This window comes from Rhizobium sp. Leaf453, from assembly GCF_001425605.1.
In the GTDB taxonomy this organism is placed as follows: domain Bacteria; phylum Pseudomonadota; class Alphaproteobacteria; order Rhizobiales; family Rhizobiaceae; genus Pararhizobium.
The window spans coordinates 57334-115004 of the sequence record NZ_LMRG01000029.1; the positions used below are offsets into that span (position 1 = coordinate 57334).

53 protein-coding genes and 1 tRNA gene (2 of these 54 only partly in view) are annotated in these 57671 nt (G+C 59.4%); 28 read left to right on the top strand and 26 right to left on the bottom strand.

The features are described 5' to 3' along the window. Positions 1-761 carry the 3' portion of a lysylphosphatidylglycerol synthase domain-containing protein gene (locus tag ASG68_RS26615; RefSeq protein ID WP_062576149.1) on the top strand. 196 nt of this gene lie to the left of the window's left edge, so the window shows 761 of its 957 coding nt (coding positions 197-957); the start codon falls outside the window, past its left edge; it ends in the stop codon at positions 759-761. Between the two features lie 3 nt (positions 762-764). On the opposite strand, the gene ASG68_RS26620 is transcribed toward ASG68_RS26615, so the two are convergent. The 5 genes from ASG68_RS26620 to ASG68_RS26635 form a co-directional block, all read right to left on the bottom strand. Further along, complete coding sequence (locus ASG68_RS26620) at positions 765-2267, bottom strand: AMP nucleosidase (protein WP_062576150.1); 1503 nt, start codon at positions 2265-2267, stop codon at positions 765-767. A 77-nt stretch (positions 2268-2344) separates the two neighbouring features. Then, positions 2345-2665, bottom strand: coding sequence for a YnfA family protein (locus ASG68_RS26625; RefSeq protein ID WP_062576622.1), 321 nt, complete (start codon positions 2663-2665; stop codon positions 2345-2347). An 89-nt stretch (positions 2666-2754) separates the two neighbouring features. Next, on the bottom strand, positions 2755-2928 hold the full coding sequence (locus ASG68_RS31965; protein ID WP_164491901.1) for a hypothetical protein: 174 nt from the start codon (positions 2926-2928) through the stop codon (positions 2755-2757). 10 nt (positions 2929-2938) lie between these two features. After that, the gene (locus ASG68_RS26630) at positions 2939-3118 is read right to left on the bottom strand and encodes a hypothetical protein (RefSeq protein ID WP_062576151.1); all 180 of its coding nucleotides are present in this window, start codon (positions 3116-3118) and stop codon (positions 2939-2941) included. 504 nt (positions 3119-3622) lie between these two features. After that, positions 3623-3964, bottom strand: a complete 342-nt coding sequence (locus ASG68_RS26635; protein ID WP_062576152.1) for a DUF2147 domain-containing protein — start codon at positions 3962-3964, stop codon at positions 3623-3625. A 548-nt stretch (positions 3965-4512) separates the two neighbouring features. On the opposite strand from ASG68_RS26635, the gene ASG68_RS26640 reads away from it, so the two are divergent. After that, on the top strand, positions 4513-4779 hold the full coding sequence (locus tag ASG68_RS26640; protein WP_062576153.1) for an SEL1-like repeat protein: 267 nt from the start codon (positions 4513-4515) through the stop codon (positions 4777-4779). 61 nt (positions 4780-4840) lie between these two features. Here ASG68_RS26640 and ASG68_RS26645 read toward each other — a convergent pair whose 3' ends face one another. The 4 genes from ASG68_RS26645 to ASG68_RS26660 all read right to left on the bottom strand — a co-directional run bounded on the left by ASG68_RS26645 (position 4841) and on the right by ASG68_RS26660 (position 7488). Next, positions 4841-5962 (bottom strand): pyridoxal phosphate-dependent aminotransferase, encoded by a 1122-nt coding sequence (locus ASG68_RS26645; protein WP_062602673.1) that lies wholly within the window; start codon positions 5960-5962, stop codon positions 4841-4843. A 108-nt stretch (positions 5963-6070) separates the two neighbouring features. Continuing rightward, entirely contained in the window at positions 6071-6508 is a 438-nt protein-coding gene (locus ASG68_RS26650; protein ID WP_244484343.1) for a PilZ domain-containing protein, read from the bottom strand. A 130-nt stretch (positions 6509-6638) separates the two neighbouring features. Next, the gene (locus ASG68_RS26655; protein WP_062576155.1) at positions 6639-7052 is read right to left on the bottom strand and encodes a DUF2177 family protein; all 414 of its coding nucleotides are present in this window, start codon (positions 7050-7052) and stop codon (positions 6639-6641) included. A 79-nt stretch (positions 7053-7131) separates the two neighbouring features. Next, positions 7132-7488, bottom strand: coding sequence for a PilZ domain-containing protein (locus ASG68_RS26660; RefSeq protein ID WP_062576156.1), 357 nt, complete (start codon positions 7486-7488; stop codon positions 7132-7134). 241 nt (positions 7489-7729) lie between these two features. Here ASG68_RS26660 and ASG68_RS26665 point away from each other — a divergent pair, with 241 nt between their 5' ends. Then, positions 7730-9952, top strand: a complete 2223-nt coding sequence (locus ASG68_RS26665; protein WP_162243573.1) for a caspase family protein — start codon at positions 7730-7732, stop codon at positions 9950-9952. A gap of 68 nt (positions 9953-10020) precedes the next feature. Here ASG68_RS26665 and ASG68_RS26670 read toward each other — a convergent pair whose 3' ends face one another. Beyond that, positions 10021-10200, bottom strand: coding sequence for a hypothetical protein (locus ASG68_RS26670; protein WP_062576625.1), 180 nt, complete (start codon positions 10198-10200; stop codon positions 10021-10023). Between the two features lie 266 nt (positions 10201-10466). On the opposite strand from ASG68_RS26670, the gene ASG68_RS26675 reads away from it, so the two are divergent. Beyond that, positions 10467-10556: transfer RNA gene (locus tag ASG68_RS26675), tRNA-Ser, on the top strand. Positions 10557-10627: 71 nt separating this feature from the next. Here ASG68_RS26675 and ASG68_RS26680 read toward each other — a convergent pair. After that, positions 10628-11338: a membrane-anchored protein gene (locus ASG68_RS26680; protein ID WP_244484344.1), complete on the bottom strand. Its 711-nt coding sequence runs from the start codon at positions 11336-11338 to the stop codon at positions 10628-10630. Positions 11339-11996: 658 nt separating this feature from the next. Between ASG68_RS26680 and ASG68_RS26685 the strand changes: the two genes are divergently transcribed. After that, the gene (locus ASG68_RS26685) at positions 11997-13007 is read left to right on the top strand and encodes a porin (protein ID WP_062576159.1); all 1011 of its coding nucleotides are present in this window, start codon (positions 11997-11999) and stop codon (positions 13005-13007) included. 102 nt (positions 13008-13109) lie between these two features. Here ASG68_RS26685 and ASG68_RS26690 read toward each other — a convergent pair whose 3' ends face one another. Further along, positions 13110-14003, bottom strand: coding sequence for an alpha/beta fold hydrolase (locus tag ASG68_RS26690; protein WP_244484345.1), 894 nt, complete (start codon positions 14001-14003; stop codon positions 13110-13112). 123 nt (positions 14004-14126) lie between these two features. Beyond that, entirely contained in the window at positions 14127-16199 is a 2073-nt protein-coding gene (locus tag ASG68_RS26695) for a lytic transglycosylase domain-containing protein (RefSeq protein WP_062610264.1), read from the bottom strand. Between the two features lie 301 nt (positions 16200-16500). Here ASG68_RS26695 and dapA point away from each other — a divergent pair, with 301 nt between their 5' ends. Further along, positions 16501-17385: a 4-hydroxy-tetrahydrodipicolinate synthase gene (gene dapA, locus ASG68_RS26700; RefSeq protein ID WP_062576162.1), complete on the top strand. Its 885-nt coding sequence runs from the start codon at positions 16501-16503 to the stop codon at positions 17383-17385. Further along, positions 17385-17861, top strand: a complete 477-nt coding sequence (smpB, locus tag ASG68_RS26705; RefSeq protein WP_062576163.1) for an SsrA-binding protein SmpB — start codon at positions 17385-17387, stop codon at positions 17859-17861. Before dapA ends, smpB begins: the two co-directional genes overlap by 1 nt. Positions 17862-17932: 71 nt before the next feature. Here smpB and ASG68_RS26710 read toward each other — a convergent pair whose 3' ends face one another. Continuing rightward, positions 17933-18514, bottom strand: a complete 582-nt coding sequence (locus ASG68_RS26710) for an NYN domain-containing protein (RefSeq protein WP_062576164.1) — start codon at positions 18512-18514, stop codon at positions 17933-17935. A 592-nt stretch (positions 18515-19106) separates the two neighbouring features. On the opposite strand from ASG68_RS26710, the gene rpoZ reads away from it, so the two are divergent. The 12 genes from rpoZ to ASG68_RS26765 all read left to right on the top strand — a co-directional run bounded on the left by rpoZ (position 19107) and on the right by ASG68_RS26765 (position 31004). After that, on the top strand, positions 19107-19517 hold the full coding sequence (gene rpoZ, locus ASG68_RS26715) for a DNA-directed RNA polymerase subunit omega (protein ID WP_062576165.1): 411 nt from the start codon (positions 19107-19109) through the stop codon (positions 19515-19517). 158 nt (positions 19518-19675) lie between these two features. Then, the gene (locus tag ASG68_RS26720; protein ID WP_062576166.1) at positions 19676-21901 is read left to right on the top strand and encodes a RelA/SpoT family protein; all 2226 of its coding nucleotides are present in this window, start codon (positions 19676-19678) and stop codon (positions 21899-21901) included. A 126-nt stretch (positions 21902-22027) separates the two neighbouring features. Continuing rightward, positions 22028-22618, top strand: coding sequence for a hypothetical protein (locus tag ASG68_RS26725; RefSeq protein WP_062610265.1), 591 nt, complete (start codon positions 22028-22030; stop codon positions 22616-22618). 37 nt (positions 22619-22655) lie between these two features. Then, positions 22656-23117, top strand: coding sequence for a DsrE family protein (locus ASG68_RS26730; RefSeq protein WP_062610267.1), 462 nt, complete (start codon positions 22656-22658; stop codon positions 23115-23117). Between the two features lie 172 nt (positions 23118-23289). Further along, positions 23290-23442 carry a DUF3563 family protein gene (locus tag ASG68_RS30975; protein ID WP_082478308.1) on the top strand — a complete coding sequence of 51 codons (153 nt, stop codon included), beginning with the start codon at positions 23290-23292 and terminating at the stop codon, positions 23440-23442. A 47-nt stretch (positions 23443-23489) separates the two neighbouring features. Then, the gene (locus ASG68_RS26735) at positions 23490-24233 is read left to right on the top strand and encodes a DUF2062 domain-containing protein (RefSeq protein ID WP_244484346.1); all 744 of its coding nucleotides are present in this window, start codon (positions 23490-23492) and stop codon (positions 24231-24233) included. A gap of 89 nt (positions 24234-24322) precedes the next feature. Further along, positions 24323-24730: a holo-ACP synthase gene (gene acpS, locus ASG68_RS26740; RefSeq protein ID WP_062576169.1), complete on the top strand. Its 408-nt coding sequence runs from the start codon at positions 24323-24325 to the stop codon at positions 24728-24730. 197 nt (positions 24731-24927) lie between these two features. After that, positions 24928-25662 (top strand): signal peptidase I, encoded by a 735-nt coding sequence (lepB, locus tag ASG68_RS26745; protein WP_413814049.1) that lies wholly within the window; start codon positions 24928-24930, stop codon positions 25660-25662. Then, positions 25659-26372: a ribonuclease III gene (gene rnc / locus ASG68_RS26750; RefSeq protein WP_062576171.1), complete on the top strand. Its 714-nt coding sequence runs from the start codon at positions 25659-25661 to the stop codon at positions 26370-26372. Before lepB ends, rnc begins: the two co-directional genes overlap by 4 nt. A gap of 110 nt (positions 26373-26482) precedes the next feature. Next, complete coding sequence (gene era / locus ASG68_RS26755; RefSeq protein ID WP_156373797.1) at positions 26483-27415, top strand: GTPase Era; 933 nt, start codon at positions 26483-26485, stop codon at positions 27413-27415. A gap of 156 nt (positions 27416-27571) precedes the next feature. Further along, positions 27572-28570, top strand: coding sequence for a glutathione S-transferase family protein (locus ASG68_RS26760; protein WP_062576172.1), 999 nt, complete (start codon positions 27572-27574; stop codon positions 28568-28570). A 115-nt stretch (positions 28571-28685) separates the two neighbouring features. Then, on the top strand, positions 28686-31004 hold the full coding sequence (locus tag ASG68_RS26765) for a Tex family protein (RefSeq protein ID WP_062576173.1): 2319 nt from the start codon (positions 28686-28688) through the stop codon (positions 31002-31004). Between the two features lie 43 nt (positions 31005-31047). On the opposite strand, the gene ASG68_RS26770 is transcribed toward ASG68_RS26765, so the two are convergent. From ASG68_RS26770 to ASG68_RS26785, 4 genes are all read right to left on the bottom strand, one after another. Then, entirely contained in the window at positions 31048-32988 is a 1941-nt protein-coding gene (locus ASG68_RS26770) for a heparinase II/III family protein (protein WP_062576174.1), read from the bottom strand. Positions 32989-33003: 15 nt separating this feature from the next. Next, on the bottom strand, positions 33004-34122 hold the full coding sequence (locus ASG68_RS26775) for a glycosyltransferase family 4 protein (RefSeq protein ID WP_082478310.1): 1119 nt from the start codon (positions 34120-34122) through the stop codon (positions 33004-33006). Between the two features lie 211 nt (positions 34123-34333). Next, positions 34334-35620 (bottom strand): O-antigen ligase family protein, encoded by a 1287-nt coding sequence (locus ASG68_RS26780; protein WP_062576176.1) that lies wholly within the window; start codon positions 35618-35620, stop codon positions 34334-34336. Between the two features lie 3 nt (positions 35621-35623). Continuing rightward, on the bottom strand, positions 35624-36856 hold the full coding sequence (locus ASG68_RS26785) for a glycosyltransferase (protein ID WP_082478312.1): 1233 nt from the start codon (positions 36854-36856) through the stop codon (positions 35624-35626). A gap of 26 nt (positions 36857-36882) precedes the next feature. On the opposite strand from ASG68_RS26785, the gene ASG68_RS26790 reads away from it, so the two are divergent. Then, positions 36883-38403 (top strand): oligosaccharide flippase family protein, encoded by a 1521-nt coding sequence (locus ASG68_RS26790; RefSeq protein ID WP_062576178.1) that lies wholly within the window; start codon positions 36883-36885, stop codon positions 38401-38403. 5 nt (positions 38404-38408) lie between these two features. On the opposite strand, the gene ASG68_RS26795 is transcribed toward ASG68_RS26790, so the two are convergent. From ASG68_RS26795 to ASG68_RS26805, 3 genes are read right to left on the bottom strand one after another with little or no spacing between them, the layout of a single operon-like run. Continuing rightward, complete coding sequence (locus ASG68_RS26795; protein WP_062576179.1) at positions 38409-38924, bottom strand: serine O-acetyltransferase; 516 nt, start codon at positions 38922-38924, stop codon at positions 38409-38411. Positions 38925-38965: 41 nt separating this feature from the next. Beyond that, the gene (locus ASG68_RS26800; RefSeq protein ID WP_082478368.1) at positions 38966-40216 is read right to left on the bottom strand and encodes a glycosyltransferase family 4 protein; all 1251 of its coding nucleotides are present in this window, start codon (positions 40214-40216) and stop codon (positions 38966-38968) included. Positions 40217-40226: 10 nt separating this feature from the next. Then, positions 40227-41495 carry a nucleotide sugar dehydrogenase gene (locus ASG68_RS26805; protein ID WP_062576180.1) on the bottom strand — a complete coding sequence of 423 codons (1269 nt, stop codon included), beginning with the start codon at positions 41493-41495 and terminating at the stop codon, positions 40227-40229. Positions 41496-41969: 474 nt separating this feature from the next. On the opposite strand from ASG68_RS26805, the gene ASG68_RS31660 reads away from it, so the two are divergent. Continuing rightward, a complete protein-coding gene (locus tag ASG68_RS31660; protein ID WP_062576181.1) occupies positions 41970-43094 on the top strand; it encodes a tetratricopeptide repeat protein in 1125 nt (374 codons plus the stop codon). Beyond that, positions 43066-44670, top strand: coding sequence for a tetratricopeptide repeat protein (locus tag ASG68_RS26815; RefSeq protein ID WP_244484347.1), 1605 nt, complete (start codon positions 43066-43068; stop codon positions 44668-44670). The genes ASG68_RS31660 and ASG68_RS26815 overlap by 29 nt, the downstream gene beginning before the upstream one ends. Before the next feature lie 39 nt (positions 44671-44709). On the opposite strand, the gene ASG68_RS26820 is transcribed toward ASG68_RS26815, so the two are convergent. Together ASG68_RS26820 and galE are read right to left on the bottom strand one after the other, a co-directional pair. Beyond that, entirely contained in the window at positions 44710-45531 is an 822-nt protein-coding gene (locus ASG68_RS26820) for a heparin lyase I family protein (RefSeq protein WP_062576183.1), read from the bottom strand. Between the two features lie 254 nt (positions 45532-45785). Beyond that, on the bottom strand, positions 45786-46769 hold the full coding sequence (galE, locus tag ASG68_RS26825; protein ID WP_062576184.1) for a UDP-glucose 4-epimerase GalE: 984 nt from the start codon (positions 46767-46769) through the stop codon (positions 45786-45788). A 225-nt stretch (positions 46770-46994) separates the two neighbouring features. Here galE and recO point away from each other — a divergent pair, with 225 nt between their 5' ends. Both recO and ASG68_RS26835 read left to right on the top strand, forming a co-directional pair. Then, complete coding sequence (recO, locus tag ASG68_RS26830) at positions 46995-47741, top strand: DNA repair protein RecO (RefSeq protein ID WP_062576185.1); 747 nt, start codon at positions 46995-46997, stop codon at positions 47739-47741. A 12-nt stretch (positions 47742-47753) separates the two neighbouring features. Next, positions 47754-48251 (top strand): PaaI family thioesterase, encoded by a 498-nt coding sequence (locus tag ASG68_RS26835; protein ID WP_062576186.1) that lies wholly within the window; start codon positions 47754-47756, stop codon positions 48249-48251. A gap of 50 nt (positions 48252-48301) precedes the next feature. Here ASG68_RS26835 and ASG68_RS26840 read toward each other — a convergent pair whose 3' ends face one another. Then, positions 48302-50335 (bottom strand): PhoX family protein, encoded by a 2034-nt coding sequence (locus ASG68_RS26840; RefSeq protein ID WP_062576187.1) that lies wholly within the window; start codon positions 50333-50335, stop codon positions 48302-48304. Positions 50336-50523: 188 nt separating this feature from the next. On the opposite strand from ASG68_RS26840, the gene ASG68_RS26845 reads away from it, so the two are divergent. The 3 genes from ASG68_RS26845 to ASG68_RS26855 all read left to right on the top strand — a co-directional run bounded on the left by ASG68_RS26845 (position 50524) and on the right by ASG68_RS26855 (position 55011). Then, a complete protein-coding gene (locus ASG68_RS26845) occupies positions 50524-53394 on the top strand; it encodes a DUF2339 domain-containing protein (protein ID WP_062576188.1) in 2871 nt (956 codons plus the stop codon). A 34-nt stretch (positions 53395-53428) separates the two neighbouring features. Further along, entirely contained in the window at positions 53429-54085 is a 657-nt protein-coding gene (locus tag ASG68_RS26850) for an HD domain-containing protein (RefSeq protein WP_062576189.1), read from the top strand. Between the two features lie 80 nt (positions 54086-54165). Next, positions 54166-55011 carry an MOSC domain-containing protein gene (locus ASG68_RS26855; RefSeq protein ID WP_062576190.1) on the top strand — a complete coding sequence of 282 codons (846 nt, stop codon included), beginning with the start codon at positions 54166-54168 and terminating at the stop codon, positions 55009-55011. On the opposite strand, the gene ASG68_RS26860 is transcribed toward ASG68_RS26855, so the two are convergent. Both ASG68_RS26860 and ASG68_RS26865 read right to left on the bottom strand, forming a co-directional pair. Continuing rightward, positions 55012-56004, bottom strand: coding sequence for an aldo/keto reductase (locus tag ASG68_RS26860; protein ID WP_062576191.1), 993 nt, complete (start codon positions 56002-56004; stop codon positions 55012-55014). A 109-nt stretch (positions 56005-56113) separates the two neighbouring features. Continuing rightward, positions 56114-57055, bottom strand: a complete 942-nt coding sequence (locus tag ASG68_RS26865; RefSeq protein WP_062576192.1) for a phytanoyl-CoA dioxygenase family protein — start codon at positions 57053-57055, stop codon at positions 56114-56116. Positions 57056-57180: 125 nt separating this feature from the next. On the opposite strand from ASG68_RS26865, the gene ASG68_RS26870 reads away from it, so the two are divergent. Next, positions 57181-57671: the 5' portion of a helix-turn-helix domain-containing protein gene (locus ASG68_RS26870; RefSeq protein ID WP_062610271.1), read on the top strand. Its footprint extends 376 nt past the window's final position; 491 of the gene's 867 nt are visible here — the first part of the coding sequence; the start codon lies at positions 57181-57183; its stop codon lies off the right edge, out of view.

Here is a 57671-nt window from a genome sequence, read left to right on the forward strand (position 1 = left end):
TCATCCGCTGCTACCGGATCTACGATTATTTCCCGGCGGAGACGCGTGGCCGCTTTCTGACGCTGCTGCGGGTAACGCAGGTGCATAACCTGCTCAACATCATGCTGCCGTTCCGGGCGGGGGAAACCAGCTTCCCCATTCTGATGCGCTCGGAGTTTTCAATCCCGTTGACGCGGAGCACCTCGGCATTGCTCCTGATGCGACTGCTCGACCTGCACGCCCTGTTTGCTGCCGCCGGTGTCGGGCTTGTCATCGCGCGAGACGACCGGATGCTGGGCTGGCTGCTGTGGGGACTATTCCTCGTATCGCCGCTGGCGCTTTTCCTGCTGAAGGGCAGGGTGCTGGCGCTTCTGCAACGGCGTTTGCCGGAAAAGCTCGGCCGCTTTCTCTCCGAAGTCGAGAAGGGACTGCCGGCCTCTCCCATGGCCTTCGTGCGCGCCTGGCTGATGACGGTGCTGAATTGGTCGACCAAGGTTGCCGTGCTGGCTTGGGTGCTGACTGTCATGGGCGTGCTGCCGCTCAGCGCCTGTTTCGGTGGCGCGCTCGGCGGCGAACTGTCATCCGTCCTGCCCGTGCATGCGCCGGCCGGTGTCGGCACCTATCCGGCGGGCATTACCGCCGGGGCAATTTCTTTCGGTGCGCCACCACGCGGTGCCAGCCTCGACCTCTTGGCCAGCGCCAGCGTCAACGCGCATCTGTTGATTCTCGTTTCGGCGGTTGCCGGCACGCTGTTGTCGATCCTGCTTTCGCCGCGTCGCTGAGCGTTACTGGAACGCCGTCTCGAAGAAGCTTCGCAGCTTGCGAGAATGCAGCTTTTCCGGCGGCATGGCGGCGAGTTTCTGCAAGGCGAGAATCCCGATCTGCAGGTGCTGGCTGACCTGGGTCTTATAGAATGCCGTCGCCATGCCCGGCAATTTCAGTTCGCCGTGCAGCGGCTTGTCTGAAACGCAGAGCAGCGTTCCGTAGGGCACGCGAAAGCGGAAGCCGTTGGCGGCGATGGTGGCCGATTCCATGTCGAGTGCGATGGCGCGCGATTGCGACAGGCGCTTGACCGGCCCGCGCTGGTCGCGCAGTTCCCAGTTCCGGTTGTCGATGGTGGCGACGGTGCCGGTGCGCATGATCCGCTTGAGGTCGTAACCTTCGTAGCCGGTGATTTCGGCCACCGCGTCCTGCATGGCGACCTGCACCTCCGCCAGCGCCGGGATCGGCACCCACACAGGCAGGTCGTCGTCCAACACGTGATCCTCGCGCACATAGGCATGGGCCAGAACATAGTCGCCGAGCGTCTGGCTGTTGCGCAGGCCGGCGCAGTGACCCAGCATCAGCCAGGCATGCGGGCGCAGAACGGCGATATGGTCGGTGATGGTCTTGGCGTTGGAGGGGCCGACGCCGATATTGACGACGGTAATGCCGCCGTGGCCCTTCTTTTTCAGGTGATAGGCCGGCATCTGCGGCAGACGGGCAAGCGTCAGGTCCGAGTCCGGCTTGTCGGAACCTGCCTGCGTGACGATATTGCCGGGCTCGACGAAGGACGTGTAGCCATTGCCGCCATCGGCCATCTGCTGGCGCGCCCAGTTGCAGAATTCGTCGATATAGAACTGGTAGTTCGTGAACAGCACGAAATTCTGGAAATGCGTGGCGCTGGTCGCCGTGTAGTGGCTGAGCCTTGCGAGCGAATAGTCGATACGCTGCGCCGTGAACGGGGCGAGTGGCGAGGGCTCGCCAGGGCCGGGCTCGTAGGAGCCGTTGGCGATCTCGTCGTCCGTCGTCGTCAGGTCCGGCGTATCGAACAGGTCGCGCAGCGGAATGTCGATATTCTCGGCCATCGATGCTTCGACATAGGCGCCCTCGCCAAACGCGAAATGCAACGGGATCGGCGTCGCCGATTCGGACACGGTCACGCCGACACCATGGCTGCGGATGAGCAGGCCAAGCTGTTCCTTCAGATAGTGCCGGAACAGTTTTGGCCGGGTGACAGTGGTCGTATAGACGCCGGGACCGCTGACATAGCCATAGGACAGGCGCGAATCGACATGGCTGAAGCTGCTCGTTTCGATGCTGACCTGCGGATAGCAGGCGCGGTAGCGCGAGACCGGCGTTCCGGTGCGGCCAAGCTCGGTGAAGGCATCCACCAGGAATTTCGTGTTGCGCTCGTAGAGCGCCGACAGCGCATCGACAGCGGCGATGGGATCATCGAACGTCTGCGGTTCAAAGGGGTCTGGCGTGGCAACGGACAGGGCGGACAGGGAAGAGATTCGTTTGCTCATGCGGCATTATAGGTTGGCGTTTTTTACAAGCAAACGACAAGATCGGAATGTCATAACGACGTCCACATGGAGACTCTTCAGCGCGGCCCGGCGAGGATGACAACCGTGCCGGCCAAGGCGAGCATCACGCCGGTAAGGTCCCAGCGATCCGGCCGCACGCCCTCGATAATCCACAGCCAGGCAAGCGAGGCGGCAATATAGAGGCCGCCATAGGCCGCATAGGCCCGCCCGGCCGCGGCAGAATCAACGAGTGTGAGGAGCCAGGCGAAGAGTGCGAGGCAGGCTATGCCGGGCAGGAGCCAGAAGATCGGCTTGTCGAGCTTTAACCAGGCCCAGAAGGAGAAGCAACCGGCGATTTCGGCGAGTGCCGCAAGGGCGTAGATGGCGAATGCAGAGATCGGCATGGCGTTCCTTCCTAATCAGGGCTCATAGGAAGGCATGGCGATCGTCAAGGCAAGTGCGGCAATCGCTGCTGCAACGCGGTGTTTCAGCTCATCGACTGGCGCTGCAGCGTGACGAAGAGAACGAGGCCGGCGCCCTGCTTGCCGATGCCGTGGCCTGTCGCCTTGCTGTAAGCGACGACACCCATCGGGGCCATCAGCGTGCCCGCCAGTGCGAGCATGCGCAGTGCAACATTCGCGGACTGGAGGAGGGCGGACATCGTCTTATCCTTAGAGCTTGGCTTGTTCGCAGAATTGCGCGGTGTGAACGGTACAGTCAGCGAGCGAGCCGACGTAGTTGTTGTGGTGGCGGCGGCGCTGGGTATCGGCGCTGACGGCAGCGGCCAGTGCCATTGCAAAGACGACCATGAGCATGCTGATGATGGTGAGGCGGCGGGCGAGAATGTCCATGGTTTTGTCCGTTTGGTTCTGTGTGTCGATCGGGGTTCAACTCGATGATGACCTTTTCGCACAGGCAAACTGAACTCTTCCTGAGACCCCGGTTCATCTCCCGTTCATCTTCGCACTTTGTTGCTGTGAGCCGTTGCCCCGACTGGCGCGGGGAAATTCGCGCATCGCGTTGGTGTTTCCGCTCTACCTCCCGATGTTCCGGGCTGTAAAATCGCCACGGCAATTCAGCGATCCGGTATTGGGCAGAAATGGAAAGTCCAATATTTTCAATGGAGAAGGTTTTGGGAATCTGCCCCGATCTTGACTGGAGCCGCTGTGTGCCAGCCGCGGAGGATCCGGATGCCCGTGACATCACGCCGTTTGCGCGCACGCGGCCTGTTCAGGTCAATCGCTTCTGCCGATGCATGAAACGTCATGACCTTGCGCGGTGAAACCTGAACGGCCCAGCCAGCCGTTCAGGAAAGTGTCGGAAGCCGGCGGCTGGGACCGCCAGGCGTTCGTCGATTACATGCGGGTCCAGGTCTGCGACTTGCAGAGAACCTTCAGCACGCAGCCCTGCATCTTCAACGAACTGCCACTGATCGAAGCATTGCCGCTATAGGTCTTGTCGTTGGCGGGATCGGTGATCTCGCCCGAATAGTCATTGCCGCTGCCCTTCATGCTGCCGATTCGCTTGCCGGCATGCTTGCCCGTCTTCAGGGTGATGCAATAGCCGCCGCCGCAGGAACTGATGGCAGCGGTCTCGCCGCTTGCCGTCTTCCAGTTGCCGACGATCGGTTCGGCGCTAAAGCCGGTGCCTGCTGTCGCCAGGGTCATGGCAGCTGCCAGAATGAATGTACGGATCATGATGGTCCTCCCGTAGAGCTCGCCGGAACGCCAGGGACTGCCGTGCGATCCGGTCGATATGTTTGCAGAGCCGGTCTCCTCCCGCTCAATTCGTCAAAAGTAACTTACGCGGACGTAAACGTAAACAGTCGTTTTAACGATTTGCAGCCGAAAAATCGTGGCCCGAGAAGAGGGGCGATCCCGGTTTTCCGGGGTGTTGGTGGTGAGACACCGTTTCGCGTGGTTAGCGATTGGTTGAAATCGGGAATTGAATTTTCCGTAAAGATTGAAGCAAAAGCCAGCGTTTCAAGGCGGTCCGATGTTTAACAAAAAGCCAAGTTTACCAATCGTTTGAACTTTGTTCGTCTCAAATTAATCATGCATTTTAAGCGTGTATTGAAACCACTGCTGCATACTCAAATCCATAAGACGAGCAGGGGAAAACACCCCGCCGACAAACCTCCGAAGGGTGAAAGCCGCACAAGATGGCCGCCCTTCGAAGGAGCCCGAAAGGGCAGCAAAAACAGGGACTGCAGACAGTAAACAACCTAAAAACAGGGACAGAAAAAATGGCACGCTTTGACATTCAGAATGCTTCGATTGCCACGATGGGTGGCGAAAACCGCGCGGACGTCTTCTGCGAAATGGGTTTGATGTATGCAACCGGACGTGGTTGCGACGTCGATCTCGTCGCCGCGCACAAATGGCTCAACATTGCAGCGATCAAGGGCTCGGACCGGGCAGCAGCGCTGCGCGCCGACCTGGCGATGTCGATGAGCAAGACAGATCTCGCTCTTGCCCTGCGCGCCGCTCGCGAATGGATGACAATGCATTGACATATGATCGTATCCCCAGACGACGGTAGGGGCGGAGACCTCCAAAGATGGGGCCAGCCCCCTACTGCCGACCGACTGCTTTCAGGACTTTCGGCAAGGCTTCTTCCAGAAGCGCCATGTCTGCCTCCGGCCCGGTGCTGATCCGGATGCAACGGCTAAGCGGCGCAACGCCCGGCATGCGAATGAAAATGCCGTGATCGGCCATCAGACGATCGACAATCGAGCGCGCGAAAGCTGCGTCGTCCCCACAATCGATCGTGACGAAATTCGTCGCCGACGGCAGCGGCTTCAGCCCATTGTCACGCGCGATGCCCGCGATTCTATCGCGCGCTGCCGCGATTTTCTCAACGACTTCCCTCAAGTAATCCTGATCCGCGAGCGCCGCCAGGGCAGCTGCGGTGCCGATCCTGTTCATGCCGAAATGGTTGCGGATCTTGTCGAAGGCCTGCACCGTGCCCGGCGTGCCGATCGCATAGGCGACGCGCGCACCGGCCAGCCCATAGGCCTTGGAGAATGTGCGGGTGCGGATGATGTTGGGCCTGTCGATCAACGCATCGATGGCCGGGATCGTGTCCGCCGGTGCCGTCTCCCCATAAGCCTCGTCGAGAATGAGCAGGCAGTCCTCCGGCAGGGCCTTTGCGAAAGTCACGACGCTCTCGGCACTGTGCCAACTACCCATCGGATTGTCGGGATTGGCGAAATAGACCAGCGGCGCCTGTTCGTGCCGGACTGCCTCCAGCAGGCCTTCTAGGTCTTCGCGGTCATTCGCATAAGGCACTGTCACCAACCGGCCGCCATGACCTGCAACATGGAAATTGAACGTCGGGTAGCCGCCGAACGAGGTGACCACCGGCATGCCCGGTTCGATCACCAGCCGGACGATCTGGCCGAGCAGGCCGTCGATGCCTTCGCCGATCGCAAGATTGTTGGCGGAAATGCCGAGATGACGGGCCAGCGCTTCCTTCAGTTCGAAATTTTCCGGATCATTGTATTTCCAGACGCTGGTTGCCGCAGCCGTCATTGCCTCAAGGACAGACGGCGCAGGTCCGAAACCGCTTTCGTTCGCGCCTATCCGTGCCGATACGGCGCGGCCGCGCTGGCGCTCGATCGCTTCAGGTCCGACAAAGGGGATGGTGGAGGGCAGGGAGGAGACGAGTGGGGTGAAGCGGGAAAATGCGGACATGCTGGATCGGCCTGACGATGGATTAAATCGCGGCGGAGACTAGCGATGTTTCATCGTCAAGGAAACGGGAAACCGGCAGTGAAAAGCACTGCCGGAGACAGGCATGTATCAGTGCTTCTTCAATTCGCCGCCGGTGAAGAATTCGAAGCGGACGATCTGGTGGAGAAATTCTTCGTCGATCGGCTTGATGAAATGAACCTGGATCTGGTTATCCCGGCGAAAAACCTCGGCGCATCCGATGCGCTTCTTGGTGCCGACGATGGTCAGATAATAGTGTTCCGGCAAGCCGATCGTCGTGTTGACGATGAAGCTGGCGCCACCGCGGGAGATTTCCACCATCTTGCAGGTTCGGGTCGATACACCGCCGAGTGCAGGGCGAACGGCCATCAGCGTTCCCGCCTGACCGATGGCGAAGCGCTCGAAGCGCTGCTCATACAGTTTCGAGCTAACCGTCGCGTACATCGTCGAATTCTGCATCACCCGTTCCTCGATTGCGGCGGGCAGTGGACCAAAGGTCCGGCTTGCCTTGCCGATGGGGTTCGGCACCACCTTTCTCCCGAGGCAATGACCGATTTGACACAGAATTGTTCAGGGATGTTGCAATCCTTTGAAAACATTCCTTAAAAATTTAACGAGGGCTGAAATTGTTACACGTCGCTTACCGATTGTGGCTCGATCAGCCGGTCTGGCCGGCGTAGTAATGGGCCGCGAGAAACCCGCAACCGGCAGCCAAGGCAGTCACGAACGTCCCCCAGGCCATGTCGACCAGCGATACCACCGGAGGCCAGCCCTTTAGTGTCGCCAGGTTGGTGATGTCATAGGTCCCGTAGGCCGCAAGGCCGAGAACGGCGCCATAGCCGAGAGCCAGTGGCAATGAATTGGCCTTCATGCCCGGCATCACGGCCAGAATCACGATCGCTGCGGCGAAGAAGAGATAAAAGAGCGCGGCGACCGCGAAATTCGGCGAGGGCAGCATCAGGGCCCCAAGTTGATCGCGATAGAAGGTGCGGGCCACCAATCCCAGCCAGATTGCATCAGCGGCCAGAAACGAAACAAGGGTTCCGGCATAGGCCAAAAGTACGGATTTCATGTGAGCGCATCCTCGTTTCCCCATGATACGCGACCGGGAAACGGTTGGATTGCGGAAGCGCCGATAAATCGCCGGGAGGTCAGATCATTCCGCTGGTGAAATTCGCCCGGATGAGTCGGCTGACGAACTCCGCTGGCATCGGCACATTGAAGCGTACACCGAGTTCGGTGCGGCGGCGGTGGACCTCCGAGCAGCCGATTTCTTCCGGGAAGCCATCGACTTGCAGAAAGAAATGCCGAGGCAGCAGAAGGTTGGCGTTGAAGTCGAGCATTGCGCCGCCGACGGAGATATGACGCAGCAGGCAGCGATATTTCGTCTTCGGCTTCAGGTGCTCCTCGACGACGAGGATGCGGCAGGGCCGCTCGATGTAATAGTGCTTGTATGTCGTGCTCGGCTGGCCAAACTTCGCCTCTGCGAGATGCATCACCATCGACATTGTAAACTCCGAAAATCAGGTTGGTTCGCCGGCCTTTGTCCGAACGGATGTATTTTCACCCCAGTGTCTTCATCCTTGCTTAAAAAAGCGCAAAAGCGGACATTGAAACGCGTTGGGTCATACGTAATACTTCCATGCAATGAGCGCGGTGATGCAATCTCGCGCCGAATCGATACGGGATCATCTGTGCGGGCTGTGGGGCGGCGACGCTCCGGATGACGGCGCGGACCGGAGGGAAATCATGTTCAAAGCTCATTCGCGGCGCTGGGCGCCAATCTTTTTTGTATCACTGTCGATTTTCGCCTTTCAGGCCGGCGTGGCGGAAGCTGCCAAGCGCGTCGCCCTTTTGATCGGCAACGAGAAATACGAGGCGACATCGCAGCTCAACAATCCGGCCAACGACGTCGAACTGATGAAACAGTCATTCGAGGATGCCGGGTTCGATACCGTCACGACGGTTCATGATGTCGATCGTGGCTCGATGGTGAAGGCCCTGCGTGACTTCGAGGATACGGCCACCGGCGCCGATGTCGCCATCATCTATTATTCCGGCCACGGCATGGAGATGAATGGCGAAAACTTCCTTTTGCCCGTTGATGTGTCCCTCAAGACCGACAAGGATGTGGAGGACGAAGCCATTCCGCTCGACCGCGTGCAGCGATCGCTGGAGGGCGCGACCCGGCTGAAGCTGGTCATTCTGGATGCCTGCCGCAACAATCCGTTCGAACAGTCCATGACCCGTTCGATCTCGACTCGTGCGGTCAGCCGCGGTCTCGCCCGCGTCGAGCCCGAATCGGCCGATCTGCTGGTCGCCTTCGCCTCGAAGGCAGGCACAGTGGCCATGGACGGCGAGGGCAAGAACAGCCCGTTCGCAACGGCACTGTCAAAATATCTGACCGAACCCGGGGTCGATGTCCGTATCGCGCTCGGCAAGGTACGCGACGAGGTCGTCAGCGCGACAAACCGTGAGCAGGAGCCTTTCGTATATGGCTCTCTTGGCGGCGCGCAGATCTTCCTGAACATTAAGGAAGTCAACATCAACGTCACCAACAACGGCAATACGCAGGAGGTCTCGCCGAACGGCCAGTCCGCAGCGGCCGCCGATTGGCAGAATATCCGCGATCTCGCCGACAAGGACCTGATCGAGGTCTTCCTCACCAAGCATGGCTCGGACCCGGTCTACAAGATGCTGGCCGAGAAGAAGCTGAAACTGCTGGAAGAGGCGGCTCAAACCTCCGTCACCCCGGATGAAATCGCCTGGGAGGCACTCAAGCAGTCGACCGATGCGGCGGCACTGACGCGCTTTCTCGAGCGCTATCCCGACAGCAAGCACAAGGCGGAAGCGGAAGTCCAGATCGCGGCGCTTGAGCCGAAGAAGGGCCTGAATATCTCGCAGACCGGCAAGGACACGCAGGCCTCGCGCGATTGCTATCTTCTGGCCGGTGAGCCGCAATCCATGCCTGGCTTCCTCGGCGTCGGCTTCCCGAAGATCGATTCCTCAAGGGCGTTGACGGCCTGTGCGCAGGCGGTGAACGAAAATCCCGATGACATGATGCTCGTCAACATGCTCGGACGCGCCCAGGATGCCGGCCGCAACTATGTCGACGCGCGCGCCAACTACCAGAAGGCCGCTGATGGCGGCAACATGTACGCGCTGACCAACCTTGCCTGGTTCTCGATCTACGGCACCGACGGTCCCGTCGATATCGAAAAGGGCAAGAGCATGTTCGAGCAGGCGGCTGGTGCCGGCAATGCCTATGCGCAGGCCTCGCTCGGCTGGCTGTACCGCGAAGGCTATGGCGGCGTCCCGCAGGATTATGCCGAGGCCTTGAGATTGTACACGGCGTCCGCCAATCAGGGCTATGCCAATGCGATGGCAACGCTCGGCTGGTTCTATCGCGAAGGAAACGGTGTTCCGAAGGACTTCGACCAGTCGCTATCCTGGTACCAGAAGGCAGCCGAGGGCGGCGACGCCAATGCCATGTCCTCGCTCGGCTGGGCCTATCAGAATGGCCTCGGTACGACTCAGGACTATCTCGAAGCAAAGAAATGGTACGAAAAGGCCGCCAATGTCGGTGACTCCTATTCGATGGCGCTGCTCGGCTGGTTCTATGATGTCGGCAACGGCGTTCCGCAGGATTACGCCCAGGCGCGCAACTGGTATGAAATGGCGGCCAATGCCGGCAGCGCCTATGCGATGGGCAACCTGAGTCGCCTCTATGACTTCGGACTTGGCACCAAGGCCGATCCGAAGGAGGCCGTGCGCTGGGCTGCCGCCAGCGTCGAGGGCGGGGATCCGTCAAAGCTGAATGAAATGAAGACCTCGCCAAACAATTTCACGCCGGCCTTCCGCAAGGAAATCCAGGCGCTGCTCAGGGATCGCGGTTTTTACAGCGGCCCGCTGGATGGCGAATTTGGTGCCGCCACGCTGGCCGCAATCGACCGTCTGGCAAGCAAAACCTGATTGCTATCGGCGGAATCAAAAAGGCCGGGCGCGATAGCGACCCGGCCTTTTCATGCGGGTGTAATCCGTCAGCGCCCGTTTTCCAGCGCCTTCAAGGCCACCTGGCCTGCGGCATGCGCTTCCAGCTGGCTGGTGAATTGACCCTGCGCGGGATAGACCACCGTGCCGCGCTTGATGACGAAGCTCCATCGGCCGTTGCGGCGTTTTTCGATCGTCACCTGCGTGACCGGCTTGTTGTCGCTGTTCATCGATGATTCCCTGATCATTCCGGGGCCTCCCCTGTTGATCGCAAGCAATACTCCAAGACGCTGCTATCCGGCAATCGCCAAGGTCAACCGGCCGACCACAGGCTGATTCGTGTCCGGAAGCGCCGCGATTGGCCAAAGTCGAAAGCCGCCCCACCGGTTTTCCATGCCCTTGTGTCTCGCCTAGCGACCCACAAACACAACTTTGTCGCAGCAAACCGCAAAAATCCCTTGCAATGAAAGGCTCGTGACTCTAGTCAGGCGCTAACGGAGAGGTGGCCGAGTGGTCGAAGGCGCTCCCCTGCTAAGGGAGTATACCCGGAAGGGTATCGAGGGTTCGAATCCCTTCTTCTCCGCCACTTTCCTTTTCATTTTCCGAGAAGCGGTGTGTAGTTTCGCCAGCCATGTCTCGCCGGCATCGGGTCAGGACTTAGCCTCTTCCGTTGCGATCCGGCGATTGTGCACCTTCCCACAGCGGCAGGCCGACCGATTCAGATACGCGTGGATCGCTGGTGAACAGTGGCAGGCCGCGTTGCGATAGTTCGCGCAGGATCTGGACATCCATGTTCGTATGCAGCCTCTCCTTGTTGAGGGTGTTATAGACATGGCCGCTCGAAAACGGGTCGATACCGGTGATCACAACAGCCGGTGCGCCGTTATGGAAGGCATAAAGCACGGCAGTAATGCCATTTGAGAATTTGGCTTCATTGTCGCTTTCGGAAATGATGCGGCCGAGAACACTTTCCGCCAGCCGGGTGCGATGATACTGGCCGATGAGGCGCAAGTCGCCAAAGCCATAGTTGAACGCGGCGAGCCCCTCGCGCAACGACTGCTCGCTGTCGGGCCATCGCAGGACATAGAGTGTGCCGCATTGTTTTCCGTTCAACGCCTTTCGCACCGCGACAGCCCGTTCACCTTTTCCACGAACCTGATTGAACTGTAGAAAGGTGACGTCCGGCGACGCGATGCCCCAAGCTTGCGTGGCCGCCTGGGATCCATTGATGCAGATGATTTGAAACCGCTCATCGAAACCCACGGGCAGATGCGAAACCGGCGCGGATCCGACGATCAGCGCCGGGCCACCCATTGGCTCCTTCGGCCATTCCGGCCGGTTCAAGCGATATTTCAGCAGATACCGCATGGAACGGCGCCACCGATTGAGCTGTTTAAGCCATTCCATGGGATATTGACCACCAGAGAAGGGTTCAAGGATTCGACGCCGGATAATGCCTCGGTCCGCATGAGGGGCCAAGGACAATTTCGAATCTTACCGACGGCCAGTTCGATACGTTGTTGCAGTCGTATCCACTTGGATCTCCAAATCGGCGGTAACGTTGATTCTGCGATTCCGTGGGACGCTTCGATGATTGCGCGGTGATTCTGCTTTGCTGTTGTAGCCGAAGACACGTCATTGCGGATTTTTCCAAGATATAGATCGCTCGCGAATCTGCCTCCGGACCCGGATTTCGCCTCAATCTTGCCTCGTTATGACACGCGGAAGGCCGAACCGGCTTCTGCTAACCCACAGTGGATAAAGGGTTTTCTTAACCCCTTGTTAAGAACTTGCCACGGCTTGGGGCGATTTTGTGTCGTTTCAGCAACAGGGCATGGGGAAGGGTTCATCAAACAGCACGAACTCGCAAGTTGGTGATTGCGCCAACGATCCGGTCTTGTATTTTCAACTCCGGAAGCAAGGGCGGTTGATCGTCCGACTTCTTAAATGTTGGGGATGGGGCAGGGAATACTGTCCTTCAGTATAATACCCAGACCTGTTTGAAACTTTTGACTGGAGGTCAGAAATGAACATCAAGAGCCTTCTTCTCGGCTCCGCTGCGGCTCTCGCAGCAGTATCCGGTGCCCAGGCAGCTGACGCTATCGTAGCTGCTGAGCCGGAGCCCATGGAATACGTTCGCGTTTGCGACGCTTTCGGTACCGGCTACTTCTACATCCCGGGCACGGAAACCTGCCTGAAGATCGGCGGTTACGTCCGTTTCCAGACCAACTTCGGTCGTGATGAAGTTCGTAACGGCGCCTTCGACTCGGGCAACGGCACGTCTGACTGGGATACGTTCACCCGCGGCCAGCTGCAGTTCGATGCCAAGAACGACACCGAACTTGGCACGCTGGAAAGCACCATCGTTCTGCAGACCAACGCTGACGCGGCTGGCAACAGCGACTCGACGTTCCTCGATACGGCTTCGATCGGCATCGCTGGCTTCAAGTTCGGCTACTACTACAGCTGGTGGGATGATGGCATCGCTGGTGAAGTCGACGCCCTCGCAACCAACACCCTGTTCAACTCGATCTCGTACACCTACGACGGCGGCGCATTCAAGGCTGGCGTTTCGGTTGACGAAATCGAAGGCCTGACCACGAAGGACAACGGCGTTGGCGTTGCTGCCATGGTTTCCGGCTCGGTTGGCGGCGTTACGGCTACCCTGCTCGGCGGCTACGACACCGAACAGGAAGAAGGCGCTATCCGCGCTATCCTGTCGGCAGAAGTCGGCCCGGGCACGTTCAGCCTGGCTGGTGTCTACGCAACCGACCCGAACGTCTACTACAACGAATCCGAATGGACCGTTGCAGCATCGTATGAGTTCAAGGCAACGGACAAGCTGACCCTGACGGTCGGTGGTCAGTACTTTGGTGAATTCGCATTCATCGAAGATGTTGACGGCTGGCGCGTTGGTGCCGACGCTGCTTACCAGATCACCGATGGTCTGAAGAGCCTCGTTTCGGTTCGTTACCAGGACGTCGACGATCGCGACGATCAGGTTTCGGGCTTCGTCCGCCTGCAGCGCGACTTCTAATCTCTGGCATCTTGTCAGTGATGGAAAGCCCGGTCGAAAGACCGGGCTTTTTTCGTTTTGCGTTCCTTGTTGCCCAAGGCGTCCAATGGACTGCGTGGTTCCTCAATTGATGTTGTCGATAAAATGTCGGATCACGGCCATCATATCCGGTCGATGCAGCAGTGGGGCGTGCCCTTGCCCTTGGGCCGTCACCGCGGCCATGCCCGGATGCCGGACAGCCATTTCGAAAAATGTAGCCTGCGATAGAATGGTGGAGTGCTCCCCTCGGATTGCCATCAGCGGGACCGGCTTCAATCCTTCAAAAAGCGCCCAGAGATCCGGGACTTGCGTGTCTTCGGTCAGGCCGCGCAGTGGCTGGATCAACGCAGGGTCGAAATCGGCAACGATCATGCCGCCTTTGTCGGCGAAAATCGCGTGGGCCATGTCCGTCCAGTCGGATGGATCGATTGCCGGAAACGCTGCCCCATGCACCCGTCGCAGATTTTGCACCGCGTCGTCCCAGGAATGTGGTCTGGGGCGGGCGTCCAGATAATCCCGGATCTGCAGCAGTCCGCCGATCTCTATGACCGGGCCAATATCGTTGAGGATGACGCCGCGCAGGATTGCCGGGCGCATGGCGGCAAGAAAATGGGCGATGAGGCCGCCGCGGGACGTCCCGATGAAGATAGCCTGCTGAATATCGAGCGCGGTGCAGGCCGTCAAAACATCCTCTGCCTCGACCGGAAGCGCGTAGTGACCTGGATCCTGATCCCATGCCGACCGCCCGCGTCCTCGATAGTCGAGTGCGATGACCCGGCGTGGGCGGTCCGGTTGTGTGGAAAGTCGAGTTGCTAGCAGATGAAAGTCCCGGCTGTTGCGGCTGAGGCCGGGCATGCAGACAATCGGCAACTCTTTTCGCGTTGATGGATCCGCATGTCCGTAATCGCGTGCATAAAGCCGCAAGCCATCGCTCGCCGTGAAAAAGCGTTCCTCAAACCCGTTCGTGCTCGTATCCAATGCAATCGCTCCCTTCATTCCATGCGGCAACCATAGCGTAGGAACGACATGCGGGAAGGGCTGCTTGCGTGTTTTGCGCGGCGCTACGTCAGGATATCGACAAGCGACTCCAGGTGCGGGACGTCATCGGCCCATGCGCAAGTCATAGACGATATCGGCCGTCTGTCCCAGCCGGGACTTGTAGACCTGATAGTTCTCCATCACCCGCTGGACATAGCCGCGGGTTTCGCTGAACGGAATGCGCTCGATCCAGTCGACAACCTCATCGATCGGCTTGCCCCGCGGATCGCCATAGCGGTTGATCCATTCGGGCACCCGGCGGGGGCCGGCATTGTAGGCGATGAAGGTCAGGATATAGGAGCCAGCGAAATCGTCGATCTGCTCGCCGAGATATTGCGCGCCGAGCGTGGCGTTATAGGCCGCATCCGTGGTCAGCCGCTCCTTCGAATAGGCAAGGCCCATCCGCCCGGCAACGCCCTTGGCCGTACCGGGGAGAATCTGCAGGAGCCCGCGGGCGTTGGCCGGCGAGATAGCGGCGGGATTGAAGGCGCTTTCCTGGCGGGCAATGGCATAGGCCAGCGCCTTGCCGGATCCGCTGATATTGGCACTCGCGGGAATGACCCCGATCGGGAAGGCCAGCGCCGCGACATCGATGCCGCGGCCGAAGGCGATCTTGCCGACCTGCAGCGAAAGCTGATGCCCGCCCGCCCTTTCGGCCTGAGCGGAAAGGATGGCGAGTTCACCCGGGCTCGTGAGGTCTTCAGCCAGAGCTCTATACAGGCTGTCGGCCCGCCAGGCATGACCGGCCTGTTCGAGCCGTGCGATGGCGCGAACGGCCTCGCGGCTTTCGAAATGGGCTCGATCTTCCGCCGTTGGCGAGGGATAGGTGACATTCAATGTCTTCCGGCCAAGACGGGCGGCCGCAAGCTGGCTATAGAACGTGCCCGGAAGGGCTGCAGCCTTGGTGTAATACTCGGTGGAGTCACCGGGAGCGCCGGCTTCGACCGCACGACCCATCCAGTACCAGGCGCGAGACACCGAAATCGGCCTGTTCGAGGCCTTAAGGATACGCTGGAAATGCTGGATCGCCGTCGAAGGCTCCTCAAGTCCCCGCAGCGCATACCAGCCGGCGTGAAATTCGGCGTCGACAATATCCGTGGGCGAGGTCGCGACGTGATCGGCGGCGATCTGATAGGCAGCCTTGAATTTGCCGTTGTCCAGCAGGCCGCGGCTGATGATCCGCTGTTCGACCCACCATTCACCCGGATTGACCAGCCTGTCATTGTCACGGGGCAGGGTGGCGAGCAGTTTGGCCGCCTCTTCATATTTCTCCTGCTTGCGCAGATATTCGACGCGGATGAAGAGATAGGCCGGTTCCGAATGCCATGATGGATCGACCGCGGCGATCAGCGCCGCTGCATTACCGGCCTTTTTCGCAACCGCGACCCAAGCCCGATACAGCGATTGTGCCTTGCCGAGATCACTGAACCGGGCGGCCTGATCCAGCCGGCTGCGATAGAGCAGCATTTCCATCCGCCGCCTGTGATCGGCGGTCGTCAGCAGTGTTGGAAATTCAGCGAGAATACTGGTTTCGGTCTCCTTGTCTAAGGCCTCTTTGGCCCAAAGCCCGCGCAGCAATCGTGCAGCCTCGGGGGATTGCCCACTGGCCAGCAGAGCGCGTGCCAGGATGATCGTCCCGTCGTTCGTTTCCGGCTGCGTCTTCCCGAAGGCAGAAAGAACGTCCGAGGCCGGCGGGTTTTCGCGATAAAGCGCGCGCTCGGAATTGGCGCGCAGCCCACTGAGACCCGGCCAACTTTTCAGTTCCTGCTGGGCGCGCGCAATTTCATAGGACGGCACGCCCTTCTGTCCGGAGACCGCGATCGCCCAGGTGAGGATGTGGCGGTCGAGTGACCCTTTCGCCATGCCATTCCGTGCAGCGATGGCTTTTGGCGCATCCCTGTTGGACAACGCATCCAGCCCGGCTTTTAGGTCGGAGTTGACGGGAATGGCTGCGGTAACGGACGGGATGGAGCCGGTGACTTCCTTGGACGCAACTTTTTCAGCGCTCTCCAACGCCAGTGCCCGGGAATTTGGCAAGGGGATCTGGTTGGTCTCTGCGGACACCGCAAAGGCGCCAAAGCAAAGCGCCGACGCACTGAGCATCGCAATCAGCCGATAAGAGATTTGCCCATGCATGAAAAACCCCACGCTGCCCCGTGATGGCCTGCTATTTGGCGGTGCATTTGCTAACGAAAGGTTACGCGCTTCCATTCAATCCCATAAAGACAGTCTCGTACACGCAGACAGGCGGTTTGTTCGGGAAAACACATCAAAAACATCACTTGAGCCGGGTGGATAGACGCGAACCGGCAACGAATGGCGCGATAGAGTGCTTGCCGCAGGCACCTCACATGATTAAGGTGCGCCAGTTTTCTAACCATGAAATGCGGCTAAAGCGTGGGTTGGTTTCAAGCTCCCGGGCCGTCAGGAGTCGTGCATGTTCAAGGGATCCATTCCCGCTCTCGTCACACCGTTCACCGCTTCCGGCGCCGTGGACACGGACAGCTTTGCCGCGCATGTCGAATGGCAGATCAGCGAAGGCAGCCACGGCCTCGTGCCTGTCGGCACCACCGGTGAATCGCCGACGCTGTCGCATGCCGAGCATAAACGCGTGGTTGAACTGTGTATCGAGACCGCGGCAAAACGCGTCCCCGTCATCGCCGGCGCCGGCTCGAACAACACGACCGAGGCCGTCGAACTGGCGCAGCATGCTGAGAAGGCTGGTGCGGACGCCGTTCTCGTGGTTACACCTTATTATAACAAGCCGACCCAGAAGGGCCTGTTCGCACACTATGCCGCGATAGCCGAAGCCATCAAACTGCCGATCGTCATCTACAACATTCCCGGCCGTTCGGTCGTAGATATGAGCGTCGAGACGATGGCAGCCCTGCACAAGGCCTATCCGTCGATCATGGGCGTCAAGGACGCGACCGGCAAGATCGAGCGCGTATCCGAACAGCGTATGGCCTGTGGCCCTGGTTTCGTTCAGCTTTCGGGCGAGGACGCAACGGCGCTCGGTTTCAACGCCCATGGCGGCGTCGGCTGCATTTCCGTGACCGCCAACGTGGCGCCGCGCCTCTGTGCCGAATTCCAGGAAGCGACGCTTGCCGGCAATTACGCCAAGGCGCTGGACTATCAGGACAAGCTGATGCCGCTGCACAAGGCGATCTTCATGGAGCCTGGCCTCTGTGGCGCGAAATATGCGCTGAACCGCCTGCGCCAGATGAGCCGCACGGTGCGTTCGCCCCTGATGTCTACACTTGAACCGGCGACGGAGGCTGCCCTCGACGCGGCGCTTCGCCATGCAGGACTGATGAACTGATGGCACCCAAAGGCAGCCAGCGCGTGGTCAAGCGGATTGTCGCGGAAAACCGGAAGGCCCGCTTCAATTACGAGATCATCGACACCTACGAGGCCGGTCTTGTCCTGACCGGCACCGAGGTAAAGTCGTTGCGCGAGGGCAAGGCCAATATTGCCGAGTCCTACGCCACCGATGAAGGCGGCGAAATGTGGCTGATCAATTCCTATCTGCCGGAATATCTGCAGGCCAATCGCTTCAACCACGAGCCGCGCCGCCGTCGCAAGCTGTTGCTGACGAAACGCGAATCGACGCGACTGGCCGGAGCCGTCAATCGCGACGGCATGACTCTCATTCCGCTCAAGATATACTTTAACGAGCAGGGGCGAGCAAAGCTCGAGCTGGCGCTCGGCAAGGGCAAGAAGCTTCATGACAAGCGCGAAAGCGAGAAGGAGCGTGACTGGAACCGGCAGAAGAGCCGTCTTCTCAAGGATCACTGATCTCCATCACTCAATCATAAAAAAGGACCAGACGAGATCTCGGCTGGTCCTTTTTCTTTGTCGCATGGCTGTCAGTCGTTGAAGTCGCTGCTGGCGGCGGCTTCCGTCGGGCGGGCAGGGCGCTCGGACGGGTCGCGACCGACTTCGGCCTTGAGGGTGACCAGTTCGATAAAGTGATCGGCCTGGCGGCGCAGATCGTCGGCGATCATTGGCGGTTGGGTTGACATGGTGGACACGACGGAAACCTTGCGTCCCTTGCGCTGCAGCGCCTCCACCAGGGTGGTGAAGTCGCCGTCGCCGGAGAAGATGACGAGGTGATCGACGGTCTCGGACTGTTCCATCGCGTCGATGGCCAGTTCGATATCCATGTTTCCCTTGATCTTGCGCCGCCCGAGCGAGTCCGTAAACTCCTTTGCGGGTTTTGTCACAACCTTGTAACCGTTATAGTCTAGCCAGTCGATCAGCGGACGAATGGACGAATATTCCTGATCCTCGATCAGCGCCGTGTAATAGTAGGCGCGCAGAAGATAGCCGCGCTTCTGGAAGGCCTTCAGCAGCTTACGGTAGTCAATGTCGAAACCAAGGCTTTTCGATGCGGCATAGAGATTGGCCCCGTCGATAAAGAGCGCGATTTTTTCGCGTGGGTCGAACATCATGTTTCCTTTTTTTGTTTTCTCAATGTCTTTTCTGATTTTCAACCTGACCGCGCAAAGAATGACGGCAGTCTTGCGAATACTCGATTACATTAAGATTTAATCATATGCCAGCTTTCCGAGCCACTATTCGCTTTAGTCTAAGAAAATTCCGGATGAAAGAGCTAATTCTCGCAGTTTTTTGCGAAAATATGGGAATATCCACCTTGTTTTAGGAATTTTTTGCCGACCGTTTTTCCCTTTCGCTGTTAAGTTGATTTCTATTCTCTTCTTAGGGTGGCATTCGAGATTTTTGAGCATTCAATCAGCATTTACGCGGATGTCAAAGCCTATCCCTGGGATAGGCGGTTGCGGGAGTTTTTGTTTGGGAACCTGTCCGACCAGAAATGGGGCGGATATCTTTTTCCGCATTGCAGGAAAAACTTGAATTCCTGCGGGTTTGATTGTATCGGGCAGTTTAATTCCTGAAATCGGAGCCACGCATACCGTCAGGCCGACGGCTGGACGGGTTCCGATCTTGTCAATCAGCGCAGCGGCGGGTGTGTCACGGCTCTCGCAATGAAGTTGCGCCTTAAGATCCAAAGGACAGGCAATGGCCCGCGTCACCGTTGAAGATTGCATCGACAAAGTCGATAACCGTTTCGAGCTCGTGCTTCTCGCAAGCCATCGCGCCCGTCTGATCTCGCAGGGTGCTGCGATCACCATCGACCGCGACAACGACAAGAATCCGGTCGTTGCGCTGCGCGAAATCGCCGACGAGACGCTGTCGCCGGGCGACCTGAAGGAAGACCTGATCCATTCACTGCAGAAGCATGTCGAAGTTGACGAGCCCGAGCCCGATCCGTCATCGATGATCGGCGGCGATGCTGCCAACGTGTTTGCCGACCAGTCCGCACAGGACGACGACCAGCCGGAAACCATCGCCTTCGACCGCATGTCGGAAGAAGAGTTGCTGGCCGGCATCGAAGGCCTGGTTCCGCCGGAAAAAAGCGACGACTACTAAGCCGTTTTCGCATTCGCCCGAAGCGGCGGATGCAACGCGCCGATACAATGCCGCGCTTCCGTTCGGAATTCGCGTGAGGCCGGTATTTGCAAAGCGGTGCGCCACTCCTATGATTGGCGCACCTTTTCTTTTCCGGATTCTCCTGGAGCCCCTAGCGGATGATGCGCCAATACGAGCTCGTTGAGCGCGTTCAAAAATACAAGCCCGATGTCAACGAAGCACTTTTGAACAAGGCTTACGTTTACGCCATGCAAAAGCATGGCCAGCAGAAGCGGGCGAGCGGCGATCCCTACATTTCCCATCCCCTCGAAGTCGCGGCTATCCTCACCGAAATGCATCTCGATGAGTCGACGATCGCGGTCGCACTGCTGCACGACACGATCGAGGACACGACTGCGACCCGCGCGGAAATCGACGATCTGTTCGGCGAGGACATCGGCGCGCTGGTCGAAGGCCTGACCAAGATCAAGAAGCTCGATTTGGTGACCAAGAAAGCCAAGCAGGCGGAAAACCTGCGCAAGCTGCTTCTTGCCATTTCCGACGATGTGCGCGTGCTCCTCGTCAAGCTCGCCGACCGCCTGCACAATATGCGCACGCTCGACCATATGTCGGCGGAAAAGCGTGCGCGGATCTCGGAAGAGACGATGGATATCTACGCGCCGCTTGCCGGCCGCATGGGTATGCAGGACATGCGCGAGGAACTGGAAAATCTCTCCTTCCGCCACATCAATCCGGAGGCCTTCGAGACCGTCACGAAGCGCCTCGATGAACTCTCGACCCGCAACGAGGGTCTGATCAAGAAGATCGAGGACGAACTCGGCGAACTCATCCAGGCCAAGGGATTGGTGGGTACGCTCGTCAAGGGGCGCCAGAAGAAGCCCTATTCGGTCTTCAAGAAGATGCAGTCGAAGTCGCTGTCCTTCGAACAGCTCTCCGACGTCTGGGGCTTCCGCATCATCGTTGCCGACATTCCGGATTGCTACCGCGCGCTCGGCATCGTGCACACGCGCTGGCGCGTCGTTCCCGGCCGGTTCAAGGATTATATCTCGACGCCGAAGCAGAACGACTACCAGTCGATCCACACCACGATCGTTGGCCCATCGCGCCAGCGCATCGAACTGCAAATCCGCACGCGGCTGATGCACGAGATTGCCGAATACGGTATCGCGGCCCATACGCTTTACAAGGATAGCGTCGAGCCGGTCGGTGAGGTCAAGCTGTCGCCGAAGTCGAACGCCTATTCGTGGCTGCGCCGCACGATCGAGAGCCTTGCCGAAGGCGACAATCCGGAAGAGTTCCTGGAGCATACCAAGCTCGAACTCTTCCAGGACCAGGTCTTCTGCTTCACGCCGAAGGGTCAGTTGATCGCACTGCCGCGCGGCGCGACGCCGATCGATTTTGCCTACGCCGTTCACACCAATATCGGCGATACCTGCGTCGGCGCCAAGATCAACGGCCGTATCATGCCGCTGGTGACGCGGCTCAACAATGGCGACGAAGTCGAGATCGTCCGCTCCGGCATTCAGGTGCCGCCGCCGGCCTGGGAAGAAATCGTCGTCACCGGCAAGGCGCGCGCCGCCATTCGCCGTGCCACCCGCGCCGCCGTCCGCAAGCAATATTCGGGCCTCGGTTATCGCATTCTGGAGCGGACATTCGAGCGCGCCGGAAAATCGTTCACGCGTGAAGCGATGAAGCCGGTGCTGCATCGCCTCGGCCACAAGGAAATCGAAGACGCGATCGCCGCCGTCGGCCGGGGCGAGCTTTCCTCACTCGACGTGTTGCGGGCGGTGTTCCCGGATCACCAGGACGAGCGCGTCACCGTCAAGCCGAATACAGACGACGGCTGGTTCAACATGCGCAGCGCCGCCGGCATGGTGTTCAAGCTGCCGGGGCGGCCGAAGGACATGTTCGACGAATTGGAAGGCGAGGGGCCGGAAGCCCTGCCGATCCGTGGCTTGTCGGGCAATGCCGAAGTCCATTTCAGCCCGTCCGGCGCCGTACCGGGTGACCGGATCGTCGGCATCATGGAAAAGGACAAGGGCATCACGATCTATCCGATCCAGTCGCCCAGCCTGCAGAAGTTCGACGAGGAATCCGAACGCTGGATCGATGTGCGCTGGGATCTCGACGAGGCCAACAATACCCGCTTCATGGCGCGCGTGCTGATCAATGCCCTTAACGAGCCGGGCACGCTTGCGGAAATCGCCCAGTCGATCGCCACCAGCGACATCAACATCCGCTCGCTTTCCATGGGCCGGGTGGCGGCCGATTTCAGTGAATTCCATCTCGATCTGGAAGTCTGGGACCTGCGCCAGCTCAATCATCTCATCACCCAGATCCGCGAACTGCCGAGCGTCTCGACGGTCAAGCGCGTCTTTGAGTGAAGCCGTCTTTGCGACTTCACCCGGGCTTCGCCGAATAAGCGTTTGGCGCCGTCCGTTCCCTGTCTGACCGGTTGTTCCTCCCTCGACTTCGTGGGAGACTGCCGATCTCTCGGATGGAGGAATGGGATGCGTTCACGGCTGCGGATGACGGCATTGGGATTCGGATTGATCCTCACATTGCCCGCCGGCGTCACAGTCGCGGCGGAGGCCGATATCCAGCTATTCGGCAAGCCGGTCGGCACGGAGAATGCCTACGCTTGCTATATCCGTAAATATTCCAAGGCCCATCTCGCCAGCCATCCTGACCAGAATGTCCGCGACATGATGGTCCTCGTCGACAGTCACATGGATGAGGAAGGGGCGGGGCGTCAGTACATTCTCGGCATGACCGTCAATTTCCGCTACCTGAAGCAGACCTTCAGCACCTATGGCGGCTGCTCGGCCGGGAGTGACGGCAAGCAGGCGCTGCATTGCGGCATCGATTGCTATGGCGGCACGATCGGCGTGCGGATCAAGGACGAGAAATCCATACTGATCGATATCCCCTATGGCGCGCGGGTGGCCGAGGACTATTTCGAAGAAGAGCGCAGCGACCTGCCGCAGGGCGCCAAGTTCGGCTCCGACGACAAGCTTTTCCGGCTCGACCGGACCGATCTCTCCAGCTGCTTGCCGCTGGCCAACAGCGACGAGGCGAAGGCGGCTCTGGCGGCACATTAGCAATCCTGTTCGAGATCGAGTTTTTGAAGAGGTGACCATGACATTCAAGCGCCGTGCTCTCTTCGGGCGAGCCCTGACAGCATCCTTGGCCGGGGTGCTTGCGGGGCGGGCCGCCTCTGCCGCGACGGCGACATCGACGGGACCAGCGAAGCAGAAAGTCGTCTATCATCTTGCCGATACCGAGAAGGTTATGTTTGCGCTCGGCAATATCCGCAACCATATAGACGGCATGGGCGGCCCGCAGGCGGTGGATATCGTGCTTGTGGTGCATGGGCCGGCGTTGACGTTCTTTCATCTTCAGAAAGCCAACCTGAAAACGAGCCAGCAGGTGGCGCGGATCAGTGCCGAAGGTGTTCGCATGGCAGCCTGCGGCAACACGATGACAGCGCAGAAGGTCGAAATCGCCGATCTCCTGCCGGGCTTTGTACGGGCGGACGAGGGCGGGGTGGTGCGCATCGCGCAGCTGCAGACGGAAGGTTATGTCTACATTCGGCCGTGATTGGTGCCGTTTCCGCATAGCCTGGCGGCAAATGCACGTTCATTGTGCATTTTGTGCGGCGAAAAGTGCAGGCCATGCATCTTGCGCATGGCTGCCTGCTTTTTGTAGCTCTGGTGAGATGACAGCTCTTCACCTATCTTCTGCATCGGGAGGTAAACGAAAGAGGTTTACCATGTTTAAGCAACTGAAGAATATCACCCGCGCCCTGCGCGTTCCGACCGCCGAAGAGCGGGAATTGAACTACCTGAACGGTTCGATTGACCGTATCGACCTGGAATACCGCCAGCGTCAGATCGACCGCGGTCTGTTCCGCAACTCCTTCTGATTGATGCCTGTTGTCCGGCTGCCTGTTTAGGCAGGCTGCCGGGACGTATGCAGCAGGCGAATATCAGGAATGCCTTTCCGCGCATGATGCGCGGGGCCGTGCGGCATCGGGTCGATGATCGGCCATGCGGCATATTTGCCTTCCCGCCGCCGGAAATGCTGATTTTCGCGTACGCGCCATTGAACAGCCATATCCGCATCGTCTATCAGGGCAGCATGTTGTTCAGACGCAAAAAGCCGGCAACGCTGTCGGGGAAAATCCGCGAGTTCGTGTGGCCGCGAAAGGGCTTTTCGCGTGGGCTGCGCTATCTGTCGATGCGCGTTCTGCGGCTTTCCTCCTCTCCGCATTCCATCGCCATCGGTGTCGCTGCGGGCGCGGCCTCCTCGGCCACGCCCTTCGTCGGGCTTCACATCGTCATCGCGCTGGCACTTGCCTACATGCTGTCGGGCAATTTGATTGCGGCCGGCATATCTACGGCGCTCGCCAATCCCCTGACCATTCCCGTCATTCTTGCCGCGACATACGAACTCGGAGTCATCCTGTTGGGTACCAACAGCGGCGCGCTCGAAGGGCACGACATCCTCCATATGCTCAAGCATCTTGAATTGTCGCACCTATGGACACCGGTGCTGAAGCCCATGCTGATCGGTTCCGTGCCGCTGGCCGCCGGCAGTGCCATTGTTTTCTATGTAATCGCATTCTATGCGGCCAAGCTGTTTCAGGCGCGCCGTCAGGTCCGCCGCCTGGGCAAATTGCAGGACCGGATGGTGGGATCGGCCGACAACCTTTGAATCTGACGAATTTGTAACTTGGCAGGCCGTGACCAGTTTGCTTTTGTCCGGCCGTTTCCGCCACAGTCCGCAAGGGATATCGTGTTTCGATGATTATCGGCATCGGCAGTGACCTGATCGACATCCGGCGCATCCAGAACTCGCTCGACCGTTTCGGCGAGCGCTTCACGCAGCGCTGTTTTACGGACATCGAGATCCGCAAATCGGAAGGGCGCAAGAACCGGGCAGAATCCTACGCCAAACGCTTTGCCGCCAAGGAGGCCTGCTCCAAGGCGCTTGGTACGGGCATGGCGCAAGGTGTGTTCTGGAAGGATATGGGCGTCATCAACCTGCCTGGCGGCAAGCCGACAATGAACCTTACCGGCGGTGCTGCCGAACGCCTGCAGGAAATGTTGCCGGCCGGTCATCGTGCCGTCATTCACCTGACCATCACAGACGACTTTCCACTGGCGCAGGCCTTCGTGATAATCGAAGCGCTGCCCGTTGCCCCGGATTGAGGAAAAGTTTAGAGCATGTCCGGATGAGGCGGACCCGTTTACGGGCCGGTTCGTTTGAAATGACGGCGCCGCCGCACGATATGCGTCTGGCAGCCTCGGATCGGGCGACCAACCGCAGATCAAAGCATTCATTCCATCCGCACGGCATCACGATGCTGCGGTGACAAGATCAAGGAACAACAGGCGTGGCAGAAAACATCGAGAAGAAGAAAGACAGCGGCCTGTGGGAAAACGTCAAGGTCATCATTCAGGCACTGCTTCTCGCCGTGGTGATCCGCACCGTCTTCTTCCAGCCTTTCACGATTCCTTCGGGTTCGATGATGCCGACGCTGCTGGTCGGGGATTACATCTTCGTCAACAAGTTCGCCTATGGCTATTCGAAATATTCGCTTCCCTTGTCGCCGGACCTGTTCAGCGGCCGTATCTTCGCCAGCGAACCCAAGCGCGGTGACGTCGTCGTGTTCCGCTTCCCGCCGAACCCGGACATCGATTATATCAAGCGTCTGATCGGCCTGCCGGGCGACAAGATCCAGGTGCGTGACAGCATCCTCTACGTCAACGACAAGGCCGTCCAGCGCGTGCCGGACGGCATGTTCCGCGCCGACGACAATTACGACACGGGAGCGGAAGTGCCGGTCTATCGCGAAACGCTGGATAACGGTGTCAACTTCGATACACTTGATGTCGAGCAGGATTCGCGTGGCGACAACACTCGCGAGTTCATCGTTCCCGAAGGCCATTATTTCATGATGGGCGACAACCGTGACAACTCGGCTGACAGCCGCTTTGATGTCGGCTTCGTCCCGGCACAGAACCTCGTTGGTCGCGCCTCGATGATCTTCTTCTCGCTCGGCAACAACACGTCGTTCACCCAGATCTGGAAGTGGCCGACGAACCTGCGTTACGATCGTATCTTCAAGAGCGTCGAATGAGCAAGAACCGATCGCTCGGCAATGAGGACCGGGAACGGCTCGAGGCTGCGATCGGCTACCGCTTCTCCCAGAAAGAGCGGTTGGATCGGGCGCTGACCCATGCCAGCGCCCGCAATGCCAAGGGCTCGAATTATGAGCGCCTGGAATTTCTCGGCGACCGTGTTCTCGGGCTCTGCGTGGCCGAACTTCTGTTCCAGACCTTCAAGGATGCCGACGAGGGCGAGCTTTCCGTTCGTCTGAACCAGCTTGTCAGTGCCGAAAGCTGCGCGCTGGTTGCCGATGCGCTGTCGCTGCATCTGTTCATCCGCACCGGTGCGGACGTGAAGAAGCTCACCGGAAAACACATGCTGAATGTGCGGGCCGATGTGGTAGAGTCGCTGATCGCCGCGATCTATCTCGATGGTGGACTGGAAGCCGCGCGCGGCTTCATCCAGCGTCATTGGGCCGCGCGGGCGGTTCGTGTCGATGGCGCGCGCCGAGATGCCAAGACGGAACTGCAGGAATGGGCACACGCCAAGTTCGGAGTGACGCCAAGCTACCGTGTCGAGGATCGGTCGGGACCTGACCATGATCCGCGCTTCACGGTGACGGTCGAGATCCAGGGCATTGCGCCTGCCATGGGAGTCGATCGCTCCAAGCGCGCCGCCGAACAGGTGGCGGCCACCAATATTCTGGAACGCGAAGGCGTCTGGAAGAACACGACGGCCTGATCTGTCCGGAGGCGCTATCCTCCCGAAAGATCAGGCAATCTTTAGAGACACACATGCGATTGTGCGCGCCGAACGGGCGCCCGGTCGCCCAATCGGAAATGACGGATAGTATGAGCGAAACAGACGCAATTCCCGAAGCCGCCGAAAAAGGCCCGACCCGATCCGGCTTCGTGGCGCTGATCGGCGCCACCAATGCTGGCAAGTCGACGCTGGTCAACCGGCTGGTGGGCGCCAAGGTGTCGATCGTCAGCCACAAGGTACAGACAACCCGCGCCATCGTGCGCGGCATCGCCATCCACAAGAACGCGCAGATGGTCTTCATGGACACGCCCGGTATCTTCAAGCCGCGCCGTCGCCTTGACCGCGCCATGGTCACGACCGCCTGGGGCGGCGCCAAGGATGCCGACGCGATCATGATGCTGATCGACAGCGAGCGCGGCCTGAAAGGCGATGCGGAGACCATTCTCGAAGGCCTGAAAGAAGTCGAGCAGCCGAAGATGCTGGTGCTCAACAAGATCGACCAGGTGTCGCGCGAAGATCTGTTGAAGCTCGCGACCGCCGCCAACGAGCATATCGATTTCGAGCGCACCTTCATGATCTCGGCGCTGAATGGTTCCGGCTGCGAGGATGTCCTCGACTATCTCGCGATGAAGCTGCCGGAAGGCCCCTGGTATTATCCGGAGGACCAGATTTCCGACCTGCCGATGCGCCAGCTTGCCGCCGAAATCACCCGCGAAAAGCTGTTCCTGCGCCTGCATCAGGAGCTTCCCTATTCGTCGCATGTCGAGACGGAAAAATGGGAAGAGCGGAAGGATGGTTCGGTTCGGATCGAGCAGGTCATTTATGTCGAGCGCGACAGCCAGAAGAAGATCGCGCTGGGCAAGAATGGCGAGGCGATCAAGGCGATCTCCATGGCATCGCGCAAGGAACTCTCCGAAATCCTCGAACAGCCGGTTCACCTCTTCTTGTTTGTGAAGGTGCGTGAGAACTGGGGTGACGATCCCGAGCGGTTTCGCGAAATGGGACTGGAATTCCCGAAGTAAGATGAAGGCGCCGGAAACGGCGCCTTTTTGCTATGGTCCTCGTGCGATTTGTCGAACAGTCTGTTGCGGAAGCCGTGGCTTGCCCATCCCGCGCGCGCATGAGATTCCGATGGCTGAAACAGCCGGTTCGGCTGGGACGGAACAAGGACGATCGAGATGCCGCAACTGGTCGATGGAAAATGGGAAAAGGGCGACGTTGCCGCCAGCGAGATGAAGGGCGGCGCCTTTCACCGCGAGCCGACCAGTTTCCGCAACTGGATCACGGCCGATGGCTCACCGGGGCCGGATGGACAGAACGCGCTTCCGGCGGAGGCGGGCCGCTATCAGCTCTTCGTCGCCTATATCTGCCCCTGGGCCTCACGCACGCTGATGATGCGCAATCTGAAGGGACTGCAGGACATCATTTCCGTCTCCATCTCGGAGCCGGAATTGGGCGAAAACGGCTGGACTTATGCCGAACCGCAGGATGCCGGCCCTCGTGTCGGCAAGATCCGCTACCAGCACGAACTCTATTCCGCCTCCGACCCGCATTATACCGGCAAGGTCTCCGTGCCGGTCCTGTGGGATCGCAAGGAGGGACGCATCGTCAATAACGAGTCCTCCGATATCATCCGCATTCTCAACACGGCCTTCAATCACCTGACCGGCAATACGCTCGATTTCTATCCGCAGACGCTGCGAGGAGAGATCGACCGCTGGAACACGCCGGTCTACGACACGGTCAACAACGGCGTCTACCGGGCTGGTTTTGCAAAGACCCAAAGCGCCTATGAGGAAGCCGTCGTCAGCCTGTTCGACACGCTCGACCGGTTGGAAGCGCATCTGGCGACAAGCCGCTACATCGCTGGCAGTCATTTCACCGAGGCGGATATCCGCCTGTTCGTCACGCTGATCCGCTTTGATCCTGCCTATCACGGCGCTTTCAAGTGCAACCTGCGCCGGCTGTCGGATTTTCCCAACCTTTCCAATTATCTGCGCGAAATCTACCAATGGCCGGGAATCCGCGAAACAGTGCGCATCGACCAGATCAAACGTGGCTATTACTCGATCACCCATATCAACCCGACTCAGATCGTGCCGCTCGGCCCGATACAGGACCTCGATCAGCCGCATGATCGCGCGCGGCTTGCGGGGCAGGGCGTCGTTACCGCCTAAGGGGGTGAGGCGGCATCGTTCTGTGGACGTCTGAAGGCTGCGCACATGCCTTCACTTGGCCTTGAAGGCATGTGCATCTATGGTCCCTGCAAATCACAGCAAACCACGGAATGCCATGTCCCAGCCATCGAAATCCATTGCCGTCCTCATCGCTCAGGAAATCAAGGCCACGCCGGCTCAGGCCATTGCGGCCATCGAACTTCTGGACGAGGGCGCGACCGTTCCCTTCATCGCGCGCTACCGCAAGGAAGTGACGGGCGGGCTGGACGATACGCAGTTGCGCAACCTGTCGGAGCGGCTGGTCTACCTGCGCGAACTGGAAGCGCGGCGGGCCTCCATCCTCGATTCGATCAGGGGCCAGGACAAACTGACCACGGAACTGGAAGCGAAGATTGCCGCCGTCGCCACCAAGGCAGAATTGGAAGACATCTATCTGCCCTACAAGCCCAAGCGCCGCACCAAGGCTGAAATCGCCCGCGAGCGAGGCTTGGCGCCACTGGCCGAAGCGATCCTCACCGATCGTCGCATTGCGCCCGCCGAACGCGCGCTGGCCTTCATCACGGCCGATGTGCCGGATGTAAAGACAGCGCTCGACGGTGCGCGTGACATCATCGCCGAAGGCATCAGTGAAAATGCCGATCTGCTCGGCCGGCTGCGCGCCCATATGCGCCAGGCCGCGTTCCTGCGCTCCAAGGTGGTCGACGGCAAACAGGAGGCCGGTGCCAAGTTCTCCGACTATTTCGATCATTCGGAAAAATGGGCAACTGTCGCCGGACATCGCGCGCTTGCCATGCTGCGCGGCTGGAACGAGGAGTTCCTTTCGGTCGATATCGTCGTCGATCAGGACGACACCTCGCCGGTGAAGCCGGTAGAACGCACCATTGCCTCGATCTTTGCCATAGGCACCTTGCCCGGCGACAAATGGCTGATGGAGGTCATCGGCTGGACCTGGCGTGTCAAGCTGTCGATGTCGCTGTCGCTTGATCTGATGCGGGAATTGCGCGAGCGGGCCGAAGAGGAGGCGATCCATGTCTTCGCCCGTAATCTGAAGGATCTGTTGCTCGCCGCCCCCGCCGGCTCACGCGCCACGATGGGTCTCGATCCCGGCATCCGCACCGGCGTGAAGGTCGCAGTGGTCGACGGCACCGGCAAGCTGCTCGAAACCACCACGGTCTATCCGTTCCCGCCGAAAAACGACATTCGCGGCACGCAGGCCGAGCTTGCCAGCCTGATCCGCAAGCACAAGATCGAACTGATCGCCATCGGCAACGGTACCGGCAGCCGCGAGACGGAACGCCTCGTCGCCGATATGCTGACGCAGCTTCCGGCCGGTCCGAAGCCGACCAAGGTCATCGTTTCGGAAGCCGGCGCCTCGGTCTATTCCGCCTCACAGGCGGCCGCGGACGAATTCCCTGGGCTTGACGTCTCGCTGCGCGGCGCTGTCTCCATCGCCCGCCGCCTGCAGGATCCGCTGGCCGAACTGGTGAAGATCGAACCGAAATCGATCGGTGTCGGCCAGTATCAGCACGATGTCGACCAAGGGCGCTTGAACCGCTCACTGGAAGCGGTCGTCGAAGATGCGGTGAACGCTGTTGGTGTCGACCTCAACACCGCGTCCGCGCCACTGCTTGCCCGTGTCTCGGGTCTCGGCAAATCCTCGGCCGAGGCGATCGTCGCCCATCGCGACGCGACGGGCGCGTTTACCAGCCGCAAGGAACTCATGAAGGTGCCGCGGCTGGGCGCCCGCACCTTCGAACAATGCGCGGGCTTCCTGCGCATCCGCGACGGCAAGGAGCCGCTGGACGCTTCATCCGTGCATCCGGAAGCCTATGGTGTCGCCAAAAAGATCGTCGAGGCCTGCGGCCGCGACCTGCGCGCGATCATGGGCGACAGCGGCGCCCTGAAGACGCTGGATCCGAAAACTTTCGTCGATGAACGCTTCGGCCTGCCGACGGTCAAGGACATCTTTGCCGAACTGGAAAAACCCGGCCGCGATCCACGCCCGAGCTTCAAGACCGCGACCTTCGCCGATGGTGTCGATGACATCAAGGATCTGAAACCCGGCATGCTGCTCGAAGGCACCGTCACGAACGTCGCCGCCTTCGGCGCCTTCGTCGATATCGGCGTGCATCAGGATGGCCTGGTTCACGTCTCCCAACTCGCCGACCGCTTCGTCAAGGATCCGCATGAGGTGGTAAAAGCCGGTGACGTCGTGCAAGTCCGCGTCACCGAAGTCGATGTCCCCCGCAAGCGCATCGGCCTCACCATGCGCAAGGACGGTGCCGCCGAGTCAGGCGCCCGTGACAACCGGCAGGACCCGAAGGCCGCTCAGCAGGCCCGCCAGACACTGGCGCGCGCGCAGCAGCAGAAGCCCCAGGCTCCCTCACAAGGCGCGTTTGGCGCCGCATTGGCCGAGGCGATGAAACGGAAGTAAATTGAAATCGGCCGATCCGCTCACAAGCAGATCGGCCTTTTCGTTATGCCTGCGTCAATGCGAAATTGCAGGTCACGCCCTCGGCGGTAACCTTGCCGCGCCAGCTGATCCGCTTTGCCTCGACCTTCACGCCGAATGAGGGCGAATACCAACCGCCTTCACCGATATTTCCGCCGGCCGTGATGTCGATCGCGCCAGCTTCCTTCCAGGACAGGGTCGCGATGACCGCACCGTTACGTTCGATCAGGACGGCACCGCCATCGACCTTTGCGTCGAATTGCGGCGAGAGCTGGAAGACGATTTCGGCGGTCCGGTTCGGCGTGCCGTCCAGCTGGTCGAGGATCGCAAAACCATCGGCGGTCGAGGTTAGCGTTCGGCGATGAATGGTTCCGAAACGCTTCTGGTAGCCGTCATGCGAGGCGGAAACGGACCAGGAATCGGCACCGGATACCGTATCGAGTTTCGTCATGGCCTTGTGCGACCAGTTGAAGGCACCGGACATCGTGCTTTGATCGGCGCCATCGATGTTCAGCGTGTTGTGCGCACGCGTCCCCCGGAACCAGTCCCGCCACGCTCCGCCCGAATGATAGAGATAGGTGCCGGGATCAACAAGAAGCGGTTCGCCATCGACCGCAACGACCACGGACAGCGCATCGGCATGGCCGTGGGCGGCAATCGAGAGATAGCCAAGCGGTGCATGATCGAAGACGATATCGAGGGCGCGTCCATGCTTCGTCTCGCGAACAACAGTATAGCCGCCGTCGGCAAAGGTCTTGAGACCCTTGGGCGCTGTTGCCCCGGTCAGCGGCGAACGCAAAAGTGCGTCGCGCAGGTCCAGCTCCGGCGGACGTGGGCCGATGGCTGGCTCGCCCAGATATCCGGCAATCGCGGCACAGACGGAGGCCGCATAAGCTGGTTCATGTCGCGACAGGGTCAGCACACGGCCTTCGTCGTCATCACAGATCCCGGGCACGCGCCCGTCGCAATTAGAGAGCCAGGCGATGTGACCGGCAAAGGCCTTCAGCCGCGTATCGATTTGGCCGGCAAGCGGCTTTCCGGAGGCGCGGGCAACGAAGCTGCACAGTAGGATGAATTCGGCGGTGAAAGCCCCGTAGGTCGGCGATTGCTCTGCGCCGACACCATCCATCAGGATCTGCTTTTCCGCCTCCACGGCCAGAACCTTGCGGCCTTTGGCGTCCAGTTTTGCGGCAAGCGGCAGTTCCGGCATGGCAAGTGCGATCAGGAATTCACCCGCGACCTCGGCGACCAGGTGGTTGTTGGCCGACGAAAAACGGGACGGGTAGCGGGCCATCCAGACCATATGGGCATGGAGGATCGCGCGAATCCTGTTGACCGTCTCCGGGGAGAGCAATTCGCCGCAGAGCGTCGTCACGATGAGCAGGCTGATCGCGCGCAGGCCGAGTTCGATGCCGGAATTCCAGCCGAGCCCACGGAAGGGCGGATTGGCCGCATACCAGCTTTCGACGGCCGCCTCGATCGCTTCGACAGCACGTCTGTTGCCGGTAAGGGCCGCATCTGCCGCCAGCGGCTGCAGAAACTGAAGCCGGTTGAATTCCCAGACATATTTGATGTCGCCCAGCGTGCGCTCGTGACGGTAGGGGATATCGAAACAGTATTTTTCACTGCCCGGCCAAGATCCACCGGTCACCGGATCCAGCCGCCAGACGTCGGCGGAAAACAGCCTCTCGCCACTTCGCTCCGGCCAAACGACGCCCAGCGCCACAAACTGCCCCGACAGGATGAAACTGCTGGCAGCCGCGATTTCGGACTTCACGGCGTCCGGCGCATTTTTGAGGTTTTCGAGGAGGCCGGCGAGCCGGGGAGGGGCGCCCGTCGTTTGATACCGCTCCCATCCTTCGATCTTGCCGCGCGCGGACGATTTCTTTGCCCGCTCGCCGACGCGATGAAGGATCTCGGCAGGGCTCATCGCCCGCAGGCGGTTGACATACCACGCAAGGGACATCGAAAACTCCGAGTGTTATTGACGGATGAGGCTCGTCCACAAATCGACGAGACGGTCAAAATAGGCCTTGATCTCCAGCCGTTCGGCATGGAGCTTGCGGGCATTCTGCCCCAGTCTCCCGCGCAGTTCCGGTTCATCGAGAAGGCGTTGCAGGGCGACAGCAATCGCCTTTGCATCTCCGACCGGCACCAGCAGCCCCGTTTCTCCGTCGGTTATGATGTCCTCGACCGCACCCACAGGTGTCGCGATGACTGCGAGGCTCGCGGCCATGCCTTCGATCACGGACATCGGCAGGTTTTCGTCGAATGACGGCAGGACAAGAACGTCCGATCTGGAGAGAAGTTCGGCCACATCGGCCGGCCCAACCCAGCCGGGCAGGGACACGCGATCGGCAAGCCCCAGCCGCTCGATCTCACGCCGGGACTCCTCGATCTCGCCGTCACCCGCAATGATCGCGCGCCAGCCGGTTCTTCCCGCAATCATCGATAGGCCCTCGATCAGTTGCGGCACACCTTTTCGCGCGCCGACGCGACCAAGAAAGAGAATGCGCAGGGCACCGTCCTCGGCCGGGACTGGCCGCAGGGTAGGGGCCGGCGTGGCATTGGGAATGATCACGACCTTGTCCTCTATGCCGGGAACTTTTCCCGAAACGAAGGATTTCCAGACGTTTCCGAGCACGACGATCCGTGCCGCGTCCTTGAACATCCGTGAAATCCCATGGGCTATCGAGGGCGGGCTTTCATTCCAGAACTGGCGAAACCGCGAGCCATGAAGGTGGATGACATAGGGTATTTTCAAAAGGCTTGCCCATCGCGCCACGATCATCTTGCGGCGCGCGCTGCCGTGACTGGACAGATTGATGTGGAGCACGTCGACTCTGCCGAACGCTTTCAACGATAGCATCCGTATCAGGAACATGCAGAGGTAAAGGGGGGAAAGCACAATACTGCCTTGCCCGCGGGTGACACCGAAAGAGAGACTGACACCCTTCTGCGGATTGCGCTCGTCGATCGCCCGAACCTCGTCCATGATCCGGTCGATGCCACCCATGCCGCCCTTGCCGAGCGGTGTGGCGATTAAGATGTGTGACTGACGATCGGACATGGTGCTGCAATTCATTGTTTCTGTTGTCATTGTAAAAGTCCCACGGCAAGCACTGAAATTTGGGATGCTCTACGCTCTTTCATTTATCCCGGAACCGATGAAGCCGGTGTCGGGTAGAGGAAACTCCCGGGGCAGGCAATCTTCCACTTCAAGGGCAAAATTGAATGCAGCGTTGACGACGAGTGATTTTCGAAAATATTTCTAATGGCAGTGTTCTTGAGTGAGATTGAATAATTTTCATCTATTTATCATTATCTATGATTTTCTCTCTGTTTTTGTATTCAAAATTAAGTATGACTGCAATGCATATGAGAACTTTGTTCGATTGTAGTATATACGACTCAACGATTGTTGATGTGAAAACCATGAATATCAAGATGGATGACGTGGGTAAGGAGTAAATATAAAATTTTACAATATTTTCTTTCTTGAAAAAGCTTTTAAAGAATCTGATTGTGTAACTTGCGTTTATCAGAAGTATAACAAGTGGTCCGATGATGCCAAACGCGATAAGTGCTTCCATATATGCGCCTTGAGCATTGGGCGCGTTGAAATTTCCCATCTGGAGCGACGGGAGCACGAATGAGTTGAAGCCGGAAATATAACCGAGGCCGTATAGGTAGTTAAGTGGAGAGCTGTCTATTATGTATGACCACAAGGGTACACGTCCGGTAAATGATGAATCTTCACCGATAGAGTATAGGAATCCGTCTGCTGAAAACATGGATGCAAAAAATATTATCATTATGGAAAATAATATCATTGATAGGGACATTTTTATTTTTACTGAGCTGTTTTTTAGTGCATAGTGAAAATATATGGCAATTATGGAGAGCGCGGACACAATGGATGCTCCTCCGGATCCCGCCTTGTATAGCGAAAATATCGATACAATGAGGACGATGACGTCGCTGATTTTTTTTCTGTAGACGACGTTGGCAAAGGCAAGGCCCGAAAGTGCTGCGCAGCAATAGCCGAAGTCTGTTCTGTGTCCAAAAATTCCACGCCAGGCGCCCGCATGCGTGGATTGAAAAACGTCAGAACTGCCGTGCAAGCCGTATTTTGGATAAATTATCACGATAATGATAGATAATATCAGAGTTGCCTTTAAAAGTTCGTAGGAAAATTGCAGTTTGGATTTTCTGTACCATAGAATGGATGCGGAAATTGGAATGATAAATGCAAACAAATACTTGGTAGACTCAAACATCGTAACCCAAGGGGAGGCGGATATGATTGATGATGAGAATGCGAGTATGGGAAGAAGAAAAATCGGAAACGCATTATTTAACGAAGTGAAAAATTCTTTAGAGTATAGAATGGCAATTACTAACGCCAGAAATATAGACGCAACGTCGGCGATGTATACGGCATAAGATGCAGTGAAGCCCTGAAAGCTTTGGGTCGGATCTATTCCTGCAAGCTGAAGGCGAAAACCGCCAAGTGAGACTATACACATGGCAAACAGGACCAATCGCAGGGCGACCGATAGGCGACTTGGATTGGAAATCATAAGCTCCTGGGTCATTGATTAATCAGCCGCTTTTGAATGCCGGATGCGTCTGTCGCCGACATAGACGTCAGCTACCATCTCGGAGAGGGCGACATAGTCCCTATTTTCCCGAATCCAAGCTTCTGCACGCTGTACTTCGGTGTTTGTCAGTTCTCCGAGGTCGAGTGCGTCGACAATGGCCTTTGCGAAACCTTCCGAAGAGAAATCTGACAACAGCCCGGCGCCGGTGCTCGCGATGACTGTGCTTTGATCAGGATGAAAGTTTGCTACAACTCTTCGGCCCATGGCGATGTATTCGACAAGTTTGGTCGGGGTCGCCGAGGCCAGCATCTTTGGGGATGATGGATATGGCGCGAGGCACACATCTGCACGGCGGACATGTTTTAAAGCCATGGAAAGCGGCATTTGGTCCAGAAAGAAAATTCTCGAGGTCAAGTCCGCGAAGTATTGAAGAATCTCAGAGCGCTCGGCATCCGACGCTCGCCCAATCAGGACGAAAATTGTATCCGACCGTTCCCTCATCGCTTTCGCGACACCAGCGGCAACGATGCCCATTTGTCGCGCAGGATCGAGAGTTCCGAGATAGAGAATTGCCTTTTGGCCGGAATAGAACGCATCGCTCGCGATCTCACCCGGTTCCGATAGGAATGTCGCAGTATCAATCCCCATCGGAACGGGCGTAATCTTTACGTCAGGCACACCTTCACCGGCGACATCGATTTTCATTTGATCGCTCTGAACGAATACGTGATGAGCCAAGGGAAGAGCGATCCTGTAAAGGGAAATCTGGCCGAGTTTTCCTATGATCCATCTTGGCAGCGCTTGCAGGTATCGCCCCTTGTCGAAAGCGGCTTGCGCCCTGAAGAGGTAGCCCTCTTCCATCGGATAGGACATCCAGTACACGAATTTTGCTCCACTGAGACGGGACACGATTGCATAAATGCTGGCAATGAGAAACGTGTCTCGGCACTGGACAATGTCGTATTCTTTTCGCAGAATCCTGCCGAAGGCGGAAAGGTGCTTTACAACAGCGTCGATCTTTCCGCGGATGCCTAAGCGTCCGATAACATAATGTGTTTCATCTTCAACGGTAATTTTTTTTCCTGGCCCGCGCTCTTCTGTACGCATGAGCCAGTCCATTTTTAGATATTTTTTCAGGTATTTAGAAAAAAGTGTGGTGACATCGACGCGAAACGGCGGGTAAAAATCCCGCGCCACGATCAGCATTGCGATTTTATCAGAATTTTTCATGAAAGCCGTTAAACAGGAAAAGAAAAATGGAACGGTTAATTACATTCATTTCAGGCCGTATTATTTCAGTCGTGCTGCTGGTCTTGTTCAACGTCCTGCTCGTTCGCCTGATGGCGACAACGGAGTATGGACTTTATGCCGTCCTGATCTCGCTTGCCTCTATTGCAAATACCCTCGGTAGTCTCGGCGCGCAGAGGTTTCTGCCCAAATACATGTCGCTTGCCCGCAGTCCGGAAAACGCGGCTACCGTCCGAGACATGGCGCTCGCGTTCATATCCCTGCGTTTTGTGATCGTTCTCGTGTCGGCTGGCCTATGTCTGCTGATCTCCAACCTCTGGCTGAGCAAGGACATCACGGTCAATCCGAGTGCTTTCATCCCCTTCATCTTTCTCTCCGTGATTTCGTCACTTTATGCCGATGCTGAAGTTGTATCGCAATCGCTGAACCAACAGCGTATCTCGCGTGTCGTCGCGATCTCCGAACCGTTGTTCCGGACCACTGCCGTCGCGGTCCTCGTGCTGTTCCACATCGCGCTTTCCGGCGTCGGGGTGGTCTGGATCATGATAGCGACCCAAGGCCTTGCATGGGTAACGCTGGCCGCCAATGCCTGGGTCACGCTTCGGCAGAAGGTCAAATCGGTGACGCAAGCCGGCGGTAAGCCGCCGCGGCATGAAATCATCGGCATCATCAGTTCCGGCTATGTCAGCGGCTTGACCGCGCTCGGCGCCTCGCCGCCGTTCATCCGCTTGGTGGCGGCCAACTTCCTGTCCGCTTCCGAGTTTGCCGCCCTGAGCTTTGTGCAGACCATTACCCTCAGCCTGCAGCGTTACTCGCCCGGCTTCCTGCTTTTCCCGTTCCTCGAGCCCGCCATCATGGGTTGGCAAACAAGTCAGAAGGAAGAGGGGCAAGCGAAAGCCGGTGCGGCCCTGTCGCTGATCGCCAAGGTCGATGCCTTCATCATCACCTTCGGCATTCTGGCGCTCGCGCCGCTGGCTACCGAGATACTGCAGCTTCTCGCCGGTGACAGGATTGCGCCGCGCCCCCTCATCCTGCTGTTGTCGATGGCCGCGATTATCGGTGGCACCGTCGTGCGGTGTTCGGAGGTCGCTGCGTCGTTCGTTTCGGCTTACAAGGCGATCTTCCTGTCGTCCGGGCTCAGCTTCCTGTTCGTGAGCATTCTCGTTTTCGGCGGTCCCTATCTCGGCATCGCCGCGATCCTTGCCTTCCCGATCGTCGATTCGCTGACCCGGTCCTTCGCCATGGAGGCTGCTGCAAAAAGCCGTGGCTTTGTTGCGGTCATCGACTGGTCGCGGATTCTTCTCTGCTTTGGCCTGATCGCCTCGTCTGTCTTGCTTTCCGAACGCATTTTCGCACCGTTGGGCTTCAGCCTCCTGGAGAAATTTGCCTTTTCGGCCGGCATGATCGCGGTGGGTGCGGTCTGCTTTCTGATCCTGAAGCCGTTGACCAAGGCGGAAGGAGCTCTGATCGCGGCCTATGTCCGATCGCCACGCATCGGTCGCCTGCTCGGATGGTTGACGCGAAGCTAGCGCAGTCACAGCGGCGTCTTCGCGGGGATGATGCGGGCGGGGACACCGACCGCCAGCGCGCCAGCCGGCACATCCGAAAGGACGACGGCATTGGCACCGATCCGTGCATCGTCGCCGATCGTGACGTCTCCGATGATCTTGGCGCCTGCGCCAATATCCACGCGGTTTCCTATCCTCGGTGCGCCGGCAAGTTCGCCTGCACCCTTGTTGCCGAGGGTTACGCCTTGGCGGATTGTCACATCATCGCCGATGACGCATCGTCCATGGATGATGATGCCGCCAAAATGCTCGATGTTCAGTCTGCGCCCGACGACCGTGCTCTCTGGCAGGTGAATGCCGCATGTCATCTCGATAAACTTCTGGGCAAGCCGATTGAGCACGAAATACGGAACCCTGACGATCCTGCTCCTGATGCGCGTGCGTGGTTCCGAAAGACGGTAGACGAGCAGAGCCCAGAAGCCTTGAGCCAGAAGGCCCTCGCGATGTGTTCTCAGGTCCTCCGCAATATGCCTGATTGCCATGGTTCACCCCGTTTTCGAACTGTCCTGGGCAGGCCGCAGGCTTACGACTTCACGTTCTTGTATGCGGCAATCAGCTTCGGGATTTCGTAGCTCCAGGCCATCTGCGTTTCGACGCGGTTGCGTCCGAAGACACCCATCTGCGCGCGGCGCTCGGGGTCGGTGAGCAGTTCGGCGATCTTGTCGGCAAAGTCGACGGGGTCGTTGGCCTTGGCGTAAAGCGAGGCTTCCTGGGCGCTGAAGCGGCCTTCGGTGACGTCGAACTGGACGATCGGCTTGCCCACGGCCATGTATTCGAGGATTTTGTTCATCGTCGACTTGTCGTTCATCGGGTTGACGCGATCCGGATTGACGCAGACATCCGATGTCGACAGCACCTCGAACAGGGTCTGGTCCGGCGCGCGGCCGGTGAAGGTGACATAGTCCTTCAAGCCCATCTTATCCGACATGGCTTGAAGTGCGAAAAGGCTCGGGCCACCGCCGACCAAGGCGAACTGGATATCCTGCCGGCCGCGCTCGTAAACCAGGTGGCGGGCAGCTTCGAGAAGCAGGTCGATGCCCTCCTGCTCGCCCATCACGCCGACATAGCCGACGAGGAAATCGCGGCCGTTCTTCAGTGCCGGATTGGGCGTGACCGCCTTGACGCGGCTCAAGTCCGGTCCGCTGCGGACCACGAAGATATCCTTCGGATCCTTGCCGCCGCGCTCGATCGCGATCTTCTTGTAGCTCTCATTGGTGGAGATCACCGTGTCGGCCGTCTTGAAGGTCAGCCATTCGAACAGGCACATCAGCCGCCAGAAGAAGCCACGCTTGTTGAACTTGGCTTCATAAAGCTCCGGGTTGATGTCGTGATGATCGAAGATATAGCGCTTGCCGAGCAGCTTGAACTGCCAGGCGATGAGAAAGATCAGGTCGGGCGGATTGCAGCCGTGCAGGGTATCGAAGCCATGCCGGAACAAGATTTTCCAGGAGAGCACCGTCTCCCAGAACAGCGCCGCGCCGTATTCCAGGAGGTATCCGAGCGCACCACCGGCATCGAGCGGCAGCGGATGGCGATAGATATGGATGCCGTCGAGAAGTTCGTAACGTTCGGTATAGCCCTTGCCGGTCGGGCAGATGATCGCCACTTCCGCACCGGCGGATTTCAGCGTTCTCGCCTCCTGCCAGACCCGGCGATCGAAGGGAACCGGCAGGTTTTCGACGATAATGAGTACCTTGCGGCCGGCAAGCTGTCCGGAAACGGCGGTTTCGCGCGCGCCGGCATTGACTTCGCTGTTTTGAAGCACATGGTCCATCGTCGTCATCTCACGAAAGCGCGTTCAGATTGACGATGTCGCCATTCTTTTCGAGGTTGAGCTTCTTGTAGGTGTGGTTGGTGACGATGACCCGGTCATACGCTGCGGCTTCCGCCGTCTCCTTGGAGACGAGCAACTGCGAGAGCGTCGGAATCTGGGTATAGGCGTAGCCGAGATTGGCGCCGACGAGCTTGGTTGCATCGATCGCCGGGTCGAAGATCGACAGTTTGTAGCCTTCACGCAGAAGACCGCGGGCGAGGTCGATATTCGGGCTTTCGCGCAGGTCGTCCGTGTCCGCCTTGAACGCCAGGCCGACGAGCAGCACTGTCGAGCCCGGTGCGAGGTCCTGGGTCACGTGCTGGAACAGCCGGTACTTGTGCGCCTCGTTCGAGCGCAGCAGGGAGTCCACCAGATGGGTATGGGCGCCGCAATCGGCGGCGATATACTGCATGGCCCGCACGTCCTTGGGCAGGCAGGACCCGCCGAAGGCGCCGCCGGGACGCGTGTAATAGGGGGAGATGTTCAGCTTTGTATCGGACACGAAAATCTCATGCACCTTGCTGGCACTCAGGCCCAACTGCAGGCAGACGCGGCCGATTTCGTTGGCATAGGCGACCTTGACCGCATGCCAGGTATTGTCGACGAACTTGGTGATCTCGGATTCGCCGAGACGGACATAGAAGGTCGGCGCCGAGATGTTCTGGTTGAGAATATCCATCCGTGCATTCGGTTGGCCATCGACGGTGCCGATGACGATCTTCGGCGGGTCGAAATAGTCCTTGATGGCCGAGGACTCGCGCAGGAATTCCGGATTGTAGACAAGTTCGATGCTGCGCTCGAAATCTTCTCCTAGTTCCGCGGCAAAGATCGGTGCGATCAGCCCCTCGACGGTGCCTGGACGAATGGTCGAACGATAGACGACGGTGAGCGGCGAGGTCCGGTCGCGGTTGACCGCTGCAGCGATCTGGCGCGTGACTTCGGCGATGTAGGACATGTTGTGCGAGCCATCCGGCGCGCTCGGCGTTCCCACGCAGACGATGGCCATGTCACAATCATGGATGTGGTTCTTGATCTCGGTATGTGCGCTGATGCGACCGGCATCGAGACCTTCTCGGAGCAGTTCGTCGACGCCCGGCTCGGTGATCGGTGAAATACCTTGATTGATTTGGTTTACTTTTTTCTCGCTGACATCGAAGCCAATGACATCATGGCCTTCTTTTGCAATGCAGCACATGGCGGTGAAGCCGACATAACCCAAGCCGAAAATCGCTACTTTCATCCAGTTTTTCCCACTCTCAACAGGAGGTCTTCGGGCGAATTCGAAAGACATCTGTCCGGAATTAAATTCAGTTAAAACAAGCTTTTAAAAGTTATTTACAGAGTTTTAATGTGCTTTTCAGTGCTGAATTTTCGAAATTTATTATATTCCCACAGCCTCTTTTGAATGCTGCAAAGGAATTTGAAATGACCATACACCGCCCCCGCAATGGCCTTTTTTGGGCTTGTTTACACGAAATTGTTTTCACATAATTAAACACGATTTCAAAGAGGTTTTCGCACTTGCGAGATGACATGGTTAAGGCGCGCGTCTTATTGGCCACGCTTTTGATCTGTTAAAAACGGCATAAACGCGATCGGCCTATCCCGACTTTTTCAGTTGGGGTGGCCAGATATAATTATTGTTTTCAATCATCTATTCCGGATTTTCTCCATGTTTGATCATAAAGCGATTTTTCTTGGGTGTGTTTTGGGGATGACCATCACCGCCGCATTGCCGGGTTTTGCACAGGAGGCGGGCGAAGCCTCGCAACAGGCGGCGCCGGCCCCGGTGCAGCCACAGGCTTTGGACGAATGGAATTCCGTCATCGGGGCCGGGGTGCCGGGCGAGGATTTGGATCGTGCGGTCCAAGGGGTTCAGGCTCTGGCGGCCGGCGGCGATCCCGCCGCCCTCGTTGTGCTCGGCAATCTGTATCGTGACGGCAAGATTTTGCCGAGGGATATCGCCAAGGCCGTTGAACTGTACGGGCAGGCGCTGGCCAAGGGGCGCACGGATGCGGCGACCAAGCTCGGCGATCTCCATCGTCAGGGCGTGAGTAACGGGCTCGATGTTTCGAAGGCGCTCGGTTACTACGAGCAGGCGGTGAAAGCCGGGGACGCCGGTGCCAAGGTCGGCATGGCCAATCTCTATGCCGATGGTGTTGTCGTTCCTCGCGACATCCCGAAGGCACTCGCTCTCTACGACGAGGTTCTCTCTTCCGGTGGTAGCTGGGCGCTTTCGCCGCTTGCCGCGCTCTATTTGAAGGGCACCGATGTCGGGCTCGATCCGGCCAAGGCGGTCGGTTACTACGAACAGGCGGTACAGGCGGGTGATGTCAGCGCTATCGTTTCCCTCGGCAATATCTATCGCGACGGCAAAATCCTGCCGAAGGATCTTGCCAAGGCTGTCGAGTTGTACGAGCAAGCTTTGGCAAAGGGCAGGATCGATGCAGCGACCAAACTCGGCGACCTCTATCGTCAGGGGGCAACCAATGGGCTCGATGCTTCGAAGGCACTCGGCTTCTACGAGCAGGCGGTCAAGGTAGGCGATCCTGGCGCCAAGGTCGGCATGGCCAATCTTTATGCTGATGGTATTGTAGTCCCCCGCGACATCCCGAAGGCGCTAGCTCTCTATGAGGATGTTGTCGCCTCAGGCGCGACCTGGGCGCTTTCGTCACTTGCCGCGCTCTATGCGAAGGGGGCTGATGTCGGGCTCGATCCGGCCAAAGCGGTGGGTTATTATGAACAGGCGGCAGGCGGGGGATGCCAGTGCCCTCGTTTCGCTCGGGAATGTCTATCGGGATGGCAAAGTCGTGCCAAAAGATATCGACAAGGCTGTTGAGTTATATGAGCAGGCTTTGGCGAAGGGCAGGATCGATGCAGCGACCAAGCTCGGCGATCTCTATCGTCAGGGTGCGACCAACGGGCTCGATCCTTCGAAGGCGCTTGGCTATTATGAGCAGGCGTTAAAGGCTGGCGATCTGGGTGCCAAGGCCGGCATGGCCAGTCTCTATGTCGATGGCGTTGTCGTATCCCGCGACATCCCAAGGGCGCTTGCTCTCTATGACGAAGTGCTTTCGTCGGGCGGCACCTGGGCTGCATCCTCTCTCGCATCATTGTATTTGAAGGGAGCCGAGTTCGGACTCGATCCGGTGAAGGCGCTCGACTACTACGAGCAAGCGGTACGGGCGGGTGATATCAGCGCCCTCGTTTCCCTCGGTAATATCTACCGTGACGGCAAGATCGTCTCGAAGGATGCCGTCAAGGCGGTGGAATTTTACGAGCAGGCTCTGTCGAAGGGCAGGATCGATGCAGCGACCAAGCTCGGAGACCTCTACCGTCAGGGCGCGACCGACGGCCTCGATGCGTCGAAGGCGCTCGGGTATTACGAGCAAGCGATCAAGACGGGCGATCTGGGGGCGAAAGCCGGCATGGCCAATCTCTATGCTGATGGTGTCGTTGTTCCTCGTGACATCCCGAAAGCGCTCGCTCGTTATGAGGATGTCGTTACATCTGGGGGCACCTGGGCGCTTTCGTCGCTTGCTGCGCTCTATGCTAAGGGTGCTGAGGTCGGGCTCGATCCGGCCAAGGCGGTCGGTTATTATGAACAGGCAGTGCAAGCGGGTGACGTCAGCGCTCTCGTTTCCCTCGGCAATATCTACCGCGATGGCAAGATCGTGGCGCGAGATGCGACCAAAGCGATCGACTATTTTGAGCGCGCCTATGCGGCGGGGCGCAAGACTGCGCTTGCGAGCGCGATCAATGTCGCGATGTCCGGAACAACAGCGCAGCAACGCCAGGGCCATGAACTGATTGCCAAGGGTCAGGCCGAGATGGCTCCGGGGGTTGCATCGGCTCTTGCCAACGCCTTGCTCAGCGGTTCGGGGATCGCGAAAAACCCGACCAAAGCTGTGGCAATCCTCAAGCAGGCCAGTGCGGCGGGGGACGCGGCGGCAGCATCGACACTGATACAGCTATACGCTCAGGGCCGGGGGGAGGACGTGAAGAAGAACCTGACGCTTGCCAGAACGACGTTGAACCAATTTGCGGGCGCAATGTCACCGGAGCAGCGGGATGGGGACGCGCTTTTCCTGGAGGCTGCCTCCGCCTCATCTCGCAATCAGTATGCTGCATTGATGGAAAAGATCGACGCCCTTGCATCCAGTAGCGCCAAGGCAAGTTTTGTGGGCCGGCTTCGCTGGGCAAACAGCAACGCCTACGTCTACCTGCTGCAAAGCAAATTGAAGGAGACCGGCGCTTATGCAGGCCAGTTGAACGGTACGTTGACTGGGGCGACGATCAAGGCATTCAATGCATTCTGCACCAGTCGCCAGATGAAACAGCCATGCAGCGAAGGGCCGCTGAGCCGCTCAGCGCTCGGCGTATTCCAGGACTTTCTGCGTGAGACAAAGACCTGACGTAATGACAAACGACAGTTGCAAGTCAGCTGTTGTTTGTCAGTTCACCGCAGCGGCCCGTTTCGAGAGGTCATTGGTGGTGGTCACAACGTCCCGATATTCCACCACCGCATCCTGGTCGTGCCGGCTCCGATAGATGCCGAACTTCCAGTAGCCTCCATCGGCATGATCCCAGTATCCGAGCGGGCCATTGAAATCCACGAGTTCATGGCCATTCATCCATATGTCGAGGATTCCGTCGGTCTCCGAGACCCGGTGTTTGATCACGATGTTGAGCCATTGATCCCGCGGCACGTTGCTGACGCGGTGCATTTCCTGCATTTTCGGCTTGCCGTCGACCAGGAAGCGCCGCAGAAAGACAAGATCGTTTCCGTCCATCTGGGCCGCGATATACGGTGAACGCTTGTCGCTGACGCTTCCGTGCCACTGGCCGATAATGAACCAGGACTTTTCTCCGCTCGGGATGGAGAATCCCTTGGCAATCTTCACGCGATAGGCGTTCCAGATGACCTCATTCTTGGGAAACGAAATCTGGTCCGTCGCCTCAGAGCGGTCCCGGTCTTCCGGATCGAAAAACGCGTTCTCCCCCGCTCGCACCTCAAAACGCAGGACGACATCGTTGTTCTGGCTCCGGCGAGTGCCAACGGAATACGCCTTGTGAGCGGAGTGATTTCCGTAGTTGACGTTTTCATAGCGGAAATTGCCGGCAAGAGGCATGACCTCCCTGGACAGTAGCCTGTCTGTATCAAGCCGGGTCGGTGCATTGGCGTATGTCGGTGTCTGTGGCGACAGAATGATTGCTGCCGAAACCAGCGCCATTGCGGACAGGTAGACGGTCGGCCGATTGAAAATGCGTTTCATCTTTCCTTCCTTTCACGCGCTTATCGAGCCATACGGCGCAATCTCGTCTGCGGTTTGATACCGCAGGCGAATATAGGAACAACGTCTTAAGTAATCAGCCCATCTTTGGGCTTGCGTTATCGACGGTAGTCGCACGAATCGACCGTAAGGCCCGATTGCGCGCGCAACGTGGCAAGCAGGTGTAACACCTGCATTTCAGGACCTTTCCATCATCGTTTCACCGATCTAGGACGGGGCGCCTGAAAGGGAGAAAACTAGAACTGATTGCGCCGCGAGTGCCATTGCCATGCGGAGCGGATAATCTCGTGCAGATCGTATCTCGGCTGCCAGCCGAGAACGCTGAGCGCCTTGTCGTTGTTGGCAACGAGCGAGGTGGAATCACCGTCGCGTCGCTCGGCCTGTTCGACCGGGAAGGGCTTGCCGGAGACTTCGGCGATCACGGACAAAAGCTCGCTGACGGTGGTTCCAGTGCCGGTGCCGAGGTTCAGCTTGACGCTTTCGCCGCCGGACAAAAGATAGTCGACGGCGCGCACATGGGCGTCGGCGAGGTCGAGCACATGGATGTAATCGCGCACGCAGGTGCCGTCGCGGGTATCGTAGTCGGTGCCGAAGACCTTGAAGCCGGCGCGGCGGCCGAGTGCTGCGTCGATCGCCAGCGGGATCGCGTGCGTTTCCGGCGTGTGCCATTCACCGACGCGGCCTTCGAGATCGGCGCCGGCGGCGTTGAAATAGCGCAGGATGACGGAGCGCAGGCCCTTGTAGGTGCCGTAGTCCTGCAGCGCCTGCTCGACGATCCATTTGGTGCGGCCATAGGGATTGATCGGGTTCTGGTCGTGCGTCTCGTCCATCGGCACCTGCTTGGGCAGGCCATAGGTGGCGCAGGTGGAAGAGAAGACGAAGGCGTCGATCCCGGCCGACATCACCGCGGATAGCAGGGTGAGCGCGCCGATCACATTGTTATCGTAGAAGGTGACAGGATCCTTCACCGATTCACCCACCTCGATCATCGCCGCGAAATGCAGGACCGCGGATGGCTTGTGCTTGGCGATCACCGCGTCGAGCCTGGCCCGGTCTCGGATATCGCCTTGCTCCAGCGGCCCCCAGCGCACGAATTCAGCGTGTCCGTTGGAGAGGTTGTCGAACACGACGGGTGTATAGCCGCGTTCGGCCAGGGTGAGGCAAGTGTGAGATCCGATATAGCCGGCTCCGCCGACGACAAGCACTGTTTTGGGCTGCATGTTTGACTCGTTTTCCAAAGCAAAGGCCCCGCAAGCCGGGGTAACATGAATAATCTATGAGCCGCTTTTTTATCGCGATTATGCCGCCACACTAGAGCGTTTTTTCTAAAGATTTTAGAATAAAGCGCGAATTTCCGGTGATTTCCGTTGCATGGGTTTCGAGGTGGCCGATGGTCTGTTGCCGCCGCCGTTGTGTTCGCTCATCCTCAGGGGTAAAACCACGGCATGCAGTGGAGCGATCAGGGCATCATCATCGGAGTGCGGCGGCATGGCGAAACGTCAGTTGTCGCCGAGGTCATGACGCGCGATCACGGGCGCCATATGGGGCTTGTGCGTGGCGGTCGCTCGCGGACGATGCAGCCGGTGCTGCAGCCGGGAAACGAGGTCGAGGTGACCTGGCGGGCGCGGCTCGACGAACATCTCGGCGAGTTCAAGCTGGAGCCTGTCACGCTCAGGGCGGCGCGGCTGATGGAGGCGGCGACTTCTGTTTACGGCGTGCAGGCAATGGGTGCGCTGCTGCGGCTTCTGCCGGAGCGGGATCCGCATCCGCATCTCTATGAAACGCTGGGCATCATTCTGGAAAACCTTGATGATCCCAGCGACGCCGGCGAGCTTTTCGTCCGTTTCGAGATCGCCGTTCTCAACGATCTCGGCTTCGGGCTGGATCTGGTCGAATGCGCGGCGACCGGGGCGCGCGACGATCTCGTCTATGTCTCGCCGAAATCCGGCCGGGCGGTGAGCCGTGAGGCGGGTGCTCCCTATGCGGACAAGATGCTCGCCTTGCCGGGCTTTCTGGCGCAGGGTGGGGCTGCGGATCATGACAGCCTGCAGGCCGCCTTCCGCATGACTGCCTTCTTCCTCCACCGCCATGTCTACGAACCGCGTGGTATCGGTCTCTCCGCCGCCCGCGATGGTTTCGTTCAAGCCGCGCTGAAGGCGCTGAAATCCCGCCAGACGGCAGCCCCGCTATAGGAAAGTCCGCCCATGTCCGTTGAAATCTATCCCGGAAATACCGTATCCGGCATCGGCACGGTGCCGCTCGATGCCGTTGCCCGCGATGGCGGGCTGAAGGCGATGCTCGACCTGCTTGCTGGCATCCATCCCGCCCCACCGATGGCGCAGACGCTGAAATTCGGCCTCTGCGAAGTCGAGGAGGGCAGGGTGCTGCCGACGGCGGAACATCTCAATCCGCTCGGCACGGTACATGGCGGCTGGGCGGCGACGATCATGGATTCGGCGCTTGGATGTGCCGTGATGACGACGCTGAAACGGGGCGAGGCCTATACGACCGTCGAGTTCAAGGTCAATCTCGTTCGTCCGCTGATGCCCGGCATGGGCGAGGTCTTCTGCGAGGGCCGGATCGTCCATCGCGGCCGGACGCTGGCGACGTCGGAAGCCTTCCTGAAGGACGGCGGCGGCAAGCTTCTGGCACACGGCACGGAGACTTGCGCGATCTTTCCGATCGAAAACCTAATGCGGTGAATGCGGAATGACGCTGCCGTGGCAGCGTCATTCCATGATCGATCATTCCGTCAGCCGATACGGCCGCCACCCTGCTTGGTAATGGTGACCACGGCCGGGCGAACCGGCATATCGTCCTTGAAGTCCGGCCAGCGGGTTGCCGGAGCCTCATAGATGGCAAGACCGGCATCGCCCGGATGCTGCACGGAGACGAAGAAGGTGTCGGATGTCGGGTTGAAGCTCGGGCCGCACATTTCGGCGCCGACCGGCACGCGGAAGAACAGTTTCGACGTGCCGCGGGCCGCGCCCTCGGTGTCAACAGCCCAGATACCGTCTGTTCGGCCCGTGTCCTTTTCGTTGTTGCCGTCCGTTGCCACCCAGAGGCGGCCATCGGCATCGATGGCGCAGTTGTCCGGCATGCCGAACCAGCCGTTCTTCGTCGTCGCGGTCGAGAAGGAAGCGCCGACCTCAGCGATGGACGGGTCGCCGCATTTCAAAAGCACGTCCCATTTCGATTTCGTCGAGGCATAGTCGCCGTCCGTCTCGGTGATCTCGATGATGTGACCGAAGGCATTGTCGGCGCGGGGATTGGCGGCGTCCAGTTGGTCGTCCTTGCGCTTGGTGTTGTTGGTCAGCATAACATAGACCTTGCCGGTCTTCGGATTGGGCTGGATGTCCTCCGGCCGGTCCATCTTGGTGGCGCCGAGCGCGTCGGAGGCGAGGCGCGTGTTGATCAGCACGTCCGCCTGAGAGGCAAAGCCGTTGGCCGCCGTCAGCGGGCCTTCGCCGTGGATCAGCGGCAGCCATTCCAGCGTGCCGTCCGCTAGGAATTTTGCGACGTAAAGCGTGCCGTCGTCGAGGATATCCATGTTGGCGGCGCGGTCGTCCGGATTGAAGGCGGCCTTGGTCACGAACTTGTAGACATAGTCGAAGCGCTCGTCGTCGCCGGTGTAGAGCACGACCCGACCATCCTTGTTGACGATCGATTCACAGCCTTCATGCTTGAAACGGCCGATGGCGGTGCGCTTCTTCGGTACCGAGGTCGGGTCCATGACATCGACCTCGACGATCCAGCCGAAACGGTTCGGCTCGGTCGGTTCCTTCGAGACATCGAAACGGTCGTAGAACGACGCCCATTCATACTGTCCGCCCGGAGCGCCGAGGCGCTTCAGCTGCTTGAACTCAGGGTGATCTTCAGCGATCTCGCCGCCGAAATAGCCGTTGAAATTCTCTTCTGCCATCAGATAGGTGCCCCAGGCGGTGACGCCGCCGGCGCAATTGTTGATGGTTCCGAACACCTTGCGGCCGGTCGGGTCGGATGGCGTCTGGACGCGCGCATGGCCGGCGACCGGCCCGGAAAGCTGCATTTCGGTCGTGGCGGTGAGGCGGCGATTGTATTTGCCGTCGAGCACCGGCTTCCACCGGCCGTCGACCTTGCGAATCTCGATGACGGTGCCGCCATGGGCCGCCATCTCGATATCGACGAGGTCCTTGGTATATTCGCCGAGTTGGACCTTCTCTTCCTCGACTTCCTTGCCGTCTTTCAGGACGGGCTTGCCATCCTTCATGACCTTTTCCTTCACGACGGACGCGAATTTGGGGAACATGATTTCGGCATTGGTATATTCGTGGTTGACCACCAGAAGGCCGTGGTCCGGATTCCCTTCGAGCGGAATGAAACCGATATAGTCGTTGTTGTAGCCGAACAGCTTTTCCTGGGCGGCAGCGGTCTGCTTCAGCGGGTCGAAGTCCGGGCTGTCGGCAAACAGTTTGTCGCCCCAGCGCAGCAGGATATCGGCGTCATAGCCTTCGGCAACGTGGTGGGTCTGGTCGACACCGGCCTCGACTTCCTTGAAATCGAAGCTCGAGAGGCTTTCGGCGCGGGCGTCCTCGGCCGTCAGGAGAGCCAGTGGGCTCACGGTGGTGGAGATAGCGGCGACGGCCAGCGAGCCCCTCATGAACGAACGGCGGGAGAAGCGCGTGTTGATGATGTCACCCATCGTCGGGTTGGTGGAACAGTTTTGGCCGACATCTTCGAGTTCTTCGCGACGATCCGTCAGCGTCTTGATCTCCGGGGCGGCGTCAGTCTGGGAAAGATGTTCCATGGTCGATTCTCCTTTTGGTCCGGATGCAGCGCAAGGCCGCGTCGCAGCATCCATAACTGCCGCATAATGACAGGTTCGCGACAATTGGATGAAGAGATTGCTGTGCTGAACCGTCTTGCGAGTTGGCGGGATGGCGAAAAGCTGTATGGTCACCGCGTGCGCGCATGGAAGGGCCTTGGGGAGACGAGATGATCGAAGTCATTGCTTTGGCGGGGTTTGCAATCTCGCTGATGGCCTTCCACCGGGGGCGCAAAACGGCCGCACGGCTGGCGTTCGAAGTTGCCGCGTTGAAGGAAGCGGTGGCTCGGCTCGAATCTATCAGGCCGGTGCAGCCCGCTGCCGAAGCGGTGGCCGGCGAGCCGGCTCAGGCCGATGCTGTAGCTGCAGAAAGTGCTGCAGCGGAGCCCGCTGTCGTAAGGATTCCCGCCGAACCCGAAGCGGTTTCTGAGATCGAAAGGGGCGACGCGATTTTCGGCGGCGCGCCACCAAGCCAGGACACGGTCGAAAAGGCCTCGCGCGGTGAGCCCGTTACCGCAAACATCGCTGCAACTGCGGCCGCCACTGTCGTCGCGCAGCCACCGAAGGAAAGCCTCGAAAGCCGCCTCGGTGCGCGTTGGGCCGTCTGGGTCGGCGGTATCGCGCTGGCGCTCGGCGGCATCTTCATGGTGAAATATTCGATCGATGCCGGTCTGCTCAGCCCTGCCGTACGTCTGGCCATGGCTGCCGTCTTCGGTCTCGTGCTGGTGGGCATCGGCGAGATCGTCCGCCGCCGTGCGACGCCGCTGGTTGCCGATGCATTCCAGAATGCGATGATCCCGGGCATCCTGACGGCCGCAGGCGCGGTGACGCTATTCGGCGTCTGTTTCGCAGCGCACGGGGTCTATGGATTTATCGGCCCGGTGACGGCTTTTGTGCTGCTGGCGCTGATCTCGCTGGCGACGGTTGGCCTTTCGCTTCTGCACGGGCAGGCGCTTGCCGGTCTCGGCCTGCTTGCCTCGCTTCTCACGCCGGCACTGGTCTCCTCGGAAAGTCCTAGTCCCTGGAGCCTGTTCGGCTTCCTCGGCATTGCATGGATCGCGACGCTGCTGGCGTCGCGCATCCGCCGCTGGTCGGTCGTGCCGTCGATGGCCAATATCGGCCTCTGCCTCTGGGCGCTCGCCTATATCGCCTCGGTCAGCCCGGTTGAAAGCTTGCCCGTGACGCTTGTCATGCTGCTTATGGTGGCTGGCATCGGCCTTCTCTGGCCCGGCTATCTCGTGCCGCCCAGCGCGGAGCCCGAACCGGAGGCCGCGGCAACGGAACAGCAGCCCGTGGCACCTTCTGCATGGGAGAAGGTGATGGTGCCACCTTTCGCAGCCATTACAATCACAGCCGGTATCTCGCTTCTGCTCACCGCCATCGCGCTGATCAGTCCGTTCACCTCATATGGTGGTTATCCGGTGAGTGAATTCTGCGCGCTGGCCGCAGCGCTGGCGGCGCTCGGTGCCTTTCGGAACTACGCCGTCTATCCGGCCTTGCTGTCCAGCGTCGCGGCGGTGGCCGGGCTCTGGAGCATGATGGCGCTCAGTGGCGTTCTGACCTTCATCGATCCGGCCATTCCCGGCCATATTGCGGTTTTGGCCGTTCCGGAGAAAACGGCGATGTTGGCCGGCATGGCGCTCGCCTCGGCGTTCATCGTTCTCGGAGCCCTGGCGCAGGCGCTGCACCTCAGAGACCATCCGCCGTTCGCAACGATCTGGGCCGCGATCATGGCCGTCGTGCCGACAGCACTCACCGGCATGTCCTTCCTGACGGTCGGCGACCTGACGTTCGACCTGCCGCATGGGCTCTTCTCAGTCGTCGCCGGTATCGTCCTTCTCGGTCTGGCCGAATGGCTGTCACGCCGGAACGTTGAGCCGGACGATATCCGTCTGCCGCAGGCCTTCCTGCTTGCCGGTTCGCTGGCTCTCTTCGTCATTGCGCTGCACGCACTGACGGACGGCGTTGTGACCACGATCCTCATCGCCTTCCTCGGTGCTGCCTATGTCGCGGCAACGCGGGTCCGTTCCTGGCCCGCTCTGCCGTGGATGATGGTGGGTTCCGCCATTGTCGTTCTTGCGCGCATCGCTTGGGAGCCGACGATCGTCGGGCCGTCCAACCTGTCGACCACGCCGGTCTTCAATGCACTGCTGGCCGGCTATGGCATTCCGGCGCTGTTGCTGGCGCTTTCGGCGTTCGAACTGCGCAACTGGCCGGGGTTCCGGGTGCGCAATCTGCTGCAGGCATTGGCCAGCCTTTTCTCGCTGCTGACCGTCGCTATCCTCGTGCGCCATGCCATGAACGGCGGCGTGATCGACAGCGCGGTGCCGACGCTCGGCGAACAGTCGATCTACACGCTGGTCGCGATCGGCGGCTCCTGCATCATGATGACGTTGGACCGGAAATCGCCGAGCCCGGTGTTCCGCTATGGCAGCATGGCCATCGGCGTGCTGTCGATGCTCTCCATTCTCGGAGCGCATCTGCTGGGTCTCAACCCCTATTTCAGCGGCGAATTGCTCGGCTCCATCCCGTTCTTCGATCTCCTGCTGATCGGCTATCTCCTGCCGGGCCTCGGTTATGCCGGTCTCTCCTGGTATGCGCGCGGCAAGCGGCCGGTGCCCTATGTCACCGCGCTTGCCGTCACCGGCGCCGTTCTCGCCTTCGCTTGGGCAACCCTGTCCGTCCGCCGGTTTTGGCAGGGGGAAAGTATCGCGAACTGGAAAGGATTCCTGCAGGGCGAGACCTATACCTATTCCGTCGTCTGGCTGCTTCTCGGCGTCCTGCTGCTCGCGTTGGGGTCACGGTTCGACGCCAAGAGCCTGCGCATCACCTCGGCGGTTCTGGTTTTCGTCGCCGTGCTGAAGGTGTTCCTGATCGACATGGCCAATCTCGAAGGCTTCCTGCGGGCGCTGTCCTTCATCGGGTTGGGCGCCGTCCTCATCAGCATCGGGCTGTTCTACCAGAAGATACTGTCGGGCAGGAATGCCCCGCCAGCCGATCCAATGGTGGACATCGCGGCGGAACCCGGCCACACAGGCTGACGATTTCGATTCCACAGACTGACCGGGATTTCGCATGAGCCATATCGCCACGCTTGCCGCCGCCTTTGCCCCATACGAGGCCCTGGCAGAACAGTTGCTGCCACATGCGTTCTCCGGCAATGACGGCTCGCACGATGCCGCCCATCTGATCCGCGTCTGGAAGAATGCGGTTCGCATCCATGGTTCGGAGGGCGGTGACCTGCGGATATTGGCGGCGGCCGTGCTGCTGCATGATTGCGTCGCGGTCGAGAAGAACTCGCCGCATCGCGCGCAAGCCTCCCGGCTGGCGGCAGAGCGGGCTTTTGAATTGCTGGACGGGCTTGGCTGGCGCACGATGGAGATCACCGCAGTCGCCCATGCCATCGTTACCCACAGTTTTTCCGCCAATATCCAGCCGGAAAGTCTGGAGGCCAAGATCCTGCAGGACGCCGACAGGCTGGATGCGATTGGCATGATCGGTGCGGCCCGTTGTTTCTATATTGCCGGGCGTATGGGAAGCGGTCTTTACGACCCGCTCGATCCGCTGGCCGAGAACCGCCCGCTGGACGACAAGGCCTTTGCCATCGACCATTTCGAGGTCAAGCTGTTCAAGCTCACCGACGGTTTCCAGACCGCCGCAGGCCGCGCGCTGGCGCGGCAACGGCAGGAACGGTTGCGCGCCGTGCTGGGCATGATGATCGAGGAAATATAATTGAACCAAAGACTAGCGATGGTTCCCGGAATCGCTTCGCAAGGCAGTTGAATCACAATCTGAACGCCCGGAGTGACGATATGAAGGTGACCGGTCTCAACATCCATCCGCTGAAGAGCGGCCGCGCCATCCCGCAAGACACGGTTTCGATCCAGCGCGACGGCCTGGCCGGTGATCGCCGTTTCATGATCGTCGAGCCGGACGGAAAGTTCATCACCCAGCGCGAATTGCAACTGCTGGCGCAGGTCGAGGCGACGCATGTCGCCGGCGGCGTTCAACTGAAAATGGGCACGAAGACCACGACCGCGACCTTCGATCCGGGCAACCGGCTCGACGTCCGCGTCTGGGACAGCGAGGTAAATGCGGCGGTCGCGGACGAGCGCATCAACACGGTTCTGTCCGGCTGGTTCGACCGACCGGTCAAGATCGTGCATATGGACGAGAAGGCCAAGCGGGCCGAGGGTGCTGAATGGGCAGGCGAGGCGGCGCCGGTCGGTTTCGCAGACGGTTTTCCGGTGCTGATCACCACGACGGCATCGCTGGCCAATCTCAACCTGACGCTGATCGCCAAGGGGCAGGAGCCTGTCGGCATGGACCGTTTCCGCACCAATATCCTGATCGACAACGACGATCCCTGGGAAGAGGATTTCTGGGAAAGTGTCGAGATCGGCGGCATCGTCTTCGATCTCGTCAAACCCTGCGCACGCTGCATCATGACGACGCAGGACCAGATCACCGGCGAGCGCATCGGCGGCAATCCGATCCAGGGGCTGGCGGAAAAGCGCATGTCCGCCGATCGCCGCGTCCCGGGCGTGCTGTTCGGCTGGAATGCGGTACCGCGCAGCAAGGGCACGATCAGCCTCGGGGACGGCATGCGCGTGATCAGCACCCGCGAAGCGCGCTGGCCGATGAAGATCAGGACGTGATCAGTCGTCCTTCAGGGCGGCGTCGATCTCCGCCATCGCGGAGGCCGGCAGTGGACCTTTCTCGAGCGCGCCGGCATTTTCCTCGACCTGTTTGACCGTGCGGAAACCGGGGATGGGCAGCGTGTTGGGCGACCGTGCCCAGAGCCAGGCCAGCGCGCCCTGCGTCAGCGTCCGCCCATCGGTGCGCAGGGCATCGCGGATCAGGTCGAGGCGTCTTGAAAAATCGGGATCGACAGCGCCATCGCGAAAATATTTCAGCCAGTCGAGATCGGCGCTGCGCACGTCATTGGCTGCCAGCCTGTCGCCCGGCTTGAACTTGCCGGAGAGCAGGCCCATCGCCAGCGGACCACGGTTGACCGATATGAGATTTTCCCTGTCGACAAGCGCGATCATCTCGCCCGCCGGCTCCAGCACGTTCATCGTGTGCTGGACGGAGACGAAACCGTCCCGTCGTGCAAACCGTGCTGCCCGCTCCGGCCAGTCGGTGCTCCAGCCATAGGCGGCGATCTTGCCCTCCGCACGCAACTGGTCGAGCGTGTCGAATACGGCGTCAGCTTCGATCGGATCGAACTCGTTGAGATGGAATTGCAGGAGGTCGATCCGCTCGCGCCTCAGGCGCTGCAGCGAGGTTTCGACCGAGTCACGGATCAAATCTGGATCGGCGAAAGCGCCGGTCGCCTGCTTCGTCGCTGGATCGGTCGCAAAGCCGAACTTGGTGGCGACGACGATATCCGGGTGGCCGACCAATGCCTCGCCCAGCACCTCCTCGGAATGGCCAGCGCCGTAGTTGGAAGCAGTGTCGAAGAACCGAATGCCAAGATCGATGGCGCGGTGGATGGCGCGGATCGATTCCGCATCATCGACATCGCCCCAGCCGAGCGGCACGTCGCCGGCATAGAAGGGGCCGCCGATGGCCCAGCAACCCATGCCGAGACGCGGGATCTTGCGTCCGTCCCAGAGCGTGATGTCGGTGGTTTTGGTCCTGTCGAGCATGGTCGCCTCCGCATGAAATGTGCGGGAACCCTATCAGTCTCGCGGCGGACGCCATACTGGCAGTTCCGCAGGGTGTTTTTCATTGGTGAAAAACACCCTGCGCTGATCATCATTTTTGCCAGCTCTTGAGGCCGAGCAGTTTTTCGCCGAGATCGCTCAGTTTCGCGGTTGTCGCGTTGTGCTTTTCCCAGTCGCGCGGGTCACCGGGGAAAGCATCGCGCCGCGGGTGATCCAGTTCGCGCCACAGGCGGATGCGCTCCTGCCTTTCCGCCTCGTTGTGTTCTTCGGCCGGATGCATGGAGATATACTGCGCCATGCGGACGCGCGTGTCGGAATGGTTCGGTCGGACGCCATGGGCGAGGAGCGAGTTGAAAATCAGCAGATCGCCGGGTTCCATCTCGATATTGACGACATCGAGCCCGGTCGTGTCGGGATGCATCGGATCGCGGTCTGCCGGCTGCGTCGCCACCCATTCCTCATGATGCTCGAAAAGCCACGGAATGCACTGGAAGCCGCCGACATCGCCATCCTGTTTCTTCAGGCTCAGCACGCCTTGAACGCCGATCGGCAGCGGGTCGATCGAGGTGTCGATATCCCAATGGATGAAGCCGTTCGGGTTGCCCTTGACCTTTTTCGGCGGGTTTAGATTGGCGCGATCGATTGTCACCCAGAGGTCTTCCCGGTCCCAGATATCGACGAAGGCGCCGTAGACACGCGGTTCCTGCCGGTTGTCCCAGAGGAACTGGTGATTGTAGATCTCCAGCATGCCGGTGTTGTTCAGTTCCTTCATTTTGTGCTCGCGGCGCTGCGGCGCATACCAGGTTGAGGGATCAGCGGGATCCTTCTCGTCGAACTGCCAGAGCAGATTGACCAGCCGCTCGACATTGGCCGGTGGCACGGCCTGGTGGACGATGACATAACCCTTGGTGATCCAGTGCTGCCAGTCGGCTTCCGACAGAACCCGAAGTGGCAAGGTCTTGATGATCTCTTTCAGCGGCGTGTCGATGGCGCTGCTGGTTGGGTGGCTGTCCTTTTTAGCCGGCATCTGCATGGGGTCTTCCTCCGTGGAATGTGTCCGTCTCTGAAGGAAAACATAACCGCGCCACCGAGCGGGTGTTGTCCCGATATGGCAAAGACTGATACTATTCTGGCGTCTCATGGATTTTGGATGCGAGAATGAAGTCACATCTGGAGCGATTGCGTCCGTCAACGGATTCGTCTTGGTCGATGCTCAATCGGCGGCTGGAGGACGGCATCCCGTTTCAATGGCATCATCATCCCGAACTCGAACTGACCCTGACGCTCAATTCGCGCGGCGAACGCTTCATCGGCGATCATATCGGCGCCTATGATGATGGCGATCTGGTTCTGGTGGACTCGAACCTGCCGCATACCTGGTGTTCGGCCGAAAGGATCGACGCGACGCAGCCGCATGTGGCGCTGGTCCTGTGGTTCCGCCCGGAATGGGTTGCTGCGTTGGACGGGGCATTCACGGAATTGGGCGCCGCCCGCAGGATGCTGATGGCATCCGGCCCCGGATTGAAATTCTCGGCCGATATCGCCACCCGCGCACGGCCGATGATCGAGGCGGTGTTCACCCAGCCACCGGCCGACCGGCTACTGAGTGTCATCCGCATTCTGACGCTGTTGGCCGCAGATGATAACGT

Coding starts and splice junctions, on each gene's coding strand:
- acpS (WP_062576169.1), top strand. CDS start 24,323: ATGATTATCGGCATCGGCAGTGACCTGATCGACATCCGGCGCATCCAG.
- smpB (WP_062576163.1), top strand. CDS start 17,385: ATGGCACCCAAAGGCAGCCAGCGCGTGGTCAAGCGGATTGTCGCGGAA.
- ASG68_RS26845 (WP_062576188.1), top strand. CDS start 50,524: ATGATCGAAGTCATTGCTTTGGCGGGGTTTGCAATCTCGCTGATGGCC.
- ASG68_RS26805 (WP_062576180.1), bottom strand. CDS start 41,495: ATGAAAGTAGCGATTTTCGGCTTGGGTTATGTCGGCTTCACCGCCATG.
- ASG68_RS26775 (WP_082478310.1), bottom strand. CDS start 34,122: ATGACAACAGAAACAATGAATTGCAGCACCATGTCCGATCGTCAGTCA.
- ASG68_RS26820 (WP_062576183.1), bottom strand. CDS start 45,531: ATGAAACGCATTTTCAATCGGCCGACCGTCTACCTGTCCGCAATGGCG.
- ASG68_RS26735 (WP_244484346.1), top strand. CDS start 23,490: ATGCAGCAGGCGAATATCAGGAATGCCTTTCCGCGCATGATGCGCGGG.
- ASG68_RS26680 (WP_244484344.1), bottom strand. CDS start 11,338: ATGCGGTATCTGCTGAAATATCGCTTGAACCGGCCGGAATGGCCGAAG.
- dapA (WP_062576162.1), top strand. CDS start 16,501: ATGTTCAAGGGATCCATTCCCGCTCTCGTCACACCGTTCACCGCTTCC.
- recO (WP_062576185.1), top strand. CDS start 46,995: ATGCAGTGGAGCGATCAGGGCATCATCATCGGAGTGCGGCGGCATGGC.
- ASG68_RS26760 (WP_062576172.1), top strand. CDS start 27,572: ATGCCGCAACTGGTCGATGGAAAATGGGAAAAGGGCGACGTTGCCGCC.
- ASG68_RS26655 (WP_062576155.1), bottom strand. CDS start 7,052: ATGAAATCCGTACTTTTGGCCTATGCCGGAACCCTTGTTTCGTTTCTG.
- ASG68_RS26730 (WP_062610267.1), top strand. CDS start 22,656: ATGACATTCAAGCGCCGTGCTCTCTTCGGGCGAGCCCTGACAGCATCC.
- ASG68_RS26685 (WP_062576159.1), top strand. CDS start 11,997: ATGAACATCAAGAGCCTTCTTCTCGGCTCCGCTGCGGCTCTCGCAGCA.
- ASG68_RS26790 (WP_062576178.1), top strand. CDS start 36,883: ATGGAACGGTTAATTACATTCATTTCAGGCCGTATTATTTCAGTCGTG.
- ASG68_RS26645 (WP_062602673.1), bottom strand. CDS start 5,962: ATGTCCGCATTTTCCCGCTTCACCCCACTCGTCTCCTCCCTGCCCTCC.
- ASG68_RS26640 (WP_062576153.1), top strand. CDS start 4,513: ATGGCACGCTTTGACATTCAGAATGCTTCGATTGCCACGATGGGTGGC.
- ASG68_RS26725 (WP_062610265.1), top strand. CDS start 22,028: ATGCGTTCACGGCTGCGGATGACGGCATTGGGATTCGGATTGATCCTC.
- ASG68_RS26785 (WP_082478312.1), bottom strand. CDS start 36,856: ATGAAAAATTCTGATAAAATCGCAATGCTGATCGTGGCGCGGGATTTT.
- ASG68_RS26860 (WP_062576191.1), bottom strand. CDS start 56,004: ATGCTCGACAGGACCAAAACCACCGACATCACGCTCTGGGACGGACGC.
- ASG68_RS26865 (WP_062576192.1), bottom strand. CDS start 57,055: ATGCAGATGCCGGCTAAAAAGGACAGCCACCCAACCAGCAGCGCCATC.
- ASG68_RS26670 (WP_062576625.1), bottom strand. CDS start 10,200: ATGAACAGCGACAACAAGCCGGTCACGCAGGTGACGATCGAAAAACGC.
- ASG68_RS31660 (WP_062576181.1), top strand. CDS start 41,970: ATGACCATCACCGCCGCATTGCCGGGTTTTGCACAGGAGGCGGGCGAA.
- ASG68_RS31965 (WP_164491901.1), bottom strand. CDS start 2,928: ATGTCCGCCCTCCTCCAGTCCGCGAATGTTGCACTGCGCATGCTCGCA.
- ASG68_RS26800 (WP_082478368.1), bottom strand. CDS start 40,216: ATGGACCATGTGCTTCAAAACAGCGAAGTCAATGCCGGCGCGCGCGAA.
- ASG68_RS26780 (WP_062576176.1), bottom strand. CDS start 35,620: ATGACCCAGGAGCTTATGATTTCCAATCCAAGTCGCCTATCGGTCGCC.
- ASG68_RS26660 (WP_062576156.1), bottom strand. CDS start 7,488: ATGTCGATGGTGATGCATCTCGCAGAGGCGAAGTTTGGCCAGCCGAGC.
- ASG68_RS26795 (WP_062576179.1), bottom strand. CDS start 38,924: ATGGCAATCAGGCATATTGCGGAGGACCTGAGAACACATCGCGAGGGC.
- ASG68_RS26630 (WP_062576151.1), bottom strand. CDS start 3,118: ATGGACATTCTCGCCCGCCGCCTCACCATCATCAGCATGCTCATGGTC.
- ASG68_RS26710 (WP_062576164.1), bottom strand. CDS start 18,514: ATGTTCGACCCACGCGAAAAAATCGCGCTCTTTATCGACGGGGCCAAT.
- ASG68_RS26720 (WP_062576166.1), top strand. CDS start 19,676: ATGATGCGCCAATACGAGCTCGTTGAGCGCGTTCAAAAATACAAGCCC.
- ASG68_RS26770 (WP_062576174.1), bottom strand. CDS start 32,988: ATGTCCCTTGCGTGGTATGTCAACCGCCTGCGGGCGATGAGCCCTGCC.
- ASG68_RS26665 (WP_162243573.1), top strand. CDS start 7,730: ATGTTCAAAGCTCATTCGCGGCGCTGGGCGCCAATCTTTTTTGTATCA.
- galE (WP_062576184.1), bottom strand. CDS start 46,769: ATGCAGCCCAAAACAGTGCTTGTCGTCGGCGGAGCCGGCTATATCGGA.
- ASG68_RS26850 (WP_062576189.1), top strand. CDS start 53,429: ATGAGCCATATCGCCACGCTTGCCGCCGCCTTTGCCCCATACGAGGCC.
- ASG68_RS30975 (WP_082478308.1), top strand. CDS start 23,290: ATGTTTAAGCAACTGAAGAATATCACCCGCGCCCTGCGCGTTCCGACC.
- rnc (WP_062576171.1), top strand. CDS start 25,659: ATGAGCAAGAACCGATCGCTCGGCAATGAGGACCGGGAACGGCTCGAG.
- ASG68_RS26695 (WP_062610264.1), bottom strand. CDS start 16,199: ATGCATGGGCAAATCTCTTATCGGCTGATTGCGATGCTCAGTGCGTCG.
- ASG68_RS26620 (WP_062576150.1), bottom strand. CDS start 2,267: ATGAGCAAACGAATCTCTTCCCTGTCCGCCCTGTCCGTTGCCACGCCA.
- ASG68_RS26765 (WP_062576173.1), top strand. CDS start 28,686: ATGTCCCAGCCATCGAAATCCATTGCCGTCCTCATCGCTCAGGAAATC.
- ASG68_RS26635 (WP_062576152.1), bottom strand. CDS start 3,964: ATGATCCGTACATTCATTCTGGCAGCTGCCATGACCCTGGCGACAGCA.
- rpoZ (WP_062576165.1), top strand. CDS start 19,107: ATGGCCCGCGTCACCGTTGAAGATTGCATCGACAAAGTCGATAACCGT.
- ASG68_RS26855 (WP_062576190.1), top strand. CDS start 54,166: ATGAAGGTGACCGGTCTCAACATCCATCCGCTGAAGAGCGGCCGCGCC.
- ASG68_RS26835 (WP_062576186.1), top strand. CDS start 47,754: ATGTCCGTTGAAATCTATCCCGGAAATACCGTATCCGGCATCGGCACG.
- era (WP_156373797.1), top strand. CDS start 26,483: ATGAGCGAAACAGACGCAATTCCCGAAGCCGCCGAAAAAGGCCCGACC.
- ASG68_RS26840 (WP_062576187.1), bottom strand. CDS start 50,335: ATGGAACATCTTTCCCAGACTGACGCCGCCCCGGAGATCAAGACGCTG.